General features: G+C 74.4%; 38 protein-coding genes, 1 pseudogene and 1 riboswitch. Of the genes and pseudogenes, 21 read left to right on the top strand and 18 right to left on the bottom strand.

Annotation, left to right across the window (positions count from 1 at the left end; genetic code table 11):
* Positions 1 to 665: 665 nt before the first annotated feature.
* Positions 666 to 3,299 (top strand): SpoIIE family protein phosphatase, encoded by a 2,634-nt coding sequence (locus AB0K17_RS27535; protein WP_365967459.1) that lies wholly within the window; start codon positions 666 to 668, stop codon positions 3,297 to 3,299.
* 24 nt (positions 3,300 to 3,323) lie between these two features.
* Here the strand turns inward: AB0K17_RS27535 and AB0K17_RS27530 are convergent, their stop codons facing one another.
* Both AB0K17_RS27530 and AB0K17_RS27525 read right to left on the bottom strand, forming a co-directional pair.
* Entirely contained in the window at positions 3,324 to 4,187 is an 864-nt protein-coding gene (locus AB0K17_RS27530) for a TauD/TfdA family dioxygenase (protein WP_365984636.1), read from the bottom strand.
* A gap of 39 nt (positions 4,188 to 4,226) precedes the next feature.
* Positions 4,227 to 5,198, bottom strand: coding sequence for an isocyanide synthase family protein (locus AB0K17_RS27525; RefSeq protein ID WP_365984635.1), 972 nt, complete (start codon positions 5,196 to 5,198; stop codon positions 4,227 to 4,229).
* A gap of 111 nt (positions 5,199 to 5,309) precedes the next feature.
* Between AB0K17_RS27525 and AB0K17_RS27520 the strand changes: the two genes are divergently transcribed.
* Positions 5,310 to 6,266, top strand: a complete 957-nt coding sequence (locus AB0K17_RS27520; RefSeq protein ID WP_365984634.1) for a LysR family transcriptional regulator — start codon at positions 5,310 to 5,312, stop codon at positions 6,264 to 6,266.
* Here AB0K17_RS27520 and AB0K17_RS27515 read toward each other — a convergent pair.
* Positions 6,252 to 7,139, bottom strand: a complete 888-nt coding sequence (locus tag AB0K17_RS27515; RefSeq protein WP_365984633.1) for an alpha/beta hydrolase — start codon at positions 7,137 to 7,139, stop codon at positions 6,252 to 6,254. The two genes, AB0K17_RS27520 and AB0K17_RS27515, sit on opposite strands and share 15 nt — an antisense overlap.
* Before the next feature lie 159 nt (positions 7,140 to 7,298).
* Here AB0K17_RS27515 and AB0K17_RS27510 point away from each other — a divergent pair, with 159 nt between their 5' ends.
* Positions 7,299 to 7,871: an NAD(P)H-dependent oxidoreductase gene (locus AB0K17_RS27510; RefSeq protein WP_365967429.1), complete on the top strand. Its 573-nt coding sequence runs from the start codon at positions 7,299 to 7,301 to the stop codon at positions 7,869 to 7,871.
* Positions 7,872 to 8,086: 215 nt separating this feature from the next.
* A complete protein-coding gene (locus AB0K17_RS27505) occupies positions 8,087 to 8,971 on the top strand; it encodes a hypothetical protein (protein WP_365984632.1) in 885 nt (294 codons plus the stop codon).
* Between the two features lie 117 nt (positions 8,972 to 9,088).
* Here AB0K17_RS27505 and AB0K17_RS27500 read toward each other — a convergent pair whose 3' ends face one another.
* On the bottom strand, positions 9,089 to 9,445 hold the full coding sequence (locus AB0K17_RS27500; RefSeq protein ID WP_365967426.1) for a helix-turn-helix transcriptional regulator: 357 nt from the start codon (positions 9,443 to 9,445) through the stop codon (positions 9,089 to 9,091).
* A 568-nt stretch (positions 9,446 to 10,013) separates the two neighbouring features.
* On the opposite strand from AB0K17_RS27500, the gene AB0K17_RS27495 reads away from it, so the two are divergent.
* The 4 genes from AB0K17_RS27495 to panD all read left to right on the top strand — a co-directional run bounded on the left by AB0K17_RS27495 (position 10,014) and on the right by panD (position 14,130).
* Positions 10,014 to 10,670 (top strand): DUF4360 domain-containing protein, encoded by a 657-nt coding sequence (locus tag AB0K17_RS27495; RefSeq protein WP_365967425.1) that lies wholly within the window; start codon positions 10,014 to 10,016, stop codon positions 10,668 to 10,670.
* 220 nt (positions 10,671 to 10,890) lie between these two features.
* Entirely contained in the window at positions 10,891 to 11,397 is a 507-nt protein-coding gene (locus AB0K17_RS27490; RefSeq protein WP_365967424.1) for an ATP-binding protein, read from the top strand.
* Between the two features lie 146 nt (positions 11,398 to 11,543).
* The gene (locus tag AB0K17_RS27485; RefSeq protein ID WP_365984631.1) at positions 11,544 to 13,613 is read left to right on the top strand and encodes a SpoIIE family protein phosphatase; all 2,070 of its coding nucleotides are present in this window, start codon (positions 11,544 to 11,546) and stop codon (positions 13,611 to 13,613) included.
* 100 nt (positions 13,614 to 13,713) lie between these two features.
* Complete coding sequence (gene panD / locus AB0K17_RS27480) at positions 13,714 to 14,130, top strand: aspartate 1-decarboxylase (RefSeq protein ID WP_344436263.1); 417 nt, start codon at positions 13,714 to 13,716, stop codon at positions 14,128 to 14,130.
* Between the two features lie 28 nt (positions 14,131 to 14,158).
* Here the strand turns inward: panD and AB0K17_RS27475 are convergent, their stop codons facing one another.
* Genes AB0K17_RS27475 through AB0K17_RS27460 form a run of 4 tightly spaced genes read right to left on the bottom strand, consistent with a single transcriptional unit; the run spans position 14,159 to position 17,186 of the window.
* Positions 14,159 to 14,902, bottom strand: a complete 744-nt coding sequence (locus AB0K17_RS27475; RefSeq protein ID WP_365967422.1) for an alpha/beta hydrolase — start codon at positions 14,900 to 14,902, stop codon at positions 14,159 to 14,161.
* 55 nt (positions 14,903 to 14,957) lie between these two features.
* The gene (locus AB0K17_RS27470) at positions 14,958 to 16,178 is read right to left on the bottom strand and encodes an MAB_1171c family putative transporter (RefSeq protein WP_365984630.1); all 1,221 of its coding nucleotides are present in this window, start codon (positions 16,176 to 16,178) and stop codon (positions 14,958 to 14,960) included.
* A 5-nt stretch (positions 16,179 to 16,183) separates the two neighbouring features.
* Positions 16,184 to 16,699 carry an ImmA/IrrE family metallo-endopeptidase gene (locus AB0K17_RS27465; RefSeq protein ID WP_344436267.1) on the bottom strand — a complete coding sequence of 172 codons (516 nt, stop codon included), beginning with the start codon at positions 16,697 to 16,699 and terminating at the stop codon, positions 16,184 to 16,186.
* A gap of 28 nt (positions 16,700 to 16,727) precedes the next feature.
* Positions 16,728 to 17,186 carry a helix-turn-helix domain-containing protein gene (locus tag AB0K17_RS27460; protein WP_344436268.1) on the bottom strand — a complete coding sequence of 153 codons (459 nt, stop codon included), beginning with the start codon at positions 17,184 to 17,186 and terminating at the stop codon, positions 16,728 to 16,730.
* Between the two features lie 551 nt (positions 17,187 to 17,737).
* On the opposite strand from AB0K17_RS27460, the gene AB0K17_RS27455 reads away from it, so the two are divergent.
* Positions 17,738 to 18,583, top strand: a complete 846-nt coding sequence (locus tag AB0K17_RS27455) for a BTAD domain-containing putative transcriptional regulator (protein ID WP_365984629.1) — start codon at positions 17,738 to 17,740, stop codon at positions 18,581 to 18,583.
* Between the two features lie 284 nt (positions 18,584 to 18,867).
* Here AB0K17_RS27455 and rbsK read toward each other — a convergent pair whose 3' ends face one another.
* A complete protein-coding gene (gene rbsK / locus AB0K17_RS27450) occupies positions 18,868 to 19,788 on the bottom strand; it encodes a ribokinase (RefSeq protein WP_365984628.1) in 921 nt (306 codons plus the stop codon).
* A gap of 320 nt (positions 19,789 to 20,108) precedes the next feature.
* Here rbsK and AB0K17_RS27445 point away from each other — a divergent pair, with 320 nt between their 5' ends.
* Both AB0K17_RS27445 and AB0K17_RS27440 read left to right on the top strand, forming a co-directional pair.
* Positions 20,109 to 20,897, top strand: a complete 789-nt coding sequence (locus tag AB0K17_RS27445; protein WP_365967419.1) for a sigma-70 family RNA polymerase sigma factor — start codon at positions 20,109 to 20,111, stop codon at positions 20,895 to 20,897.
* Between the two features lie 32 nt (positions 20,898 to 20,929).
* Positions 20,930 to 21,187, top strand: a complete 258-nt coding sequence (locus AB0K17_RS27440; protein WP_365967418.1) for a hypothetical protein — start codon at positions 20,930 to 20,932, stop codon at positions 21,185 to 21,187.
* A gap of 71 nt (positions 21,188 to 21,258) precedes the next feature.
* Here AB0K17_RS27440 and AB0K17_RS27435 read toward each other — a convergent pair whose 3' ends face one another.
* Positions 21,259 to 21,498: a chaplin gene (locus tag AB0K17_RS27435; RefSeq protein ID WP_365984627.1), complete on the bottom strand. Its 240-nt coding sequence runs from the start codon at positions 21,496 to 21,498 to the stop codon at positions 21,259 to 21,261.
* Between the two features lie 212 nt (positions 21,499 to 21,710).
* On the opposite strand from AB0K17_RS27435, the gene AB0K17_RS27430 reads away from it, so the two are divergent.
* Positions 21,711 to 23,219: an SDR family NAD(P)-dependent oxidoreductase gene (locus AB0K17_RS27430; RefSeq protein ID WP_365984625.1), complete on the top strand. Its 1,509-nt coding sequence runs from the start codon at positions 21,711 to 21,713 to the stop codon at positions 23,217 to 23,219.
* A gap of 3 nt (positions 23,220 to 23,222) precedes the next feature.
* On the opposite strand, the gene AB0K17_RS27425 is transcribed toward AB0K17_RS27430, so the two are convergent.
* On the bottom strand, positions 23,223 to 23,978 hold the full coding sequence (locus AB0K17_RS27425; RefSeq protein WP_365984624.1) for a cobalt-precorrin-6A reductase: 756 nt from the start codon (positions 23,976 to 23,978) through the stop codon (positions 23,223 to 23,225).
* A 60-nt stretch (positions 23,979 to 24,038) separates the two neighbouring features.
* Between AB0K17_RS27425 and AB0K17_RS27420 the strand changes: the two genes are divergently transcribed.
* Positions 24,039 to 25,181, top strand: a complete 1,143-nt coding sequence (locus tag AB0K17_RS27420) for a cobalt-precorrin-5B (C(1))-methyltransferase (RefSeq protein ID WP_365967413.1) — start codon at positions 24,039 to 24,041, stop codon at positions 25,179 to 25,181.
* Positions 25,182 to 25,207: 26 nt separating this feature from the next.
* Here the strand turns inward: AB0K17_RS27420 and AB0K17_RS27415 are convergent, their stop codons facing one another.
* Genes AB0K17_RS27415 through cbiE form a run of 3 tightly spaced genes read right to left on the bottom strand, consistent with a single transcriptional unit; the run spans position 25,208 to position 28,094 of the window.
* Positions 25,208 to 26,029: a MerR family transcriptional regulator gene (locus AB0K17_RS27415; protein WP_365984623.1), complete on the bottom strand. Its 822-nt coding sequence runs from the start codon at positions 26,027 to 26,029 to the stop codon at positions 25,208 to 25,210.
* Positions 26,030 to 26,076: 47 nt separating this feature from the next.
* On the bottom strand, positions 26,077 to 26,844 hold the full coding sequence (gene cobM, locus AB0K17_RS27410) for a precorrin-4 C(11)-methyltransferase (protein WP_365984622.1): 768 nt from the start codon (positions 26,842 to 26,844) through the stop codon (positions 26,077 to 26,079).
* Positions 26,841 to 28,094: a precorrin-6y C5,15-methyltransferase (decarboxylating) subunit CbiE gene (gene cbiE, locus AB0K17_RS27405; protein WP_365967409.1), complete on the bottom strand. Its 1,254-nt coding sequence runs from the start codon at positions 28,092 to 28,094 to the stop codon at positions 26,841 to 26,843. The genes cobM and cbiE overlap by 4 nt, the downstream gene beginning before the upstream one ends.
* Before the next feature lie 235 nt (positions 28,095 to 28,329).
* Between cbiE and tsaD the strand changes: the two genes are divergently transcribed.
* Positions 28,330 to 29,385 (top strand): tRNA (adenosine(37)-N6)-threonylcarbamoyltransferase complex transferase subunit TsaD, encoded by a 1,056-nt coding sequence (tsaD, locus tag AB0K17_RS27400; RefSeq protein WP_365967275.1) that lies wholly within the window; start codon positions 28,330 to 28,332, stop codon positions 29,383 to 29,385.
* Positions 29,386 to 29,530: 145 nt separating this feature from the next.
* Positions 29,531 to 32,191 (top strand): alanine--tRNA ligase, encoded by a 2,661-nt coding sequence (gene alaS, locus AB0K17_RS27395; protein WP_365984621.1) that lies wholly within the window; start codon positions 29,531 to 29,533, stop codon positions 32,189 to 32,191.
* A gap of 45 nt (positions 32,192 to 32,236) precedes the next feature.
* On the opposite strand, the gene AB0K17_RS27390 is transcribed toward alaS, so the two are convergent.
* Genes AB0K17_RS27390 through AB0K17_RS27380 form a run of 3 tightly spaced genes read right to left on the bottom strand, consistent with a single transcriptional unit; the run spans position 32,237 to position 35,672 of the window.
* Entirely contained in the window at positions 32,237 to 33,745 is a 1,509-nt protein-coding gene (locus AB0K17_RS27390) for a precorrin-2 C(20)-methyltransferase (protein ID WP_365984620.1), read from the bottom strand.
* Positions 33,742 to 34,392: a precorrin-8X methylmutase gene (locus AB0K17_RS27385; protein WP_365967263.1), complete on the bottom strand. Its 651-nt coding sequence runs from the start codon at positions 34,390 to 34,392 to the stop codon at positions 33,742 to 33,744. Before AB0K17_RS27385 ends, AB0K17_RS27390 begins: the two co-directional genes overlap by 4 nt.
* The gene (locus tag AB0K17_RS27380) at positions 34,389 to 35,672 is read right to left on the bottom strand and encodes a cobalamin biosynthesis protein CobG (RefSeq protein WP_365984619.1); all 1,284 of its coding nucleotides are present in this window, start codon (positions 35,670 to 35,672) and stop codon (positions 34,389 to 34,391) included. The genes AB0K17_RS27385 and AB0K17_RS27380 overlap by 4 nt, the downstream gene beginning before the upstream one ends.
* Positions 35,673 to 35,786: 114 nt before the next feature.
* Positions 35,787 to 35,923, top strand: a riboswitch (cobalamin riboswitch).
* A gap of 25 nt (positions 35,924 to 35,948) precedes the next feature.
* On the opposite strand from AB0K17_RS27380, the gene cobN reads away from it, so the two are divergent.
* The 4 genes and pseudogenes from cobN (at position 35,949) to AB0K17_RS27360 (ending at position 41,790) form a co-directional block, all read left to right on the top strand.
* Entirely contained in the window at positions 35,949 to 39,551 is a 3,603-nt protein-coding gene (gene cobN, locus AB0K17_RS27375) for a cobaltochelatase subunit CobN (RefSeq protein WP_365984617.1), read from the top strand.
* Between the two features lie 104 nt (positions 39,552 to 39,655).
* Positions 39,656 to 39,778: pseudogene (locus tag AB0K17_RS27370) on the top strand (restriction endonuclease); the annotation flags it as partial.
* Positions 39,779 to 39,811: 33 nt separating this feature from the next.
* Positions 39,812 to 41,068 (top strand): VWA domain-containing protein, encoded by a 1,257-nt coding sequence (locus tag AB0K17_RS27365; protein ID WP_365967266.1) that lies wholly within the window; start codon positions 39,812 to 39,814, stop codon positions 41,066 to 41,068.
* Positions 41,068 to 41,790 (top strand): hypothetical protein, encoded by a 723-nt coding sequence (locus AB0K17_RS27360; RefSeq protein ID WP_365967268.1) that lies wholly within the window; start codon positions 41,068 to 41,070, stop codon positions 41,788 to 41,790. Before AB0K17_RS27365 ends, AB0K17_RS27360 begins: the two co-directional genes overlap by 1 nt.
* A 51-nt stretch (positions 41,791 to 41,841) precedes the next feature.
* Here the strand turns inward: AB0K17_RS27360 and AB0K17_RS27355 are convergent, their stop codons facing one another.
* Complete coding sequence (locus AB0K17_RS27355; RefSeq protein WP_365967269.1) at positions 41,842 to 42,780, bottom strand: trypsin-like serine protease; 939 nt, start codon at positions 42,778 to 42,780, stop codon at positions 41,842 to 41,844.
* Positions 42,781 to 42,970: 190 nt separating this feature from the next.
* Between AB0K17_RS27355 and AB0K17_RS27350 the strand changes: the two genes are divergently transcribed.
* Positions 42,971 to 43,363 carry a hypothetical protein gene (locus AB0K17_RS27350; protein ID WP_365984616.1) on the top strand — a complete coding sequence of 131 codons (393 nt, stop codon included), beginning with the start codon at positions 42,971 to 42,973 and terminating at the stop codon, positions 43,361 to 43,363.
* Between the two features lie 35 nt (positions 43,364 to 43,398).
* Positions 43,399 to 45,534, top strand: a complete 2,136-nt coding sequence (locus tag AB0K17_RS27345; RefSeq protein WP_365984615.1) for an NB-ARC domain-containing protein — start codon at positions 43,399 to 43,401, stop codon at positions 45,532 to 45,534.
* Positions 45,535 to 45,690: the final 156 nt, after the last annotated feature.

The following is a 45,690-nucleotide window of genomic DNA, read 5'->3' as shown; positions in this document are numbered from 1 at the left end:
CCGGCGGATCGTCGTCACGTGCCACCACGGCGCCCCGTAGGGGCGCGGGGAACTGCGCGACAAGCCACGACGTGCCCGCAGTCGGCCCCTCGGGGTGGTGTGTCAGCTGCGGGCCGTCGCGGGCTGATCGCGCAGTTCCCCGCGCCCCTACGGGGCACTGCATGATCCGCCGGACACGCTCTAGGACCGCGCCCCGTTCTCATGGGCTGGCCGGCCCCCATGGGCTCGGCGGCCTCGTGCCCACCGCGCCCCGACGGGCCCCCGATGGGGCCTGTCCCCGCCCTTGCCCCGGCAGGGCCCGCGCCCCGGCCCCCGTCCCGGCTGGATCCCGCAGCCGCTCTCGTCGGGCCTGCCGGCCCGGCTTGGGCCCCTGGGGGCCGCGCCCCCGCCCCACCCTGGGGGCAGCGGGGCACCGCCCCCCGGCAGGGGCCGGTGCCGCCCCGGGCCCGGGCCCAGGGGCAGGCCGCGCCCCGCCCCGGCAGGGCCCCGCAGGCCCCCGCCGGGGCCCCCGCCGGCGGCCGGCGGGGGCCCCGGCGGGGGTCGTATCGTTCGCGTCGTGTCGGTGGCCGGGGTAGACATGGGGTATGGCCCGAATCCGGGGCCGCACCTGGAGGCCCTCGGGCCGCTGGTTCGCCGTGGCGGGCACCCGCAGTGTCGCTGGTCAGATGTTCGTGCTGCAGGTGCTGATCGTGCTGCTGCTCGTCGTGGCCGCGGCGGTGACCCTGCTGATCCAGGCGCGGAGCGACAGATTCCAGGCGGCGCGCGACCGCTCGCTCGCCGCTGCCGAGGCGTTCGCCCACGGCCCCGGTATGGCGCAGACGTTGCGCGGGCCGGATCCGAGTTCCGTGCTGCAGCCGTTGTCGTTGGATGCGGCGCGGCAGGGCGGCGTGGACTTCATCGTGGTGATGAACCGGCAGGGCATCCGCTACACCCACCCGGACCCGAAGCTGATCGGCAAGCGTTTCGTCGGCACGATCGCCCCGTCGCTGAGCGGCCATACGACCATCGAGCAGGTCAACGGGCCCCTGGGCCAGGAGCTGCAGGTCGTGGTCCCGGTCACGGACGGTGGCCGGGTCGTCGGCATGGTGTCGTCGGGGCTGAAGGTGGCCTCCGTCAGTAGTGCGGTCGACCAGCAGTTGCCGCTGGTCATCGGGGCGGGCGCGGTCTCCCTGGTGCTGGCCACGGCCGGTACGGCCCTGGTGTCGCGGCGGTTGCGGCGCCAGACGCGTGGTCTGGGGCCGGCCGAGATGACCCGGATGTACGACCACCACGACGCGGTTCTGCACGCCGTGCGCGAGGGTGTGGTCATCGTCGGCGGCGACGGCCGCGTGGTGCTGGCCAATGACGAGGCGCGGCGCCTGCTGGACCTGCCGGAGGACGTCGAGGGCCGCGCCGTGGGTTCGCTGGGTCTGGACCCCCGGATGGCGGAACTGCTGCAGTCGCGGCGCGTGGCCAGCGACGAGGTGCTGCCGGTCGGCGACCGGCTGCTGGCGGTCAACAACCGGCCGACGGACCGCGGCGGCGGCCCGCCCGGCAGTGTGGCGACCCTGCGGGATTCCACGGAGCTGCGGGCGCTGGCGGGGCGCGCGGAGGTGGCCCGCAGCCGGCTGCGGCTGCTGTACGACGCGAGTGTGGGCGTCGGCACCACGCTGGACGTGCAGCGCACCGCGGAGGAGCTGACGGAGGTGGCCGTGCCGGGCTTCGCCGATTACGCCACCGTGGACCTGGCCGAGCCGGTCCTGCGGGGCGAGGAGCCGAGCGGGGCGGTGCGCGGGGACGAGGCGGTGGTGCGCCGGGTGGCGCTCAACGGGGTCACCCGGAATCCGCCGCTGTACAAGGCGGGCCAGCTCGTCACCTTCGCCGGGCCGACCCCGCAGGCGACGGGGTTCGTCAGCGGCAGTCCCGTCCTGGTGGGGGATCTGCAGACCTCGAAGGGCTGGCGCACCCAGGACCAGGAGCGCACCCAGGCCGTGCTGGACTTCGGTCTGCAGTCGCTGATCACCGTGCCGCTCAAGGCCCGCGGTGTGCTGATGGGCATCGCCAATTTCTGGCGGGGCCGCGACAGCGGGCCCTTCGAGGAGGAGGATCTGTCCCTGGCCGAGGAGCTGGCGGCCCGGGCTGCCGTGTGCATCGACAACGCCCGCCGCTACACGCGCGAGCACGCCATGGCCGTCACCTTGCAGCACAGCCTGCTGCCGCGCGCCCTGCCCGAGCAGAACGCCCTCGACGTCGCCTACCGCTACCTGCCGGCCCAGGCGGGGGTGGGCGGCGACTGGTTCGACGTCATCCCCCTGCCGGGGGCCCGGGTCGCCCTGGTCGTCGGCGACGTGGTGGGCCACGGTCTGCACGCGGCGGCGACGATGGGCCGGCTGCGTACGGCCGTGCAGAACTTCTCCGCCCTGGACATCCCGCCGGACGAGCTGCTGGGGCACCTCGACGAGCTGGTCACCCGGATGGACCAGGAGGCGGACGAGGGCGACGGCGACTCCGCCGTGGCCGGTGCCACCTGCCTGGTGGCCATCTACGACCCCTCGACCGGCATGTGCTCCCTGGCCCGGGCCGGCCACCCGCTGCCCGCGCTGGTGCATCCCGACGGCACGGTGGAGTTCCCCGAGATGCCGGCGGGGCCGCCGCTGGGCCTGGGCGGGCTGCCCTTCGAGGCGGCCGAGATGCATCTGCCGGAGGGCAGCAGCCTGGTGCTGTACACGGACGGCCTGATCGAGGACCGCCGTCGCGACATCGACACGGGCCTGCGCATCCTCACCAGCACCCTGGCCGTGGCGGACCGCAGCCCGCAGGACACCTGCGAGGCCCTCCTGGGCGCCCTGCTGCCGGACCGGCAGACCGACGACATCGCCCTGCTGGTGGCCCGTACGCATCTGATCGCCCCGCAGGACATCGCCGAGTGGGAGCTGCCGGCCGACCCGGCGGTCGTCGGCCGCGCCCGCGGGGACGTCACCCGGCAGCTGTCGCAGTGGGATCTGGAGGAGCTGTCCTTCACCACCGAGCTGATCCTCAGCGAGCTGATCACCAACGCGATCCGGCACGCCTCGGGGCCGATCAGGGTACGGCTGCTGCGCGACCGCACCCTGATCTGCGAGGTCTCCGACACCAGCAGCACCTCGCCCCACCTGCGCTACGCCGCCGAGGAGGACGAGGGCGGCCGGGGCCTGTTCCTCGTCGCCCAGCTGGCGGACAGGTGGGGCACCCGGTACGTGCCGGGCGGCAAGGTCATCTGGTCGGAGCAGTCCCTGACCGGCGCGGGCCTGGCGGGCATCGACCTGCTGGACGTGTTCTGAGGCCGGCCCCGCGACGGGTGGCGCTCAGCCCCGGGAGGTCACCAGGGCGTCGTTGTGCAGCGGCGGGTCGCCGAGCACGTGCACGCGCCGCAGGTGGCGCGGCGAGCGGCTGGCGAAGGCCTCGCGGCCGTGCAGCAGCGTGTAGTTGTCGGCGACCACGACGTCGCCGGTGCGCCAGGCGTGCGCGTACAGGTGACGCGCATCGTGCAGGGCCGCCTGCAGGGTGCGGTGGAACTCCGCCAGCTGCTCCTCGGGCACGCCGGAGAACCGCAGCTCGGGGCGGTTCAGGAACGTCTCGCCCGGCGGCACGGGCTCGTTGTAGCGGATGACGGCGTAGCCGGCGGGGGAGGTGGTGACGACGGGGGAGAGGCACTCGCCGGCGTACTGCGAGGCGTCCCGGCTGTAGCGGCCGGTGACCTGCTCCCACAGCCGGCGGTGCGCCGGGTCGGCCGTGCGCAGGACGGCCTCGGTCTGGGAGAAGGTGGTGCGCCCGCCCTCGTGCTCGCCGGGGGCGGTGACGCAGTGGAAGATCTGGAACTCGGCGATCTCCTCGCGGTACATGCCGTCCCAGTGCAGCGGCACGTACCGGTGGTCGAATATGTGGTCGACGGGCTGCTCGTGCTCGACCAGTTCGAGCACGGGCCCGTAGGGCCACATGCCGATCTCGCCCCACCGGGTGCAGTACTCGGTGAGCTCGTCGGCGTCGCGCGGTCCGGCGAAGCCGCGCAGGAGCAGCAGGTGGTGGGCGCGGGCCAGCTCGCGCAGCCGCTCCACGGGCAGGTCGCCGACGCGGGCGTCCGGCGTCGCGGCGTCGATGCGGACGCCGAACGGCTCCAGGGGCACGAGCGGGTGGCCGGCGATCCGCTCGCCGGCTGCGGCAGTGGTCATGGGATGTCCTCGGGTCGGGGGGAGGGGGCGGGTGTCCGCTCAGGCGGCGGCGACGGCGGCGGGCAGCGCGTAGTGGGCGGGCCGGCCGTCCACGAGCACCGGTTCGGCGCCCAGCTCCTCGGCCTCCTGACGCTTCATCAGCACATAGTCGCCGCCGGCCGTGCGCAGCGCCACGCTGTGCCAAGGAGTGAGCCAGTTGTCGGGGGTGTCCACCAGGTGGATGCCGAGTTTCTCCGCGCCGCACGGGTGCGGGTGGATCGACAGCCGCACGGCGCCGGGGAAGCGGTCGCCGAGCAGGTCGCCCCATGCCTTACTGCGCTGCATGACCGCGTACGCCCGGGTGCGGGCATCGCGCTGGAGGGCGGCGCGGCTGCCGGGGTACTCGGGGGTGTTGGCGTCCTCGAACAGGAAGCGGGTCATGGCCCGGTACAGGGCGACCTCCTCGCCGGCGCGCACCCGTGCGCGCAACTCCTCCAGCGGCTCGGCGTACTGCTCGCACAGCACCTCGCGCATCCGGTCGTGGCCGAGCCCGGCCAGCTCGGGGATGTCCTCCAGGTTGAACAGGTCGATCCCGGCGGGCTGCGGCAGGGCGTCGATGAGGTGCCGCATCTCCTGCTGGTAGGCGGTGATGTCCGCGTCGGGGATGCCGACGACGTCACCGAAGACCCGGCCGTCGGAGCAGATGAGGATCCGTGCACCCGGCGCGTACACCTCGCGGATGCGCCGGGTCAGCCCGGCGAGGAACTCCAGCGCGAGGCGCTCGGCCGTGTCGGGCAGGGCGCCCAGCACCTTGGCGGTGTTCGGGGACTTGCCGGGGAAGGCGGGCAGCACGAAGAGTACGGGCTCGCCGGCGGCCACGTACCGCTCCACCTGCGGCAGGTGGGCGTCGCGGCAGGCGGGGCAGGAGCCGCCGGCCGGCGGGCGGGCGTCGTGCGCCGACGCCGTGCGCTGGTGCCGCAGCACCAGCTCCATGACGCGCTGTGCGGTGCGTCGGACGTCGGAGTCGTCCATCGTGGGGCCATCCTTCTGATTCGGTGCAGTCTTCCGGTGCGATGCAGTGACCTGCCATCCTGGCGAGAGCTGGAACTTTCAAGTAATCCCATTGATCCATAGGATGCGGTTATGGACCTGGAAGTTCGCCATCTCAAAGTGGTCTGCGCGATAGCCGAGGCCGGCAGCATCACCCGGGCGGCCGCCGCGCTGGGCGTCTCCCAGCCGAGCCTGGCCGCACAGATCCGGCGCATCGAACGCCTCCTGGGCGGCGCGCTGTTCGTCCGCTCGCGGCAGGGCGCCGCCCCCACCGCGCTGGGCGAGTTCGTGCTCGCCCGGGCCCGCTCGGTGCTGCCCGGCATCGAGGCGATCCAGCGCGAGTCTGCGCTGCACGCCGGCTCCACCAGCGGCCGCCGGCCCCTGCGCTACGTCGCCACGCCCGGCCCGCTCGCGGTCGGCCTGGTCCGCGAGTTGCAGGACCTCTTCCCCGGCTCCCGGCCCACCCTGCGCACCGAGGCGAGCCTGGCCACCGCGGCCGCGCTGGTGGCCAGCGGCCAGCAGGACCTGGCCACCGGCACCGAGTTCCTGCGTCCCGGCGCCGAACTGCCCGCCGACCTCGGCCGGGTGACCGTCGCCGTCGAACCCGCCTTCGTCCTGCTGCCCGCCACCCATCCTCAGGCCACCCGCCCCGTCGTCGACCTCGCCGACCTCGCCGACGCCGACTGGACGCTGCCCGCCAACCAGGGCAACGGGCTCTTCGAGGTCTTCAGCGAGGCCTGTGCCCGGGCGGGCTTCACCCCGGCCGTCCGGCACGACGCCGAGGCCGGCGCCGCCCGCGAACTCATCGCCGACGGCCAGGCCGTGGGCCTGGGGCAGGCCACCTTCCGCGGGACGCCCGGCGTCGTGCCCCGCCCGCTCGCGGGCACGCCCCTGCGCATCCGCCACCTCCTGCTGTGGCACCGGCGCGGCGCCCTCGGCGACCACGCGCCCGCCGTCGCCGCCCGGGCCGACCGGGTCTACGCCGCAGCCGTGCGGCGCAGCCCGCACTACCTCGACTGGCTGGCCGAGAACCCCTCAGTCGTGCGCTGACCGCACGCCGGGCCCGGCCGCGGCCCCGGTGTCGGCGAGGTCGGCCACGGCGGCCAGCACCCTCGGCCAGACCGGCGAGCGCGGGTCGATCGGCGCGAAGTGGTCGGCTCCCGGCAGCTCCTCCAGCGTCACCGCGTCGCCCAGCCGCCGCGCCCGGGCCGCGTACGCCCGGCTCATCGCGAGCGGCACCTGCGCGTCCGCGGTGCCGTGCAGCAGCCTCGCGCGCACCCCGGCCGGCAGCAGCCACCCGGGGTCGGCCAGGGCGTAGCGCTGCGGCACCCGCGCGGGCGCACCGCCCAACAGGGCCCGTACCGCGCCGCCGTCGAGGTCCCACAGGGCGGCCAGCCCCAGCGACGTACAGCCCGCGAGACACAGCACGCCGGCGCCGGCCGGGGGCCGGTGCCAGCGCGAGCGGGCGGGCAGCCGGTGCCGGGCGGCGGCCCACAGCACCAGGTGGCCGCCGGCCGAGTGCCCGGCCCACACCTGCCGGGCGGGATCGGCGTCGTAGCGCAGGGCCAGGGGCCCCACCGCGTCCGTGGCGGCCGCGATGTCGTCGAACGTGCCGGGCCAGCCACCGCCCGCGCCGGTGCGGCGGTACTCCGGCACCACCACCATGTAGCCGCGCGCGGCCAGCGCGTGCGCCATGGGCCGCAGGTGCCGACGGTCGTACGCGGCCCGCCAGAACCCCCCGTGCACCACCAGGACCACCGGTGCCCGCGCCCGCGGCGCCGGCCACACCTCCACCACGTGTTCCCCGTGCCTGCCGTAGCGCTCGGTGCACGGCGGTGGCGGTGCCGGCCTGGTGAGCACGTCCCGACCCATGGCGCACCATCCCCCGTCGTACGGCAGCGAGTCGAGCACGGACCCGGCCATCGTCGCATCGCCCCGGCGCGACGGTAAGCCCCGCAAGCCGGTGCGACCCGCGGGTAATTGGGGACGTGGCGCGGGCGCCCCGGGTGCTACCTTCCGACTCTGCACGGCTTTTTGTTCGCTTCTTCCTTCTTCCTTTTTCCTTCAAGGAGACATGACCACATGAACGCCCTTGCCACCGAACCCGTCCGCATCCTCGCGATATCCGGAAGCCTGCGGGCGGCGTCCGTGAACACCGCCGTCCTGCGCGCCGCCGCTGCGCTGGCCGGCACCGACGCCAAGGTGGAGATCTGGGACGGCCTGGCCGCCGTCCAGCCGTTCGACGAGGACCACGAGGCCGAGCCCGGCGCCGGCGTACGCGAGCTGCGCGCGGCCATCGAGTCCGCCGACGCCCTGCTGTTCGCCACCCCCGAATACAACTCCTCCGTGCCGGGCCAGCTGAAGAACGCCCTCGACTGGGCCTCCCGCCCCTACGGCGCCTCCGCCCTGGGCGGCCGCACGGCGGCCGTCGTCGGCGCGAGCCCCAGCGCCTTCGGCGCCAAGTGGGCCCAGGCCGAACTGCGCAAGGTCCTCACCAACTCCGGTGTCGAGGTCGTCGGCGAGGAACTGTGCATCGCCAAGGCCCACGAGGCCCTCGGCGAGGACGGCCTGCCCGTGGACGAGGAGCTGCGCGCCGCGCTCGCCGGCGTCGTCGGCGCCCTGGTCGAGAAGGTGCGCGCCGACCGGGCCGCCTGACGCGGCACCCGCCTGCGACCGGCCGGTCCGTGCCCCGGGGGCGCGGACCGGCCGTCGTGCGCGATGGCGCGATCCTTTCGGTCGGCCCCAGAGCCTTACCGGTTCGTCGCACGCCGTAACCGGCGCGGTGGGACGATCGTCCGGTCGCCGCGCCGGTGCACGAGCCGTGCGCGCGGCGCGATCCGGCGGCATGCGCGAGGGTACGGGGAGACGAAGTGGTACTGGACCGGGCGACCGTCGTCTCCGAATGGCTGCTGCCCGCCGCGGTCTGCGCCCCCGTCACCTGGGTGTGTCTGGTCGCCCGCTTCCGCGAGGAGGGCCGGCTGCTGGGCACCGCCCGCTCGTCCGCGCTGGCCCTGTGCGTGGTGCTGTGGACCTCCGGCATGGCCGCCCTGGCCAGCGGCCTGCTGCTGCCGCACGCCTCCAGCGTGCCGCCGCTGGCCGTCGGTGCCGTCACCGGCTGGGGCGTCCTGCCGCGCGGCCGCGGCGAGCAGAACGGCAGCCGCGCGGCCCTGGCCGTGCTGACCCTCGGCAACTCCCTGTTGCTGCACCAGCTCGCGCTGCGGCTGCGCGCCGACCGCGCCGCCTGGTGCGAGCGCCTGGCCACCGGCTTCCGCGACTGCTGGGACCTCGATGCCTTCGCCGGCGACGTCCGCCGGCACCTGCTGCTGCGGGTGGACGTGCCCGGGCGCACCGGCCGCACCCGCACCCACCTCAGGCGGGAGATCAACCAGCGGTACCAGGACGTGCGGGGCGCGGCCCAGAAGTGGATCACCCTGGAGACGAAGGTGGAGAAGGCCTGCCAGCAGCAGGGCCGCGGGCCGCACCGCGAGGAGCTGCGGCAGGTGCGGCGGGCGTTCGGCGAGGCCGAGCAGTACCTGCAGTTCCTGCTGGAGCTCGAGCATGCACACGGCAAGCGCGACGGAGCCGCCCGCCTGGAGGCGCTCAAGCAGCGCTATCTGCCGGAGCCGGCGGGGGAGCAGGAGAGCCGGGCCGGCGGGGCCGGGCCGCAGCCGTCCGCCGAGGCAAGCGTGCCCCGTAGGGGCGCGGGGAACTGCGCGACAAGCCACGACGCGCCCGCAGATGGGGTCCAGAGGTAGCGCGTTCGCCTGCGGGCCGTCGGTGGCCGCCGTCGGTGGCCGTTCGCGCCCGCGCGGCGGCAGCCGCGGATCGGCAAGCACTGCCCCGCGCCCCTGTGGGGCGCACCTGCGGGGCGCTCAGCGGTGGGGCGAGCGGGCGTAGGGGAGTGCCGGGGACGGCTGCGGGGTGTGCTGCGCCGGGGATTCCCCGGCCGGGCCGTCGGCCGGTCGCGGGGCGGCGTCCAGGAAGGTGATCTCGACTCTCGCGTCGAGGGATTCGGCGACGGCGGCGAGCGAGCGCAGGGTGAGGTTCTCGTCGCCGGAGAGGATCTGGCTGACGCGGCCGGGGGAGACGCCCATGCGGTCGGCCAGGTCCTTGCGGGTCATCTCGCGTTCGGCCAGCAGCCCGGCCAGCGATGCCGTGGTGCGGCGGGCCAGCCGGGCCCCCGCCTCCTGTGCCGCGTGACCGCTCTCGGTGCTCTTCCGCCAGGCCATGACCGCCCCCACCCGTCCGCCGTCACCGTCGCGCGCGCCCCTGACGGGCCGGTGGGCGCGCGCCCTGGGGATGTCCCTGGATGCAGCATGCCACCTTTAGCCCTGGCTAAAAGCCGGATGCGGGACGAAGAACAGGTCGTCCTCATGAGGAGGATCCCCTTCCTCGGCCGGTGACCTGGGAAGAAGAGGTTGACGACAACTTTCGGCCAGATCCCGGGAATTCACCCCGGCGGCGGCGTCACGCCGGGGCGCAGGCGCCGGTGACGAGGAGTCTTCTCAACCCCCGGCCCCGCCCCTACCATGCGGAGCGCTCCGAGTCCCACGGGCCCGGGAGGGCCGGTGGATTGTCATGCGCATGGCTTCGTTTGGGTGTGACGCGCCGTCCGCCCGGGCCGGCCGCACGCAGGGCGCCCACCGGCCGACACTTCCTCCCGCCGCCCGCATCGCACCAGGTCCCGCCGCCCACCCCCACCGCTCGGGGGCGCCGTGCGCACTGCACGGGCGGCAGACCGGAATTCGTCCCTCCCACGGGTCCTGCGCGGCCCCGTGGACAACCGATTGGAGCACCATGCCCACCGGCCTGCTCACCGCCGGCGCGATCGCCGCATTACTGGCGACGCCGCTGTCGACGAACGCCCCGTCCTCGGTCATCACCAACCCGCCGCCGGACAAGATCGTCATCGAGGTCGCCACCGTCAACGGCTCGGGCTGCCCGGCCGGGACCGCCGCCGTCGCGGTCTCGCCCGACAACACGGCCTTCACCGTGACCTACAGCGACTACCTCGCCCAGGTCGGCGTGGGCTCCAAGCCCACCGACTTCCGCAAGAACTGCCAGCTCAGCCTGAACGTGCACGTCCCCCAGGGCTTCACCTACGCCATCGCCAGCGCCGACTACCGCGGCTACGCCCAGCTCCAGGGCGGCGCCTACGGCGTGGAGAAGGCCTCGTACTACTTCCAGGGGTCGCCCGTGACGACCCCGAGCAGCCACACCTTCCGCGGCTCGTACTCCGACAACTGGCAGGCCACCGACGCCGTGCCCATCGCCTCGCTGGTCTGGGCGCCCTGCGGCGAGCTGCGCAACTTCAACATCAACACCGAGCTGCGGGTCAACGCCGGCACCTCCGACCCCTCGAAGACCACCAGCTTCATGACCATGGACTCCACCGACGGCAGCATCAACACGATCTACCACCTGGCCTGGAAGGAATGCCCCAGATCCTCCTGAGGGCCCGCCCGGGCGCGGGTCCGACCCCTGCGCCCGGGCACGTGTCCTCGCTCACAGCGACTTTGTGGCGAAAACCACCTGTCCCACCTGCCTCTATCGCTCGCTGTGACCACAGAGTCACCCGTAGGGTATAGACCTGTGGCGGAAACCGAGCGACTGTTGGGGGATTCCACCCCCTCGACCGCCCCAGAGCCCGATGCCTGCTTTCAGCCGCGACACCGTGAGTCCCGAGCCGGTCACCGCCCCTCGGGGACTCCTCGCCCGGCCGGACCGCGCAGCCCCCTGGTGCCTGCACGACCCCGCCGCCTCCTGGCCCGTCCACCGCACCCCGCCCTCCGCGGCCCTCGCCCTGCCCGCCGTCCCCGGCTCCGTGGCGGCCGCCCGCCGCTTCAGCAACCGCCTGCTGGCCGAATGGGGCCTGAGCGAGCTTGCCGCCGACGCCGCACTGCTGCTGTCGGAGCTGGTCACCAACGCCATCGTGCACGTGCCCCCCGGCTGCGGCGACGTCCGCCTCGTCATCGGCCGCACCCCCCGCCACCTGCTCGCCCAGGTCACCGACGCCGGCGGCTGCCTGCCGCTGTGCTCCGAGGCCGGCCCCGACAGCGAGGGCGGGCGCGGCATGTGGCTCGTCGAGCAGATCGCCGCCGCGTGGGGCCACCACGCCAGCGCCGGCGGCAAGACCGTCTGGTTCACCCTTCCCCTCCCGGACGCCGCACCCACCGGCTAGCCGCCCGCGGGCTGCGCGCCGGGCCGTTTCGGAGAGAACATGGAAGGCGTTGCGGCACGACGGCGAGGAAGGGATCCGAAAAGCCGGCCGGTCGGACCGGCACGAGGCCGCCGCACCACCCCGAGCGGGCGGAAGGAAGACCTCGCATGGGCACCACCGACGCATTCCGGCGGGACACGGGCCGGGCGGCCAGCCCGTACGAGCCCGGCGGCCTGCTCGACGTGCTCGGCGTGGCCGCGGTCGTCCTCGACCAGGACGGCCGGATCACCCTGTGGAGCCCGCAGGCGGAGGACCTCTTCGGCTGGACACCGGCCGAGGCGCTCGGACAGTACGCGGCCCGGCTCATGGTCGACGAGGAGCACGTCGCCGAGGTGCTCGACCTCTTCGTGAAGGTCATGAGCGGCGGCGGCATCTGGGCCGGCACCTTCCCCGTGCGGTGCAAGGACGGCAGCAGACGCCTGCTGGAGTTCCGCAACATGCGCCTGGAGGACAAGGACGGCGGCGTCTACGCCCTGGGCATCGCCACCGACCGGGCCGTCCTGCGCGACGTCGAGCGCGACCTGGCCCTGTCGCTGCGCCTGGTGGACCAGTCCCCGATCGGCCTCGCCGTCCTCGACACCGAGCTGCGCTTCGTCCTGGTCAACCCGGCCCTCGAACAGATGCAGGGCCTGCCCGCCCGGTCGCACATCGGCCGGACCGTCACCGAGGCCATGCCCTTCCTCGACACCCAGGAGGTCGAGGCGAACATGCGCAGGGTCCTGGCGACGGGCACCCCGATGCTCGACATGTTCCACCAGGGACCCGTCGCCGACCCCGCCCTCGGCATCCGCACCCGCCTGGTCTCCTTCTACCGCCTGGACGACCCCGCCGGCCGCCCGCTGGGCCTCGCGGCCTCCGTCGTCGACGTCACCGACCGCCAGCGGGCGGCCGACGAGGCACGGCGCCGGCTCGCCCTGATCGCCGACGCCTCCGTCCTGATCGGCACCACCCTCGACCTCGACCAGACCGCCCGCGAACTGGCCGAGGTCGTCGTGCCGAGCCTGGCCGACGTCGCCGCCGTCGACGTCCTCGACACCGCCCTGCAGCTGGGCACCGCACACGCCGACGACCCCGGCACGGCCGTCTTCCGGGCCCTGGCCGTCGCCTCCTCCGACGCCGACGACGCCGTACGCGCCGCCGACCCGCCGGGGGAGATCGCCCAGTACGACGCCGACCGGCTGGTCACCCGGTGCGTGCGCACCGCCCGGCCCGTGCACCTGCCCCGCGTCACCGCCGAGGACCTGCCCCGCATCGCCCGCGACGAGCAGGCCGCCGAGCTGCTGGGCCGCGCCGGGCTGCACTCGTACATGGCCGTGCCGCTCATCGCCCGCGGCGAGGTGCTCGGCGCCCTGGACCTCAAGCGCACCCGCAACCCCGAGCCCTTCGACGAGGACGACGTGGTGCTCGCCGGCGAGCTCGCCGCCCGGGCGGCGGTGTGCATCGACAACGCCCGCTGGTACCAGCGCGAGCGCGCCACCGCCCTGACCCTCCAGCGCAGCCTGCTGCCCCAGCGGCCGACGGACCTGGTGGGCCTGGAGGTCGCCTACCGCTACCAGCCCGCCGGATCGGCCGGCCAGGTCGGCGGCGACTGGTTCGACGTGATCGCCCAGGGCGGCACCGAGAGCGCCCTGGTCGTCGGCGACGTCATGGGCAGCGGCATCACCGCCGCCGCGGCCATGGGACAGCTGCGCACGGCCGCCCGCACCCTCACCGGGCTGGGCCTGGACCCCGCCCAGGTGCTGCACCACCTCGACCGCACCGCCAGTGGTCTCGACCAGACGATCGCCACCTGCGTCTACGCCGTCTTCAACCTCGGCCGCTCCTGCTTCCGCGTCGCCAACGCCGGCCACCTGCCCCCGGTGATCGTCCGCCCCGGCCGGCACCCCCAGCTGCTGGAGCTGCCCACCGGCGCCCCGCTGGGCGTGGGCGGCGTGCCCTTCGAGACCGTCGAGGTCCCCCTCGCCCCCGGCGACCGCCTCGTGCTCTACACCGACGGCCTGGTGGAGACCCGCGACGAGGCCATCGACGACCGCCTGCAGGTCCTGGCCGACCTCCTCGCCGACGCCCCCGAGGACCTGGAGGCCACCTGCGACCTGCTGCTCACCGAGCTCCGCGAGAACGACGCCCAGGACGACGTCGCCCTCCTCGTCGCCCGGGTGCGCCCTGCGCAGGTGTGAGCCGTGGGCGACCCGGGCCGCACCGGGTGCGGGCCGTATAGTGGGAAGCGCCCTTGACCTGCACCGACGCAGGCAGGGAGCCGAGAATCCCGGAGTGCCGATGTACCGCACCATGATGAAGTCCAAGATCCACCGCGCCACGGTGACGCAGGCCGACCTGCACTACGTGGGATCGGTGACCGTCGACGCCGACCTGATGGACGCCGCGGACCTGCTGCCCGGCGAGAAGGTCGACATCGTCGACATCAACAACGGGGCGCGCCTGTCGACCTACGTCATCGCCGGTCCCCGCGGCTCCGGCGTCATCGGCATCAACGGCGCCGCCGCCCGCCTGATCAGCCCCGGCGACCTGGTCATCCTCATCGCCTACGGCACCATGGACGACGCCGAGGCCCGCACCTTCACCCCGCGGGTCGTCTTCGTCGACGAGCACAACGCCGTCGCCGACCTCGGCGGCGACCCCGCCGCCGTGCCCGAGGGCTCCGGGCTGCTGCGCGGCGACCGCGTGGCGGGCTGACCGCCCGCCCCGCCGCCGCGGCCGCCCGTCAGACGGCCACACCTGCCGCCCGGGCGATCGCCCGGGCGGTCAGCGCACCGGCCGCCAGCACCCGCGGGTCCGTGCTCGGCAGGCAGCGGTCCGTCGCCGGGTCGTACGCGGCCATGACCGGACCGGCGTGGTCGGCGTCCACCTCCTCCAGCGAGGCCGGCCAGCGGCCCACCGACAGCGCGTCGCGCAGCCGCCGGGAGCAGGCCACGTCCATCAGCGGGTCCGCGGTGCCGTGCACCAGGCTCACCGGCACCGGCAGCGGAAGCCCCGGGCCCTGGCCCGCGAGGTCCGTCAGCGGTGCCACCCCCGTCGTGCGGGCGGGCAGGTCGTAGCGCGAGGCGATGCCCACCACGGCGGCCGGCCGCCAGCCGCCGGTCACCTCCGGGCGCAGGGCCAGGCCCAGCGCCGCGGGGGCGCCCGCCGACCAGCCGGCCACCACCATCCGCTCCGGATCCCCGCCGAGCGCCGCCGCACGGGTACGGGCGAACTCCAGCGAACCCAGCAGGTGCGCCCGACCGCCGTCCGGCTCGTCCGAACGCCAGTCGGGCACCAGGACCAGCAGGCCCAGGGCCGCCACCGCCTCGGCCAGCGGCCGCAGCAGGTGGCGTTCGTCGGGGGTTATGCCGTGCCACAGCAGGGCGGTGGGCAGCTTCTCGCCGCCCGCCGCGGGCCGGAGGATGTCGACGAGCTTGCCGTTCTCTGCGGTGGCGAACTCGTAGTGCACATCGGAACGTACGGTCACGGCGGCCCTTCCCACTGATCTGATGGTCGTCAAGGACCGTATCAACCGCCCCCGCTCACACCCTTTCCGCAGGTACGCCCTCGCCGGCCGGCTGCCGCGGGACGCGCGGCAGCGCGGCGAACGCGGTGGCCACCCGCACCAGCCACTCCGTCTCCGCCGCCAGGTCGGTGCGCGCCGCGTGCCCCGCGTCCTCCTCCGCCCGGGCGGCCGCGGCCGCCCGGCCCTGTGCCCGGCGTTCCAGCGCGGTGCGGGTGCGCACCGCCTCCACATGGGCGCGCAGCGCCTCACCGCTCAGCCCGGCGGCCCGGCCCTCGCGGTCGGCCCGCTCCTCCTCGTCCGGGCCGGCGAACGCCCGCAGGGCGAGCTGGCCGTCGCGGATCTCGATGACCCGGCGGTAGAGCCGGAACTCCAGTTGCCCGAACGCCAGTCGGTCGGCCAGGGCGCTGCGCGGCGGCGTGAGGGCGATCGTGGGCACGGCCCCGTGGAGGGCGGCCCACAGCGGGTACAGGCGCCGGTGGCGGCGGTAGGCGCGCAGCCAGTTGCCCACCGAGGCCACCCGCGGCCCCCACCCCGGCAGTGTCCAGCCCACCAGGGTCAGCGCCGAACCCACGTCGCCGCACAGCCAGGCGAAGTCCTCCCAGGCGCGCACGTCGAAGTGGAAGACCGTGCCCAGGACGTTCCCGGCCCGCACGGCGCCGTAGCCCAGGCAGATGAACGCCCCGGCCGCCGTCACGCGCAGCCCGCGCCGCAACCAGGTGCGCCCGGCGACCTTCGCGTACCGCCGGCAGACCCGGCATACGTTCGCTTCGCCGACCAGATAGACGGCGATGTACAAGGAGAGGTACGCGACGTAATAGGGGTCGTGCACGTAATAGAGCGTGAAGTCCTTCACCCTCTGGTCGGTGGGCGTCAGCAGACAGAACAACGTGATCAGCGCCGCCACCGCGGCCGCGCACGAGCCCAGTTGCCACCGCGCCACCCGCCGCGCCTCCTCCGGCGGGCGGGCCCAGTACGTCAGGACCACCTGCTGGCCGAAGACGAGCGAGAGCACACAGGACTGCGCCAGCACGGCCGCCATGTTCGGCACGCCCGTGATCCGGTCGACCTGCACCCACACCGGGGGCAGCGAGACGAAGAAACTCATGCCGGAGAGCGCGAAAACGGCGCAGAGGGCGAGCAGTGCCGGATCCCGGGGATCCTTTCGCAGGGCACGTACTTTATAGAAAAGGCCGCACCAGGCGGCCAGGGCTCCGAGGGAGTGCAAGACGGTGACCATGCCGCTCACCCCTCGTCCTGATGCGTGCCGCGCAGCGAGCGGTCGAGCCGCTCGACGGTGGCGGCCGCCTCGCTGGGCACGCTCCAGTTGCGTTCCAGGGGCTTGCGATTGGCCTCCTGGAGGATCAGCGACGCGACCATCTCGGCCTCCTGCTCCTCGGCCGAGGTGTAGTACGTGCGCTGCAGGACGCCCTGGACCATGCGGGGATCCAGGTTGGGCAGCAGGAGCCGGGCGGTCTCCGCGCCCATGACGGCGTTCTCCTTGTGCCCGCAGACGACGTGGCCCAGTTCATGGGCGATGATGTGTTCCTGGTGCAGCGGACTGGTATCGCGTTCGTAGAAGATGTAGTCGACATCCGGTGCGGATATCCACAATCCGCAGGGCCCGTCGGCGGGGAGCCGGACGGCCTCCAGATGAATGGGGCGACCATGCCGGTCGGCAACCCGGCGGCACAGTTCCCAGACGTCGAACGGCGATGGAATGTCCAGGCCGCGAACCAGCTCCAGACTTCGCTGGTGCAACCTCTTGAAATTCACGGGATTCCCGTAACTAGGCGCTTCTTTCCGGGGGACTCGTCCGGTTCGTCGGAAGGCCTTCCAACTCGCGGACACGCTCGATCACTTCATTGATCGAGTGCAGGCTCTCGGGGGACAGCCCGGCCGCGCGGAGTGCGACGCGCTGCACCTGGGTGTCCCGCAGAGCCACCAGCAGCCGGAGGTCGGCGTTGACGGCCTCCGTCACCTGGTCGTCGAAGAAATAGGCCGGAGGTACGCCGAAGAATTTCGCCAGTGCCTCGACGTGACGAAGTGTCGGATTGTTGCGCTGGCCCTTGCGCAGCAGCCAGATGTAACTGCCGGAAATGGGCACGCCTCCAGCGGTGATCTCGCGTGCCACTTCTTCCGTGGTGTACGGCTCCCGGCCGGCCGGTACCACCGTCCTGAAGAGGTGGTTGAGCTTGTCGGCCAGGGTGTTCTCCGCGGACTCGGCCGTGGCGTCGGAGTCGTTCATGATCGCACCTCCCTCCCGCGGTCAATCTAGCTTACGGGTGCCGGGAGCGGTCCATACGGCCGCGCGTACCGGTCGCGACGACCTGGTGGGCGCCGCCCGCGCCGGCCCCGCGGAGCCGGCGCCGCCGGTCCGCCGAACAATCCCGGTTGACAGGCCCTGGGCTCGCTGCCTAGCGTCCTGGGTGTCGACGGATCGACTGGTGTTGGACGCGGCTCCCAGGAGCGATCCACGTCAGTTGGACGGAGCGGGCTTCCAGACACCTGCCCCGTCCGAGTGCGCGATCCGCCGGCGGCCGGAGGTCCTGCTGGAGGGGGTGTGCTCATGACGGTTGTGCAGCCGTGGGAGCACCGTGCCACTGGGCGGACCGCCGGCCCCACCGGCCGGCCGCGAGCCGCTCGTCTACGGGGGGATGAGCGGAACGCGGTCAGGTCGGGGGGAGTCGCGGGTCAGCCGTGCCCGCCCCGGCGGCCGGGGCGGACATCCGGCCGGGCGGCCTGCCGCTCACACAGGCGGCCCGGCCACCCGCGGCCACTCGCCGCCGGGAGGCGGCCATGACCGCCGCCGTACGTACCGCAGCCATCGACTTCACCCTGCTGGGACCGGTCGCCGCCCGCGTCGGCGGACGACCCGTCACCGTCACCGGACGCAGGCAGCGCGTCGTCCTGGCCCTGCTCGTCCTCGCCCGCGGTCGCGTCGTGCCGATGCGCACCCTGATCGACGCCGTGTGGGGCGACCGGCCACCGCTGGCCGCGCGCGCCGCCGTCACCCGCTCGGTCCTGGCCCTGCGCAAGGCCTTCCGCGACGCCGGCCACACCGGCCCGCTCATCGTCGCCACCCGGCCCGGCTACCGGCTGCTCCCCGGGCGGAGCGGCATCCACGACGACGTGTGCGCCTTCGAGGCCCTGGTCGCCGCCGCCGAGGAGGCCGCGGTCCAGGAGGAGTTCGAGGAGGCCGCCACCTTGTACATCCGCGCGCTCGCCCTGTGGCGCGGACCGGCGCTGGACGGCGTCGGCGGCCCCGCCACGGAGATGGCGGCCGCCGACCTCGGCGCGCGGCGCACCGAGACCTGCCGGGCCCTGCTGGGCGTGGGCGAGAGCCAGTTCGAGGCCGGCTTCGTCGACGAGGCCGAGACCACGTTCCAGGCCGCCCTGTGCGCGGCCGAAGCACTCGACGACCCGCTGCCGGCGGCCGAGGCCAACCTGGCGCTGGGCCGCCTGTGCGAGACGTTCCACCGCACGCTCCGGGCCGGCCGCCACCTGGCCGCGGCCCAGCGCGCCTTCCGCCGGGCCGGCCTGGAGGCCACCCTGCCGGCACCGCCGCCCGGCACGCCGCCCCTCCTCGACCTGATCCCCCGCCAGCCCGGCCGCATCCGCGGCTCGGCACCGCGGCGCCCCTGAAGGGGCGCGGGGCAGTACCCATCTGCGGCTGCCGCCGCGCGGGCGCGACAAGCCACGACGTGCCCGCAGACGGGGTGCCGCGCGACTCGCCGGGCAAGCCCCGGGCCCGCACGAAGACCCGCCTGACAGGCTCCGGGGCCTGCACCCCCGTAGGGGCGCGGGGAACTGCGCGACCAGCCACGCGACGGCCCGCGGTCGACCCGCGACCGAAGCACCTCGTCTGCGGGCGCGTCGTGGCTGATCGCGCAGTTCCCCGCGCCCCTACGGGACGCCGTGGCTGCGGCTCAGCCGGCGGCGGCCTGACGGTCCAGCTCCTGCGCCGTCGGGTACGACGGCTGCGCGCCCGGCCGCGTCACGGCCACCGCCCCCACCCGTACCGCGAACCGGGCCGCCTCCTCCAGTGACGCACCGCCCGCCAGCCGTACCGCCAGCGCCCCGGTGAACGCGTCCCCCGCCCCCGTCGTGTCGACCACCTCGGCCGGTACGCCCGGCACCCGCACCGGGCGCCCGTCGGCGCCGAGCACCAGTGCGCCCTCGGCGCCCAGCGTCACGACCACCGACCGCGCCCCGCGACGCCGCAGCTCCGCGGCCCACTCCTCGGCCGTGTCGCCCGCGGCCTGCGACAGTTGCCGCGCCTCGTGCTCGTTGACGACCAGCGGATCGGCCACCGCCAGCACCTGCTGGTCGACGGACGCCGGCGCCGGCGAGGGGTTGAACACCACCCGCGCGCCTTCCTCCTCGGCCACCGCCGCCGCGGCCCGCACCGTCCGCGCCGGCACCTCCAGTTGAAGCGAGACCACCGCCGATGCGGCCACCAGTGCGCGGGCAGCCGTCACGTCGGCGGGGGACAGGCGGGCGTTGGCGCCCGGGGAGACCACGATGGCGTTGTCGCCGTCCGGCCCGACCACGATCGTCGCGGTGCCGGTGCGCGCCCCGCGCTCGACCAGGACATGCCGCACGTCCGTACCGGCCTGTCGCTGGGCGTCCAGCAGCAGCTGCCCGTGGGCGTCGTCGCCGACCCGGGCCAGCAGGGCCGTGCGGGCCCCCAGCCGGGCCGCCGCGGCCGCCTGGTTGGCGCCCTTGCCGCCCGCCGACTCGACGAGGTCGCCGCCGGTGACGGTCTCGCCGGGCCCGGGTCGCCGGTCCACCCGCACCGTGAGGTCCGCGTTGGCGGAGCCCACCACCAGTACGTCGTAACCAGGCACTGTTCCTCCGTCCTCCCGCTCCTGGCCTGGTCGGCCAGGCAATCGCCAGCCTGCCCGCATCACCGGCGTGGCATTCAGGTGACGGCCGTCACGCACAGGCGTCAGCGCTCCCACGAGCGTAGCTGTGCGTGAGGAAAACGCAGCTCCGAGTCGCGAACGTGTCCGACCGGGGTCATGCTGGGACGACCGTGGCCGACACCGGCCGGCCCGGCCCCGCCGCCACCCGTCACCGGGCGAAGGGCGAGGGCGAACCGCACCCCGAGACGGGGTCCCGGCCGGCAGGCACTCCTTGACGCACGAGCGAGGGGACGAGTGTGACCATGGCTGACACACCACTGCGACCGCGCGGACGCCACCGCGACGCCCCCGACACCGACGGTGTCTTCCTGCGCCTGGTCACCATGCCCCCCGGCCCCGAACGCGACCGGCTCCGGCACGACGTGATCGCCGCCTGGCTGCCCATGGCCGAACGCGTCAGCCTGCGCTTCCGCAAGTGCGGCGAGAGCCCCGCGGACCTGCGGCAGGTGGCCGCCCTCGCCCTCGTCCACGCCGTCGACCGCTTCGACCCCCGGCTCGGCTACGCCTTCGAGTCCTTCGCCATCCCCACCATCAGCGGCGAGCTCAAGCGCCACGTCCGCGACCACGTGTGGGCCCTGCACATCCCGCGCCGCGACCAGGAGCTGCGGGCCGCCGTACGGGCCGCGCGCACCCGCCTCGAACAGGACGGCACCGGCACCGGGATCACCACGGCCCGCCTCGTGGCGGAGACCGGCCTCACCGAGGACGAGGTGCGACGCGGCCTGGACGCCGACGGCGTCCACCACACCCTCTCGCTCGACCACCCCGTCGCCGGCACCGACGAGCTCCCGCTCGCCGACACCCTCGGCCGCGCCGACCGGGCACTGGAGCTGGTCATCGACCGCCAGGCCCTCAAACCGCTGCTGGACACGCTCTCCGAGCGCGAGCGCTACGTCCTGTACTGGCGGTTCTTCGGCAATCTCACCCAGAAACAGATCGGCGCCCGCCTGGGCGTCTCCCAGATGCAGATCTCCCGCATCCTCAGCCGCACCTGCGCGCGCCTGCGCCGGCAACTGCTGGCGGCGGCCTGAGCAGCGGCCCGTCATGGAAGAGCAGGCACCCGATGACCACATCGCACCACACCCACCTCACCCCCGACCTGCCACCGCTCGTCGACGTCCCCGACCTGCCCGGCGCCTCGTGCGGCGACCGCGGCAACGGGGACGGTGAGAGCGGCGAGGGCGGCGAGGGCGGCGGGAGCGGATCCCGACCGGCCGTGCGCTGTGCGGCCGGCCGCCCGGCGGACCCCGGAAACGGCAGTGGCGCCCATCAGGAGGGGGATGGGCGCCACAAGCGCGCGAAGGAGGGGTCCGGCGGCTGACTGCGACCCTGCCCCCGCGCGGTACGCGTCCGGCTGTGACGCGCGCTGGGGGTGTTGCGTCGGCCGACCGGTCAGCCGGCGATGCAGGTGTTGCCGAAGGTCGGGTTCAGCAGGCCGACGATGTCGATCGAGTTCCCGCAGATGTTGATCGGGATATGGATCGGGACCTGGATGACGTTGCCCGAGATGACGCCCGGGGAGCCGACGGCCGCACCCTGCGCGCCGGCGTCGGCGGAGGCGACACCGGCGACGCCGAACACAGCGGTGCCGACGGCGGCGGTCAGGACGGCTGCCTTGGCGATACGCGACATGGCTAAACCTTTCTAAGGAGTGTTGAGAGGCAAGTGTGGCCGCCGTTTGCGTAGGAGTTGGCCGAAAAAGGGATCGACTGCCCGCAATTAACCCGGAAAGATCAATAAGTCCGATGTAATGGTCCGGAATCAGGTTTGGAGTTGCCGGGCCCACCTGCGTACAGTTTCCTGGGAGATTTTTCGGACAAGCGGACTGGGAAACGACAGCGGTCATGACCGTCACTGAAGAGAAGAACGACGGTGCGGGCCACCTGTCGGACACGGCACACCCCACCACCCCGGGCATAGACCCCCAGCGCATGGCCATCTGCCTCGCCGTGCTGGAGGAGCTCGACGCACTGCCGGTGGACCACCCCGACGCGATCACCGTCCGGCGCGCCACCTCCGGCATCTACCGCACGGTCAAGCAGCGCCGCCGCCAGGAGCGCCGTGCCGCCAAGACCGCCAACGACCGCAAGGTCACCGAGGCCACTGCCACCGGCTCCGCCGCCCGCATCGACGACGAGACCGAGGGCATCCTGCCGTCCTCGATCACCGAGGCCGGCAAGATCGCCGGGATCCTCCAGCGCCCGCGCTCCTGCTACGTCTGCAAGACGCGGTACGTCGAGGTCGACTACTTCTACCACCAGCTCTGCCCGAGCTGCGCGACCGAGAACCGTGCCAAGCGCGACGCCCGCGCCGACCTCGCGGGCAGGCGCGCGCTGCTCACCGGCGGCCGGGCCAAGATCGGCATGTACATCGCACTGCGGCTGCTGCGTGACGGTGCCCACACCACGATCACCACCCGCTTCCCCAAGGACGCCATCCGCCGCTTCAAGGCGATGGAGGACTCGGCGGACTGGATGCACCGCCTGGAGGTCGTCGGCATCGATCTGCGCGACCCGGCCCAGGCCGTCGCGCTCGCCGAGCAGGTCGCCGAGGCCGGCCCGCTGGACATCCTGATCAACAACGCCACCCAGACCGTGCGCCGGCTGCCCAGCGCCTACGCCGCGCTGGTCGAAGGCGAGGGCGCCCCGCTGCCCGCCGGCGAGCTGCCCGCCCACCACGTCATCGGCGCGTTCAACTCCGGCGCCGTCGACGGCCTGGCGGCGCTGCCGCTGGGCGCGAGCGGCCTGGACGCCCAGAAGGTCGCCGACCTCGCCCTGGTCGCGGGCAACGCCAGCCTCGAACGCCACCTCGACGGCACCGCCATCGACGCCGGCGGCCTGCTGCCGGACGTCGTCGAGACCAACACCTGGGTGCAGACCATCGACCAGATCTCCCCGGTGGAGCTGCTCGAAACCCAGCTGTGCAACTACACCTCGCCGTTCATCCTGATCAGCGCGCTGCGCCCGGCGATGGCCGAGGCGGCCCGGCGGGCGGCCAGCGGTCGCGCGTACGTCGTCAACGTCTCCGCCATGGAGGGCGTCTTCAGCCGCGGTTACAAGGGCGCGGGGCACCCGAACACCAACGCCGCCAAGGCCGCGATGAACATGGTGACCCGGACCAGCGGCCAGGAGATGTTCGAGACCGACAAGATCCTCATGACCTCGGTCGACACCGGCTGGATCACCGACGAGCGCCCCCACTACGACAAGCTCCGCCTGGCCGCCGAGGGCTTCCACGCCCCCCTCGACCTCATCGACGGCGCGGCCCGCGTCTACGACCCGATCGTGCGCGGCGAGGAGGGCGAGGACCTGTACGGGTGCTTCCTGAAGGACTACCGCAAGTCCAACTGGTAGACCTCACCCCAGAGTTCCGCGCACCCACTCCACCGCCCCCGCCGGGTCGCGGCGGACCGGGATGCCCTCCGGGGTCGGCGGGCGGCGGACCATGACGACCGGGATGCCCGCCTCGCGCGCCGCCGTCAGCTTCGGGGCCGTCGCCGTCGCGCCGCTGTCCTTCGTCACCAGGACGTCGACGGCGTACCGGGCGAGGAGTTCGCGTTCTCCTTCGAGGGTGAACGGGCCCCGGTCCAGGACGATCTCGGTGCGCGGTGGCATCGGGGGCTCGGGGGCGTCCACGGAGCGGACCAGGAACCACTTATCCTCAAGGTGCGCGAAGGCGCCCAGGCCCATCCGGCCCGTGGTCAGGAACACCCGCTCGCCCAGGGCGGGCAGGGTCCGGGCCGCGTCGGCCAGGGAGGCGACGTCGTGCCAGTCGTCGCCCGGCTGCGCCGTCCAGCCTGGGCGGCGCAGGGCCAGCAGGGGTACGCCGGTCGCGGCGGCGGCCCGGGCCGCGTTGTAACTGATCGTGCCGGCGAAGGGATGGGTGGCGTCGATGAGCGCGGCGACGTGCTGCTCGCGCAGCCAGTGGGCGAGGCCCTCGGGGCCGCCGAAGCCCCCGATCCGTACCTCCCCCGCCGGGAGCCGGGGTGCGGCGACGCGTCCGGCCAGCGAGCTGGTGACGCGCAGGGCGGGGTCGGCGGCGAGTTCGGCCGCCAGGCGGCGGGCCTCGGTGGTGCCGCCCAGGATGAGGATGTGGCGCTCGGCGCCGCTCACGGCGGGGTCGTCCTTCCGTCGGTGTCCGGTGCTCGCCCCAGCGTACGTGCGGGGTCGTTCATGAGTGCTCCCGCGTCCGCCGGGGGGCGTTCCGCGCAGTTGCAGCACACCGGTATGCGGCACGGCTGGACGACGGGCGCCTGTGCCACGGCGGCCACCACGGCCGCGTACACCGCGTTGCTGACCGGCGACTTCCCGGACCCGGTGGGCATCACCCTGCCCAAGGGCCAGACGCCGGCCTTCGCGCTGGCCGCCGAGCGGCTGGAGGCGGACGGCCGCAGTGCGATGGCGGGGATAGTCAAGGACGCCGGCGACGACCCGGACGTCACGCACGGCGCGCTGGTGCGGGCCACGGTGCGGCTGCTGCCGCCCGGTTCGGGGGTGGTCTTCCGGGCCGGTCCGGGCGTGGGCACGGTGACCCGGCCGGGGCTGCCGCTGGAGGTCGGCGAGCCGGCCATCAACCCGGTGCCGCGCTCGATGATGCGCGACCACGTCGCCGAGGTGGCGGCCCGGCACGGCGGCACGGGCGACGTGGAGATCGAGGTGTCGGTCGACCACGGCGAGGAGATCGCCCGCTCGACGTGGAACCCCCGCCTGGGCATCCTGGGCGGCATCTCCATCCTGGGGACGACCGGCATCGTCGTCCCGTATTCGTGTTCGGCGTGGATCGACAGCATCCGCCGCGGCGTGGACGTCGCCCGGGCCGCGGGCCGCCGGCACGTGGCGGGGTGTACGGGGTCGACGTCGGAGAAGGTCGCGGTGGCGGTGCACGGGCTGCCGGAGGATGCCCTGCTGGACATGGGGGACTTCGCGGGGGCGGTGCTGAAGTACATCCGCCGGCATCCGGTGGACCGGCTGACGATCGCCGGCGGGTTCGCCAAGCTGTCGAAGCTGGCGGCCGGGCATCTGGACCTGCATTCGTCGCGCTCGCAGGTGAACAAGGAGTTCCTGGCGGAACTCGCCCGCCACGGCGGCGCCGACGAGGCGCTGGCCGCGGCGGTGACCTGTGCCAACACGGGCCTGGAGGCCCTGCAGCTGTGCGCGGCGCGGGGCGTGCCGCTGGGCGACCTGGTGGCCGCGGCGGCACGCGAGGAGGCGCTGGGGGTGCTGCGCGGGGCGCCGGTCGCGGTCGACGTCCTGTGCATCGACCGCGCGGGCACGATCGTGGGCCGCGCGGACGCCAGGGGCCCGCGCGGCGGCTGAGGACGGGTCAGTCCTCCGGGTACGGGTCAGACCCGCGTGACCGGTTCCTGGAGTTCGGTCACGCAGCGCGCCGGGTCGGCCGGGTCGTACTCCAGGTACAGCTCGCGCGCGTAGCCCGTCGAGCGGTAGCCGGCGGCCTCCATCCAGCGGGCCAGCGTCTGGAAGGTGGGCAGGCACTCGTCCATCAGGCCGCGGTGGACGATGGTGGCCGCCTCGGGCAGGGCCGGCAGGTCGGTGATGGTGAAGCCGTCGCCCCGGGTGTCCGGTGCCACCGGCATCGCGGCGCGCACGATGATCCCCTCGCCGTCGGGCGCGTCCTCGTAGAGGGCGATGCCCGGTCCCGTCACCTCGACGCCGGCCGTCTGCAGCCGGCGGCACAGCTCGGCGAAGAGCGGTACGGCCACGGGGGAGATGTCGTGCGGCCCGTAGCTCGCGGCCGGGGCGCTCAGTTCGGCGACCCGTACCGCGGGCACGCTCTTGACGATCACGTCGTCGCTGCTCATGCGACCCTCGCTCTCGATGGTGCGGAGCCTCGCCTCGACCTGGCCGAGCCGGGCCGTGGCCGCGTCGACGGCGGCGGCCAGTTCGGCGCGGCGCAGCCGCAGCATGCCGCGCAGTTCCTCGGTGCCGACCTCCTCGTCGACGATCGTCAGCACCTGTTGCAGGGTGAAGCCGAGGTCCTTGAGGGCGATGATGCGGTTGAGGCGGGACAGCTGGCCGGCCGCGTAGTACCGGTAGCCGCTGTGCGGGTCGGTGCGGGCGGGGCGCAGCAGTCCCAGGGTGTCGTAGTGGCGCAGCATGCGCACGGACACCCGGCCGTGGCGGGCGAAGTCTCCGATGGTGAACATGGTGGGATCACTTCACCCCCTGACACGGTGTGAGGGTCAAGCACCGCTCACGGCTGGACGGTACGGCCGCAGGTGTCGCGGTCGCGTTCGGTGGAGTACAGGAAGCTGTCGGGGAACTGCTCGGCCGCCAGGGTGCGCCCCACGAGGATGACCGCCGTGCGTACGACGCCCGCCGCCCGCACCTGGTCGGCGATGCCGGCGAGGGTGCCGCGCAGCACGATCTCGTCGGGGCGGCTGGCCATGGCGACGACGGCGGCGGGGCAGTCGGGCCCGTAGTGGGGCAGCAGTTCGGCGACGACGCGGTCGGCGTGCCGGGCGGCCAGGTGGATCACCAGCAGGGCGCCGCTGCGGCCGAGGGTGGCGAGGTCCTCGCCGGGCGGCATCGGGGTGGCGCGCTGGGCGACGCGGGTGAGGACGACGGTCTGGCCGACGGTGGGCACGGTCAGTTCGCGGCCGAGCGCGGCCGCGGCCGCGGCGAAGGCGGGCACGCCGGGCACGATCTCGTACGGGATGCCGGCGGCGTCCAGGCGGCGCATCTGCTCGGCGACGGCACTGTAGACCGACGGGTCGCCGGAGTGCAGGCGGGCGACATCCTGCCCGGCCTCGTGCGCCCGGACGAACTCGGCCGTGATCGCGTCCAAATCGAGGCGGGCGGTGTCGACGAGCCGGGCGTCCGGCGGGCACTCGGCGAGCAGCTCCGGCGGTACGAGGCTGCCGGCGTACAGGCACACCCCGCAGCGGGCGAGCAGCCGGGCGCCACGCAGCGTGATGAGGTCCGCGGCGCCGGGGCCGGCACCGATGAAGTACACGGTCATGCGGGGGACTCTCCTTCGTTCGGGGCGGACTTCACGACCGCCCACTGGGTGACCGGCATCGCCTGCCGCCAGCCGGTGAAGCCGCCGACGCCGACGGCGTGGGCGACGGCCAGGCGGATCAGGTCGCCGCCGTGCCGCCGGTACCAGGCGGCCAGGAGCGCCTCGGACTCCAGGGTGACGGTGTTGGCGACGAGCCGGCCGCCGGCGGGCAGGGCGTCCCAGCACGCCTGCAGCAGCCCGGGGGCGGTCAGGCCGCCGCCGATGAAGACGGCGTCGGGCGTGGGCAGCCCGGCGAGCGCGGCGGGGGCGGCGCCGGTGACCACGCGCAGTCCCGGGACGCCGAGCGTGTCGGCGTTGCGGGTGATGCGCCCGGCGCGTACGGGGTCGCGCTCGATGCTGACGGCCCGGCAGGAGCGGTGGGCACGCATCCACTCGACGGCGATGGAGCCGGAGCCGCCGCCGACGTCCCACAGCAGTTCACCGGGGGCGGGGGCGAGGGCGGCGAGCGTGGCGGCCCGTACGTGGCGCTTGGTCAGCTGGCCGTCATGGGCGAAGGCGTCGTCCGGCAGGCCGGGGGTGAGCCCGAACCGGGGTGCGCCGGGGGCGCGCCGGCACTCGACGGCGACGACGTTGAGGGCGTCGCCGGGCGGGTGGGGCCAGTCCTCGGCCGTACCGTCCGTACGGCGCTCGCTCTCGCCGCCCAACTGTTCGAGAACCGTCAACCGGCTCGGCCCGAAGCCGCGCTCGCACAGCAGGTGCGCCACCTCGGCGGGCGTGCCGGCGCCGGCGCTGAGCAGCAGCAGCCGACGGCCGTCGTGCAGCGCCGCGGCGAGCGCGGCCAGCGGGCGGCCCACGGCGCTGACGACCTCGGTCTCCTCCAGGGGCCAGCCCAGCCGGGCGCAGGCGTGGGAGACGGAGGAAGGGTGCGGCAGCACGCGCAGCCGCTCGGTTCCGCCGAGCACCTCGGCCAGGGTGCGGCCGATGCCGAAGAACATGGGGTCACCGCTGGCCAGGACGCAGAGCCGGCGCCCAGCGTGCGCGGCCAGCAGACCCGGGACGGCGGGGCGCAGCGGCGAGGGCCAGGCCACGCGCTCGCCGGCGCACTCGCCGGCCGGCAGCAGGTCGAGCTGCCGCCCGCCGCCGATCAGGACCTCGGCCTCGCGCAGCGCCTGCTGCGAGAGGGGGGCGAGGCCCTCCCAGCCGTCCGCGCCGATGCCGACGACCGTCACGGGGGCGGGGGCTTGGCTCACGGCGGCGTACCTCGAAATTCCGGCGGCGATCGGGCGATCAGGGGCACGGGAACTCTACTGACCTGCGGGGACGAGGACGCAAAGGCCCCCCTGCCGATCACCGGCAGGGGGACGCGGTGATTCAGGTGGTCGGCTTGCGTCGGGTATGGGAAGGGCCGGCAGGCGCTTGTTGCATACAATGTGCACTTACATATTCATGGCAGGAGGCGGAGGCGTGGCCGTGAGGCGTTCACCGGTGGTGCTGGGTATCGAGTCGTCCTGCGACGAGACCGGCGCCGGTCTCGTCAGCGACGGGCGGCTGCTGGGCCACGCGGTGGCGTCCAGCATGGACGAGCACGCCCGCTACGGCGGCGTCGTCCCGGAGATCGCCGCACGGGCGCACGTGCACGCGGCCAACCCGGTCGTCCGAGCGGCCCTCGCCGACGCCGGGCTGACCCTGCGCGACATCGACGCCGTCGCCGTGACCACCGGCCCCGGCCTGTCCGGCGCGCTGCAGGTCGGCGTCGCCGCCGCCAAGTCCCTGGCCTACTCGCTCGACGTACCGCTGTACGGCGTGCACCACCTCGCCGGACACGTCGCCGCCGACACCCTCGAACACGGCCCGCTGCCCAACCCCTGCATGGTGCTGATCGTCTCCGGCGGCCACACCTCCCTGCTCCTCGTACGGGACCTCGCCCGCGACCCGATCGTGCACCTGGGCGACACCCTCGACGACGCCGCCGGCGAGTGCTTCGACAAGGTCGCCCGCGTCTTCGGGCTGCCCTACCCCGGCGGGCCCGCCGTCGACCGGGCGGCCCGCGAGGGCGACCCGGGCGCCGTCGCCTTCCCCCGGCCGCTGACCGGCCCCCGCGACGACCCGTACGGCTTCTCCTTCTCCGGCCTGAAGACCGCCGCCGCGCGCTGGGCCGAGCAGCACCGCGCCGCCGGCCGGCCGCTGCCGGTGGCCGACGGCGCCGCCTCCCTGCAGGAGGCCGTCGCCGACGTCCTCACCCGCAAGGCCGTGCGCGCCTGCACCGACCACGGCGTCGGCACGCTCGTCGTGGTCGGCGGCGTGGCCGCGAACTCCCGGGTCCGGGCCCTGGCCCAGGAACGCTGCGATGCTGCGGGCATCGAGCTGCGCGTGCCGCCGCTGCGCCTGTGCACCGACAACGGCGCGATGATCGCCGCCGTCGGCGACCTGCTGGTGCGTGCGGGGGCCGAGCCCGCGCCGCTCGACGTGTCGATCGACCCGTCCGCGCCCCTGGAGTACGCCACGCTCCACCCCACCGCCGGCCGCGCCCGCGCCGCCTGACGACCGGCCCGACGACCGGTCACCGACGTCCGTTCCGACGAACCGTCCGACGACCGGTCACCGACGCCGCCCGACGACCCGCCCGACGACCGGTCACCGACGCCCGCCCGACGAACCGCCCCTGTCGAGAGCCCTGGAGGGCACCTTGCGCACCGCCGACATCCGCAGCCGCTTCCTCGACTTCTTCGCCGCGCGCGGCCACACCGTCGTCCCCAGCGCCCCGCTGCCCACGCCCGACCCGACGCTCCTGTTCGTCAACGCGGGCATGGTGCCCTTCAAGCCGTACCTCACCGGCGAGGCGACGCCGCCGTGGCCGCGTGCCACCAGCGTGCAGAAGTGCGTGCGCACCCTCGACATCGAGGAGGTCGGCAAGACCACGCGGCACGGCTCGTTCTTCCAGATGAACGGCAACTTCTCCTTCGGCGACTACTTCAAGGAGGAGGCCATCTCCCACGCCTGGGAGCTGTCCACCTCCCCCGTCGCCGACGGCGGCTACGGGCTCGACACCGAGCGCATCTGGGTCACCGTGCACCACTCCGACGACGAGGCCGCGGCGATCTGGCGGCGCGTGGCGGGGCTGCCCGAGGAGCGCATCGTGCGCCGCGGCGACGAGGACAACTTCTGGTCCATGGGCGTGCCCGGCCCCTGCGGCCCCTGCTCCGAGCTGTACTACGACCGCGGCCCGGCCCACGGGCGCGCGGGCGGCCCGGCGGTCGACGAGGACCGCTACATGGAGTTCTGGAACCTCGTCTTCATGCAGTACGAGCGCGGCGAGGGCCCCGGCAAGACCGGCTACCCGATCCTCGGCGAACTGCCCCGCCGCAACATCGACACCGGCATGGGCCTGGAGCGCATGGCCACCCTGCTGCAGGGCGCCGGCAGCTTCTACGAGATCGACGAGACCCGGCCCGTCCTCGAGCGCGCCGCCGAGCTCACCGGCGTCCGCTACGGCGCCGACCACCGAGCCGACGTACGGCTGCGCGTGGTCGCCGACCACGTCCGCACCGCCCTGATGCTGCTCGCCGACGGCACCGCGCCCGGCAACGAGGGCCGCGGCTACGTCCTGCGCCGCATCCTGCGCCGCGCCGTGCGCTCGGTGCGCCTGCTCGGGTACGAGGACCCGGCCCTGCCCGAACTGCTGCCGGCCGCCCGCGACTGCATGGCGGCCGGCTACCCCGAGGTCGCCGAGGACTTCGCCCGTATCTCCCAGCAGGCGTACGCCGAGGAGGACGCCTTCCGCGCCACGCTGCGCCAGGGCACGACCGTGCTGGATGCGGCCGTGGCCGAGGTCAAGGCCGAGGGCGGCCACCTGCTGCCCGGCCCCAAGGCGTTCCTGCTGCACGACACCTACGGCTTCCCCATCGACCTCACCCTGGAGATGGCCGAGGAACAGGGCGTCGAGGTCGACCGCGAGGGCTTCACCGCCCTCATGGCCGAGCAGCGCGAGCGCGCCCGCGCCGACGCCCGCGCCCGCAAGTCCGGCGGGGCCCTCGACACCAGTGCCCTGCGCACCGTCCTGGACGCGCACGGGCCGACCGACTGGCGGGCGTACGACACGCTGACGACCGACTCCCGGGTGCTCGCCGTGCTCGGACCCACCGGCCCGCTGCGGACCCTGGCCACCGGACGGATCGCCTCCGTCGTCCTCGACCGCACCCCCTTCTACGCCGAGTCCGGCGGCCAGGACAGCGACGCCGGCGCCCTGACCGGGGCATCGGTCGAAGCCGAGGTGCTCGACGTCCAGCGGCCCCTGCCGGGACTGGTGGTGCACCAGGTGCGGGTGACCTCCGGTGAACTCGCGGTGGGTGACACCGTACGGGCCGCCGTCGACCCCGAATGGCGCCTGGGCGCCCGGCAGGCCCACTCCGGCACCCATGTGCTGCACGCCGCCCTGCGGCAGGTCCTCGGCCCCACCGCCCTGCAGTCCGGCTCCTACAACCGGCCCGGCTACCTGCGCCTGGACTTCCCCTGGCGCGGCGCCCTCGGCCCCGCCGCCCGCAGCGAGATCGAGGAGGCCGCCAACCGCGCCCTGCGCCGCGACCTGCCGGTCGACGTGCGCTGGATGTCCCTGCCCCAGGCCAAGGAGCTCGGTGCCCTCGCCCTCTTCGGCGAGACGTACGGGGAACAGGTGCGGGTCGTGGAGATCGGCGGCGCCTGGTCCCGCGAACTGTGCGGCGGCACCCACGTCGAACACGCCGCGCAGATCGGGCTCCTCGCCCTGACCTCGGAAACCTCCGTCGGCACCGGCATGCGCCGCCTGGAGGCCGCGGTCGGCTTCGAGGGCTTCGGCTACCTCGCCCGCGAACGCGACCTGGTCACCCGCCTCGCCGAACAGCTCCAGGCCCCCCGCGCCCAGCTGCCCGAGCGCGTGGCCGGCCTCCTGGACCGGCTCAAGGCCGCCGACCAACGCGCCGAGGACCTCCGCCGGCAAACGGCCCTCGCCCGCGCCACGGAACTCGCCGCCGCGGCCACCGACGTGCACGGCACGCTCGTCGTCACCGCCACGACGGACGCCGACGCCCGCGCCCTGGCACTGGCGGTGCGCGACCGCCTGCCGGCGTCCCGCCCGGGCGTCGCGGCGATCGGCGCAACGACGGACGGCGGCCGCACGGTCCTGGCCGTCGCCCTCAACGGCGCGGCGACAACGGCCGGTCTGTCGGCCGCAACGCTGGTGAAGTCCCTCCTGGGCGGCCGCGGCGGCGGCACGGCAGAGGTGGCCCAGGGGGGCGGGGTGCCGGCGGAAGCCCTGGGGGCGACGCTGGGTGGATTGCGGGGGCTGGTGGGCGGTGCGCCGGCGGCGGGCTGAGCCGCGGCTCCTGCCCCAGCGGTAGCTGGGGTAGGAGCCGGGCCCTTACCCCTCCGGATACCGCCGCGGCGTCCAGACGATCTCCTCCGTGCCGTCCGTGCCGCGCCGTACCCGGCGCGTCTGGGTCGAGCCCACGATGAGGAGCGTGCGCATGTCGACCTCCGCCGGGTCGAGCTCTCCGAGGGAGACGATGCGGATGCGTTCCGTCGGGCCGCCGACGTCGCGGGCCATGACCACCGGGGTGTCGGGTGCCCGGTGTTCCAGGAGCAGGTCGCGGGCCTTGCCCACCTGCCATACGCGGCTGCGCGAGCCGGGGTTGTACAGGGCGAGCACCAGGTCCGCGGCGGCCGCGGCGTGCAGGCGCCCGGCGATGACCTCCCACGGCTTGAGGCGGTCGGAGAGGGAGACGACCGCGTAGTCGTGGCCGAGCGGGGCGCCGGCGCGGGAGGCCGCGGCGTGGGCCGCGGTCATGCCGGGGACGACGCGGACGGGTACGTCGCGGTAGGGGCCCTCGCAGGCCACCTCCAGGACGGCCGTCGCCATCGCGAAGACGCCGGGGTCGCCGGAGGAGACCACGGCCACCCGCCGGCCCTGGCGGGCGAGGTCGAGGGCGAACTCGGCGCGCTCGGACTCGACCTTGTTGTCGGAGGCGTGGCGCTGCTGTCCCGGGCGCACCGGCACCCGGTCCACGTACGTGCTGTAGCCGACGATGTCCTGCGCGGCCGCCAGTGCGCCGCGGGCCTCCGGGGTGAGCCACTGCGGGCCCGCCGGGCCGAGGCCGACGACGACCACCTCGCCGCCGTCCGCGACGGGGGGCGCATCCACGCGGCTCGGCAGCACCGCCACCGAGAAGTACGGCACCGACTGCGGGTCGACGTCGGCCAGGCGGCCGGTGCGTTCGCCGGGCATCGTCGCCCGCTCCACGTACCGGGCCTCCGCCAGCCGGCCCGAGCGCTCCAGTGCGCCGCGCACGGCGGGGAAGGTGCGGCCGAGCTTCATCACCACCGCCGAGTCGGTGGCGGCCAGGCGTGCCGTCAGTTCCTCCTCGGGCAGTGTGCCCGGCAGGATCGTCAGCACCTCCTCGCCCTCCACCAGCGGTTCGCCCAGGCGGGCCGCCGCCGCGCTGACGGAGGTGACGCCCGGCACCACCTCGGTGGGGTAGCGGTCGGCGAGGCGCTTGTGCATGTGCATGTACGAGCTGTAGAAGAGCGGGTCGCCCTCGGCGAGGACGGCCACGGTGCGGCCCGCGTCGAGGTGGGCGGCCAGCCGGGCCGCGGCCTCCTCGTAGAACTCCTCCATCGCGCCCCGGTAGCCGCCGGGGTGGTCGGTGGTCTCGGTGGTCACCGGGTAGACCAGCGGTTCCTCGATGTGGCCGGGGCGCAGGTGGCGTTCGGCGATGGAGCGGGCGATGCTGCGGCCGTGCCGGGCGCTGTGGTACGCCACCACGTCCGCCTCGGTGATGCACTCGACGGCCCGCAGGGTCATCAGCGAGGGGTCGCCCGGGCCGAGCCCCACCCCGTAGAGCCGGCCGGTCGTGCTGGGCTTCTCGCTCACTCTTCCTCGCTCGCTATCGCGTTGATCGCGGCCGCGGCCATGGCACTGCCGCCGCGCCGCCCCCGCACCACCAGGTACTCCAGCCCCAGGTCGTTGGCGGCCAGGGCGTCCTTGGACTCGGCCGCGCCGATGAAGCCGACCGGGATGCCCAGCACCGCCGCCGGGCGCGGCGCGCCCTCGGCCACCATCTCCAGCAGCCGGAACAGGGCGGTCGGCGCGTTGCCGACGGCCACCACCGCGCCGCCCAGCTTCTCGCGCCACAGCTCCAGCGCGGCGGCACTGCGCGTGGTGCCCATGCGGGCGGCGAGCTCGGGCACGGCCGGGTCGGTCAGGGTGCACAGCACCTCGTTGTCCGCCGGGAGCCGTTTGCGGGTGACGCCGGAGGCGACCATGTTGGCGTCGCACAGGATCGGTGCACCGGCGCACAGCGCCTCGCGTGCCTTCGCCACCACCTGCGGGGAGTAGGAGAGGTCGCGGACGAGATCGGTCATCCCGCAGGCGTGGATCATGCGGACCGCGACCCGGGAGACGTCCGTCGGCAGCCCGCCGAGGTCCGCCTCGGCACGGATGGTGGCGAAGGACTGGCGGTAGATGGACGCGCCGTCCTTGTCGTAGTCGAACACTGTGCCCTCGTTGCCCTCGTTCATGTCGTGGTACGGGCCGCCGCCACCGCGCCGGCCAGTTCTGCCGCCGTCACCGTCACCGACGGTGCCTCCCGCAGGCCGTCGCGCACGGTGACCCGGTAGGACCCCTCGCCCGTCGCCAGCACGTCGACCCAGCGGCCACCGGGGTGCCCGCAGCGCCGTTCGCACCCGGACCAGTACACCGGCAACGCCCCCGAGCCACCAGGGCGTACGGACGCGAGCGCGGCGGCCGCGTCGGCGCGCACGTCGGCGAGTGCCTTCGCACAGCCCGGGCGGCCCGCGCAGGCCCCCGCGCGATGCCAGGCGGACGCCGCGGACGTGACCAACCCGGCCTCCTGCGCCAGGGCGGCGGCTCGGTGCGCCCGCGGCTGCGGATCCGTACCGGGCGCGAGCCCCGGGACGATGACGCCGCGCCAGGGTGTCACACGCAGCCCGCCGTCGCCGTACCGGTCGGCGGTGCCGGCGAGCAGCCGCCCCTGGGCGGCGGTCAGCCGGCCCAGCGGGGCGGCCACCGACAGGGCCGGCCGGCCGCCGGGGCCGGTGACCACGCCCGGCCCGGGCGGGGCGCCGGGGGCGACGGCGACGGCGGCGGGGCAGGAGGGGATACCGGCGGCGTCCAGACGCCGGGCCAAGTCCTCGGGTGCGGGCCGGTGTTCGGACGGCAGCTCGCGCAGCCGCCAGGCGCGCGTACCGCTCGCGCGCTGCGCGGCGAGGAACCCGGCGGCCGCCAGGGCCGCCGCCCGCGGGGCGTCCCGGTCGGCGACGCGCAGGCCGGGACCGGTGGGGCCGTGGCACAGCAGGGCACCGTCGGCGCTTGCGATCAACGTCACATCGGGGGAGAGGGCGACGATGTCGCCGCGCCCGTCGTCCAGACCGAAGAGGAAACGACCGGAGAGGTCGGAGAGGTCCGGTTCGCCCGAGCACAGGAGACGGTCCAGCTCCCGGACCCACTGCGGTACGCGGCCGTCGCCGAGAGGGGAGGCCGCGATGTTGCGGATGCGGTCGTGACGGTCGGACGGCAGCAGGCCCGCGGCGCGCAGCCGGGCGGCCAGCTCGGCGCCGCAGGCGTCCGCGAGGCCGCGCAACTGGACGTTGCCACGGGAGGTGAGGTCGAGGTGGCCGTCCCCCAGCGCCTCGGCGGCATCCGCCAGCGCGGCGGCCTGGTGCGCCGTCAGCAGCCCGCCCGGCAGCCGCACCCGGGCGAGCGCCCCGTCGTCCGCGGCGTGCAGACGCAGCGCGCCGGGACAGGCGTCGGCGCGGTCACGAGCGGGCAGGGCGGGCATGCGGGGAGCATACCGACGGGTCGTGGCCTGCGGGGCTCCGCCCCCGGGGCCGAATGCCGCGCTGCGCGCGGTGTCCTCGAAGCCGGACGGGCCGAAGTCACCCCGCCTCGCTACTATGACTGCGCCAGCGACGGCGACAGGGGAGGAAGCCGGTGCGATTCCGGCACGGTCCCGCCACTGTGACCACGGTCGAGTACGCCGAGTACTGCCGTGGGAAGTCAGGAACTCCTGCCGTCCTCCCACCGCCCGGGGCGCGGACCCCGAGGAAGGCCTGCCGTGATCCTGCTCCTGTCGACGTCCGACACCGACCTGCTCAGTGCCCGTGCCGCCGGCGGCCCGGTCCCCTACCGGCTCGCCAATCCCGCCCGGCTGCCGCTGGACGAGCTGCCCGGCCTCCTGGAGGGCGCCGATCTCGTCGTCGTCCGGCTCCTCGGCGGCATCCGCGCCTGGCAGGAGGGGCTCGACGTGCTGCTGGCCGGGCCGCGGCCGGTCGTCGTGCTCACCGGCGAACAGGCCCCCGACGCCCAGCTGATGGAGACCTCCACCGTCCCCGTCGGCATCGCGGCCGAGGCCCACGCCTACCTCGCCCACGGCGGTCCCGCCAACCTGGAGCAGCTCGCCCGCTTCCTGTCCGACACCGTGCTGCTGACCGGGCACGGCTTCGAGCCGCCGGCCGCCGCGCCCGCGTGGGGCGAGCTGGAGCGCACGCCCAAGCCGGGGGCGGCCGGCCCGCTGGTGGCCGTGCTCTACTACCGCGCCCACCACATGAGCGGCAACACCGCCTTCGTCGAGGCCCTGTGCGGCGCGATCGAGGACGCCGGCGGCCGCGCCAAGCCGCTGTACGTCGCCTCCCTGCGCGCCCCCGAGCCGGAGCTCGTGGACGCGCTGCGCGACGCCGACGCCATCGTCACCACCGTGCTCGCCGCCGGCGGCACGCGACCCGCGGACGCCTCGGCCGGCGGCGACGACGAGTCGTGGGACGCGGGGGCGCTGGCCGCCCTCGACGTCCCCATCCTGCAGGCGCTGTGCCTGACCGGCCCGCGCAGCGCGTGGGAGGAGAACGACGAGGGCCTCTCCCCGCTGGACGCCGCGACCCAGGTGGCCGTACCGGAGTTCGACGGGCGCATCATCACCGTCCCGTTCTCCTTCAAGGAGGTCGACGAGGACGGCCTGCCCGCCTACGTGCCCGACCTCGAACGCGCCGCCCGCGTCGCAGGGATCGCCGTGCGCCACGCCCGGCTGCGGCACATCCCGGCGGCCGCGAAGCGGCTGGCGCTCGTCCTGTCCGCCTACCCCACCAAGCACTCCCGCATCGGCAACGCCGTGGGCCTGGACACCCCCGCCAGCGCCGTCGCCCTGCTGCGCCGGCTGCGCGAGGAGGGCTACGACTTCGGCGACGAGGCGGTTCCGGGGCTGGAGTCGGGCGACGGCGACGAGCTCATCCGCGCCCTGATCGAGGCCGGCGGCCACGACCAGGAGTGGCTGACCGAGGAGCAGCTCGCCCGCAACCCCGTGCGCATCCCGGCCGCCGACTACCGGCGCTGGTTCGCCGCCCTGCCCGCCGAGCTGCGCGAGGCCGTCGAGGAGCACTGGGGCCCCGCCCCGGGCGAGATGTTCGTCGACCGCAGCCGCAACCCCGAGGGCGACATCGTGCTGGCCGCGCTGCGCCGCGGCAACCTGCTGATCCTCATCCAGCCCCCGCGCGGCTTCGGCGAGAACCCCATCGCCATCTACCACGACCCCGACCTGCCGCCCTCCCACCACTACCTCGCCGCCTACCGGTGGATCGCCGCCTCCCAGGAGGACGGCGGCTTCGGCGCCGACGCCATGATCCACCTGGGCAAGCACGGCAACCTCGAATGGCTGCCCGGCAAGAACGCCGGCCTGTCCGCCGCCTGCGGCCCCGACGCCGCCCTCGGCGACCTGCCGCTGGTCTACCCCTTCCTCGTCAACGACCCCGGCGAGGGCACCCAGGCCAAGCGCCGCGCCCACGCCACCCTCGTCGACCACCTCGTCCCGCCCATGGCGCGCGCCGAGTCCTACGGCGACATCGCGCGCCTGGAGCAGCTGCTCGACGAGTACGCCCAGATCTCCGCCATGGACCCGGCCAAGCTCCCGGCGATCCGCGCCCAGATCTGGACGCTGATCCAGGCCGCCCGCCTCGACCACGACCTCGGCATGGACGAGCGCCCGGACGACGACGGCTTCGACGACTTCCTGCTGCACGTCGACGGCTGGCTGTGCGAGGTCAAGGACGCCCAGATCCGCGACGGCCTGCACGTGCTGGGCGCCGCGCCCACCGGCGAGGCCCGCGTCAACCTCGTCCTGTCCATCCTGCGCGCCCGCCAGATCTGGGGCGGCACCGCGGCCCTGCCGGGCCTGCGCGAGGCGCTCGGCCTGGACGAGTCCGCCGCGACGCGCACGACGGCGGACGACGCGGAGGCCGAGGCCCGCGCCCTGGTGGAGGCCATGGAGGCGGCAGGCTGGGACCCGGCGGCCGTGCCCACCGAGCGCGGCGAACAGGTCGCCGCCGTCCTCGACTTCGCCGCGCGTGAGGTCGCCCCCCGCCTGGCGGGCACCACCGACGAGCTCGACCACGCCGTCCACGCCCTGGCCGGCGGCTTCGTCCCGGCCGGCCCCTCCGGCTCGCCCCTGCGCGGCCTGGTCAACGTGCTGCCCACCGGCCGCAACTTCTACTCCGTCGACCCCAAGGCCGTCCCCTCCCGCCTGGCCTGGGAGACCGGCCAGGCCCTGGCCGACTCCCTGCTGGAGCGCTACCGCACCGACAACGGCACCTGGCCGCAGTCGGTCGGCCTGTCCCTGTGGGGCACGAGCGCGATGCGCACCGCCGGCGACGACGTCGCCGAGGCCCTGGCCCTGCTGGGCGTACGCCCGGTGTGGGACGAGGCGTCCCGGCGCGTCAGCGGGCTCGAAGCCGTACCGCTGGAGGAACTGGGCCGCCCCCGCATCGACGTCACCCTGCGCATCAGCGGCTTCTTCCGCGACGCCTTCCCGCACGTCATCGGCCTGCTCGACGACGCCGTACGCCTCGTCGCCTCCCTCGACGAGCCCGCCGAGCACAACCACGTGCGCGCCCACGCCCAGGCCGACCTCGCCGCCCACGGCGACGAACGCCGCGCCACCACCCGCATCTTCGGCTCCCGTCCCGGTACGTACGGCGCCGGCCTGCTCCAGCTCATCGACAGCCGCGACTGGCGCACCGACGCCGACCTCGCCGAGGTCTACACCGTCTGGGGCGGCTACGCCTACGGCCGCGGCCTGGAGGGCCGCCCGGCCCGCGAGGAGATGGAGAGCGCCTACAAGCGCATCGCCGTCGCCGCGAAGAACACCGACACGCGCGAGCACGACATCGCGGACTCCGACGACTACTTCCAGTACCACGGCGGCATGGTCGCCACCGTCAAGGCCCTGCGCGGCACCGCGCCCGCCGCCTACATCGGCGACTCCACCCGCCCGGAGACCGTCCGCACCCGCACCCTGGTCGAGGAGACCTCCCGCGTCTTCCGCGCCCGCGTGGTCAACCCCCGCTGGATCGCGGCCATGCGCCGCCACGGCTACAAGGGCGCCTTCGAACTCGCCGCCACCGTCGACTACCTCTTCGGATACGACGCCACCACCGGTGTCGTCCCCGACTGGATGTACGACAAGCTCGCCCAGACCTACGTCCTCGACCCCGAGAACCGCTCCTTCCTGGAGGACGCCAACCCCTGGGCCCTGCACGGCATCGCCGAACGCCTCCTGGAGGCCGAGAGCCGCGGCATGTGGGCCAAGCCCGACGCCGGGACGCTCGAAGCCCTGCGGCAGGTCTTCCTGGAGACCGAGGGCAACCTGGAGGGCGGCGCGGACGGCGCCGAATGAGGTGATCGACGCGTAGCCGACGGTGCCCCGGCCTGGAGTGCTCTCCCATGACTGGGGGATTACCCGGGCCGGGGCACGGTCTCGGCCTGACGCCGGGACGGATATGGGGCGACCGCCACGGAGTGCACTGGGTGGACCGGGAGCGGCTGCGGGCCTGGGCGGAAGAGGGCCGGAGCCTGCACCAGGTGCTCGGGCTGGGGCCGCCGGCCCGGCACCGCACGTTTTGAGGGTCGGGCTCCGCTTTCCATAGGATCACCTGAATGATCTACAGGAAACGGGCGGCAGCGGGGATTTGTGCCCTGCTGGCCGCCTTTGCCGGGGGTGCGGTGCCCGCGAGCGCCGCCGACGGGCCCTCCAAGGACTCGCCGAAGGTCGAGCTCGTGCTCGACGTCAGTGGCTCGATGAAGGCACAGGACGTGGACGGGCAGTCGCGCATGGCGGCGGCCAAGGAAGCGTTCAACGAGGTCATCGATTCCGTGCCGCAGGGTGTGCGGCTGGGGATCCGGACGCTCGGGGCGACGTACGCCGGGGAGGACAAGGCCATCGGCTGCCGGGACAGCGAGCAGCTGCACCCGGTGGGGGCCGTCAACCGGACCGAGGCCAAGAACTCCGTGGCGCGGCTGCAGCCGACGGGCTGGACGCCCATCGGGTACGCGCTGCGCGGCGCCGATCAGGACCTGGACGTCGGGGGCGGCACCCGGCGCATCGTCCTCATCACCGACGGCGAGGACTCCTGCGGCCAGCCCGACCCGTGCGACGTGGCCCGTGAACTGGCCGCCAAGGGCACCCACCTGACCGTCGACACGCTCGGCCTCGCCGCCGACGACAAGACGCGCGAGCAGCTCAGCTGCATCGCCGAGGCCACCGGCGGCACGTACACCACCGTGCACCACCGCAAGGAGCTCTCCGGCCGCATCAAGCAGCTCGTCAAGCGGGCCGACACCCCCGTCCAGACGCCGCGGGCCACCCAGGGCGGCGCCTCCTGCGCCACCGCGCCCGAGATCGGCGCCGGCATCTGGACCGACCGGGAGCGGTTCGGCGAGCACCGCTGGTACCGCGTGAAGGTCAAGCCCGGCCAGGAGCTGCGGGCCTCCGTCAGTGTGGCCGCCGACCGGGCCGTCGAGCGCGACTACGGCGTGCTGCTGCGGGCCGTGAGCGAGGGCGGGCAGGAGCTCGTACGGGGCTCCGACGCCGGCAACGGCCGCACCGACGTGATGTCCGCCGGTCTGCGCCGTCCCGTCTACCGGGCCTCGAAGGACGACAAGGACCCGCGCACGGTGTGCCTGGAGGTCTCCCAGTCCTTCGCCGCCCCGCCCTCGGTCAAGCGCGAACCGGGCCTGCCGGTCGAGCTGGCCGTCGACGTCGTCAAGGGCCCGGACGACCCCTCGGACCTCGCCGCCTTCGGCCTCGGCCGCGGCTGGGTGCTGCTGCTCGTCCTCGGCGGCACGGGCCTGCTGGCCGGTCTGCTGTGGGGTTGGCTGGCGCGCTGGCGCGTGGCCGTGTGGAGGGAGAACTGATGTACGTCAAGCGGCTCCTGGCGGCCACGGTCGCCGCCGGTGCGGTGCTGCTGGGCCTCGGCCCCGCCGCCACCGCCGACGAGGGCAGGCCCGCGCCCAGCGAGGCCGGTACCGCCTTCCGCACCGCCGTCGCCGTCGAACAGGGTCAGCGGGCCACCGCCGACGCCTCCACCGGCGACTACCTCTACTGGCAGTTCCCGGCGGGCGCCGGGCAGCAGCCCACGGTCAAGGCCACCGTGAACCTGCCTGAGTCGGCCACCCGCAACGGCACGTCCACCTGGCAGCTGGACGTCTTCGACGGGCTGCGCCGCCGGCAGGCGTGCGCCTCCGGCGCACCCACGCAGCGAGCGGCGCGCGAGGAGGCCTCCGTCACGCTCACCTGCACGCTGCGCACGGTACGGCCGTGGGCCGAGCGGTGGGCCAACGACCCGCTGCCCGGCGCGTACTACGTGCGCCTGACCGTCGCCGACGCACCCGACCGCGACATGGGCCTGCCCGTGCACGCCGAGATGCAGGTCACGGCGGACGACGCCGGCGGGGCGCGCGCCGAGGGCGGCTCGCTCGGGGCGCCGCTGCACGCGGCCGCCGTCACCGAACCCGAGGACGGCTGGAACGGCAGCTGGTGGTCGGGCCGCTGGGGCTGGACCCTCGGCGGCGCCGTCCTGTGCGCCCTGGCCGCCATCGGCGGCTACACCCTCACCCGTCACCCGCGGCGCAGGTGACACCGGTGGCGGCGCCCCGGCCCCGGGGCGCCGCCACCGGCACGCCGGGCATCAGGGCCGTGCGGACTCCTCGCCGTCGACGGCCTGCAGATACAGCTCCAGCAGATCCTCGGTGAAGTACGAGCTGTAGGAGATGTCCGGGGTGTCCCCACCGGTGTGGTAGCCGCCGATGACCCCCACGACCGCATACCCGGTGGCCCACCGCACCAGGAACGGGCCACCCGAGGTGCCGCCCACGTAACCCGCGCAGGCGATCTCCAGGAAGTCACCGGGTGCGGCCGGATCGGTGCTGGTGTAGCGGTGCGTGGAGGAGGTGCAGTCCAGCGGCTTGGGGTACTTCGCGTCACTGCTGCCCGGATAGCCGATCAGACGCACGTCCCGGTGGTCGTACCCCGGCCGGATCGCCAGGTCGAAGGCGCCCACCGCCTCCTGCACGTCCGCACCGTCCGCGCGCGGCCCCATCCGCACGATCGTGAAGTCCCAGCGGGCACCGCCGTTCGTGCCCAGGTCGTAGTAGCGCTGGTCGATGTAGATGTCCTCGACCGGGAAGACACCGTGCGGCTTCAGGCCGTCGTGGTACTGCGGCACGAACGACAGCCGCTTCTTCGGATCCGGCGAGCGCAGGCAGTGCGCGGCACTGACGGCCAGGTCGCGGTGCGGGCTGCGCACGACCGTACCGCCGCAGAAACGGCCGGTGTTCTGCCCGTCGGTCCAGAAGAACGTACCGACCTGCGGCAGCCCGTCGAAGGGATGACTGGGCGGTACGGGATCCCCCGGAACGGCGCCGGGGCGTCTGCCGGCCGCCTCGGCCGGCAGCGCCGCCTTCATGCGCTCCGGGGTCCAGTACGCCTCCGCCGTGGCGGCCGAGGCGCGCGGACCGCCGGCCGCCGCCGCGGCCGGGGCGTGGACGAGGGCGGTCGCCGCCGTCAGCAGCAGACCGGCGAGGACGGCAGCGAGACGTCCGCGTATGACGAGAGGTCTGTGGCGCATGGACGGTTCCTTCCTGCAGGCAGGGACGGACGGAGCGAGCGTGTCATCCTGCCGCTGCCGGGACGGCAGTGGTGAGTCGTCGACGCGACAGGATTCATCACAACGACGCACAGCACTGTCAGTGGCGGCCGGTAGCCTGTGGGGCACCAAAGACGGCCCATGGGGTGGGGAGTACGTGATGGTCGATCCGATGTCGCTCGAAGCAGTCACGACCGCGGTCACGGCCGCCGCCGGAGCCGCCGGCACGGAGGTCGGACGCCGGATCTGGGGATCCCTGGCCGACCTCGCCCGGCGCACCTTCGGCCGCGGCCACGAGGACGGCACCACGACCGCCGGGACCGTGCCCCTGCCGCTCGACCCGGCCAGCCCGCAGGAGACGCAGGCACTGGCCGCCATGCTGTTCGGACGGATGCTCCACGACGAGGCCATGGCCACCGAATTCCGCCAGTGGCTCCAGAGCGCCCGCGCCGCGGACATCGCGGTGGCCGGCGACACGGTCACCGTCAACAACACGGTGTCGGGCAACGCGCGGGTGCGCACCCTGTACCAGGGACAGAACATCAACGTGACGGGCACGCGGTGACCCCGCCCGCTTCGCGGGAGCCCGAAGCACAGGAGGTGCACAACGACTTTTCCGGCACCGCCGATCAGGCATTCCAGGCCGGAGGCAACATCACGATCAACGACTACCGTTCCCCGGCGCGGGAGCGGCCGCCGGAGATGACCTACCAGCCGCCCGCCGCTCCCCTTCGCTTCGTCAACCGCGCTCAGGAACTGAATGCGCTGCGCGGTCGGTTGACCGGGGGCAGTACGGCCATGGTCGTCCTCAGCGGCATGCCGGGCGTCGGCACGTCGAGCACTGCTCTGCGCTCGGCCGAGGACATGGGCGACTTATATCCCGGCGGCGTGCTGTACGTGGACTTCGCCGAGCTCGCCGGGGTTTCGGGTGGCGGCGCGGACGTCCGTGGCGCACAGTCCCACGTCCTGCGCAGTGCCTTCGGCGTGGCGGACCGGTACCTGTCGGTGCCGGGCGCCGAACTGGCGGCCCGCTACCGTGACAAGACACGCGAGCGCGGACCGATCCTGCTCGTCCTCGAGAACGTCACCCACCCCGCACAGGCCAGTGCGCTGATCCCCGCTGCGGCCGGGAGCGCAGTCGTCGTCACCAGCCATCGACGTCTTGAGGAACTCGTGATGGACGGCGCCCACCTCATGCCGCTGGAACCGCTCGACGCCCCGCACGCGCTGGAGCTCCTGGCCACGCTCTGCGGCGCCCACCGCGTGGCATCCGAAGCGCAAGCAGCGGCCCGGCTGGTCGAGCGCTGCCAGGGGCTGCCACTGGCCCTGAAGGTCGTCGGTGCACGGCTTGCCGGCCGGCCTCGGCTCGGCCTCGCCTTCGTCCTGGAGGAACTGGAGGCCGAGAGCAGCAGACTGGCCACGCTCTCCAACGGCTCCGACGACCCACGCCACAGCGTCTCCGCCGCACTCGGCGTCGCCTGCCGGCATCTGCCGCCCACCGCGCTGCGGTTGTACCGGCTGCTGGGGCTGCTGCCCGGGCGTACGTTCCACCTCGATGCCGCCGTCGCCCTGGACGACAGCGACAGAGCCGCCGTCGGGCCGCTGCTGGAGGAGCTGCGGGCGGCCAGCCTCGTCGACGAGGAGATCGTCGCCGGGCGGCCGACAGGGCGCTACACCATGCACGACCTCGTCCGCCTGCACGCCCGCGCCCTCGCGGAGACCGACGACGATCAGGCCCGGCACGCGGCGCTGTGCCGGCTCGTCGACCACTACACCGTCCGCACCGCCTTCGCCGACCGGGCGGTGATGCCGGCCGACCGGCTGCGCATCACGGATCATTCGGTGCTGCTCGCCGGGCACGAGGACCCCTTCCCGGGGCCGGACGCCCGTGACCGGGCACTGGACTGGCTGGAGGCCGAACGCGCGGGCGCCCTCGGCGTGCTACGCACCGCCGTCGCCCGCGGTCTGGACCGGCAGGCGGCCGAGCTGGCCGAGGGCCTGACCGCCCTGTACCTCAACCACCGGCACCTGACGGACTGGATCGAATCCGGCAGGCTGGGCGCGGATGCCGCGGCCCGGCTGGGGCACCGGGCCCTGGAGGCGCGGCTGCGCAGCCTGCTGTCCCGGCCGCTGATGGACATCGGCCGCTCCGGGGAGGCGCGCAAGGAGCTCGACCGGGCCCTGGAGCTCGCGGACGGCACGCCCGATCTCGTGCTGCGCGCGTCGGTGCGCGAGTTCTCCGCCCGCTACTGGGACGCGCGCGAGCCGGCCACGGCCCTCGCCCAGTACGAGGAGGCCCTCGCGCTCAACGCCGAGGCCGGGCAGTGGCGTGGTGTCGCGCTCGTCCTGTACTTCATGGGCTGCACGCAGGACGCGACGGGCGAGCACGGCCGGGCCCTGGCGACACTGGCCGACGCGCACGACCGGCTCGCGGCGATCGGCGACCGCCGGATGGCGGGCCGGGCCCTGGCCGCCCTTGGCGTGGCGCACGTGCACGCCGGCAACACACGGATCGCCGTACGCATCCTGATGCGCGCGGCGTGGGCGCTGCGCAGGCAGCGCGCCCGACCCTACGAGGCGCAGGTCCGCGAGACCCTCGCCGACCTCGCCCTGCGGGACGGCAGCCGCACGCCGGCGCGCCGGCAACTGGCCCGTGCCCTGGAGCTGCACGCCCTGGACGGCGGTCCCAAGGAGGCGGAGCTGCGCGAACGACTCGAAGCGCTGGGGGAGGGCTAGGCCGTGTCCGGCGGATCTTCGTCACGCGCCACCACGGCGCCCCGTAGGGGCGCGGGGAACTGCGCGACAAGCCACGACGCGCCCGCAGACGAAGTGCCGTGCTGCGCCCGGACCCCGCGGGGGTGATACGTCGTCTGCAGGCCGCCGGTGGCTGAT

The sequence above is a fragment of the Streptomyces sp. NPDC049585 genome (assembly GCF_040675615.1).
GTDB lineage: Bacteria > Actinomycetota > Actinomycetes > Streptomycetales > Streptomycetaceae > Streptomyces > Streptomyces luteosporeus.
This window is presented reverse-complemented; position numbering and strand designations above follow the sequence as displayed.

Bases quoted from the DNA above. Each gene is read 5' to 3' on its own strand.
- AB0K17_RS27535 (WP_365967459.1), top strand. From the start codon at position 666: ATGTTCGTGCTGCAGGTGCTGATCGTGCTGCTGCTCGTCGTGGCCGCG.
- AB0K17_RS27530 (WP_365984636.1), bottom strand. From the start codon at position 4,187: ATGACCACTGCCGCAGCCGGCGAGCGGATCGCCGGCCACCCGCTCGTG.
- AB0K17_RS27525 (WP_365984635.1), bottom strand. From the start codon at position 5,198: ATGGACGACTCCGACGTCCGACGCACCGCACAGCGCGTCATGGAGCTG.
- AB0K17_RS27520 (WP_365984634.1), top strand. From the start codon at position 5,310: ATGGACCTGGAAGTTCGCCATCTCAAAGTGGTCTGCGCGATAGCCGAG.
- AB0K17_RS27515 (WP_365984633.1), bottom strand. From the start codon at position 7,139: ATGGCCGGGTCCGTGCTCGACTCGCTGCCGTACGACGGGGGATGGTGC.
- AB0K17_RS27510 (WP_365967429.1), top strand. From the start codon at position 7,299: ATGAACGCCCTTGCCACCGAACCCGTCCGCATCCTCGCGATATCCGGA.
- AB0K17_RS27500 (WP_365967426.1), bottom strand. From the start codon at position 9,445: ATGGCCTGGCGGAAGAGCACCGAGAGCGGTCACGCGGCACAGGAGGCG.
- AB0K17_RS27495 (WP_365967425.1), top strand. From the start codon at position 10,014: ATGCCCACCGGCCTGCTCACCGCCGGCGCGATCGCCGCATTACTGGCG.
- AB0K17_RS27485 (WP_365984631.1), top strand. From the start codon at position 11,544: ATGGGCACCACCGACGCATTCCGGCGGGACACGGGCCGGGCGGCCAGC.
- panD (WP_344436263.1), top strand. From the start codon at position 13,714: ATGTACCGCACCATGATGAAGTCCAAGATCCACCGCGCCACGGTGACG.
- AB0K17_RS27470 (WP_365984630.1), bottom strand. From the start codon at position 16,178: ATGGTCACCGTCTTGCACTCCCTCGGAGCCCTGGCCGCCTGGTGCGGC.
- AB0K17_RS27460 (WP_344436268.1), bottom strand. From the start codon at position 17,186: ATGAACGACTCCGACGCCACGGCCGAGTCCGCGGAGAACACCCTGGCC.
- AB0K17_RS27455 (WP_365984629.1), top strand. From the start codon at position 17,738: ATGACCGCCGCCGTACGTACCGCAGCCATCGACTTCACCCTGCTGGGA.
- AB0K17_RS27445 (WP_365967419.1), top strand. From the start codon at position 20,109: ATGGCTGACACACCACTGCGACCGCGCGGACGCCACCGCGACGCCCCC.
- AB0K17_RS27440 (WP_365967418.1), top strand. From the start codon at position 20,930: ATGACCACATCGCACCACACCCACCTCACCCCCGACCTGCCACCGCTC.
- AB0K17_RS27435 (WP_365984627.1), bottom strand. From the start codon at position 21,498: ATGTCGCGTATCGCCAAGGCAGCCGTCCTGACCGCCGCCGTCGGCACC.
- AB0K17_RS27430 (WP_365984625.1), top strand. From the start codon at position 21,711: ATGACCGTCACTGAAGAGAAGAACGACGGTGCGGGCCACCTGTCGGAC.
- AB0K17_RS27420 (WP_365967413.1), top strand. From the start codon at position 24,039: ATGAGTGCTCCCGCGTCCGCCGGGGGGCGTTCCGCGCAGTTGCAGCAC.
- AB0K17_RS27415 (WP_365984623.1), bottom strand. From the start codon at position 26,029: ATGTTCACCATCGGAGACTTCGCCCGCCACGGCCGGGTGTCCGTGCGC.
- cobM (WP_365984622.1), bottom strand. From the start codon at position 26,844: ATGACCGTGTACTTCATCGGTGCCGGCCCCGGCGCCGCGGACCTCATC.
- AB0K17_RS27385 (WP_365967263.1), bottom strand. From the start codon at position 34,392: ATGAACGAGGGCAACGAGGGCACAGTGTTCGACTACGACAAGGACGGC.
- AB0K17_RS27380 (WP_365984619.1), bottom strand. From the start codon at position 35,672: ATGCCCGCCCTGCCCGCTCGTGACCGCGCCGACGCCTGTCCCGGCGCG.
- AB0K17_RS27365 (WP_365967266.1), top strand. From the start codon at position 39,812: ATGATCTACAGGAAACGGGCGGCAGCGGGGATTTGTGCCCTGCTGGCC.
- AB0K17_RS27360 (WP_365967268.1), top strand. From the start codon at position 41,068: ATGTACGTCAAGCGGCTCCTGGCGGCCACGGTCGCCGCCGGTGCGGTG.
- AB0K17_RS27355 (WP_365967269.1), bottom strand. From the start codon at position 42,780: ATGCGCCACAGACCTCTCGTCATACGCGGACGTCTCGCTGCCGTCCTC.
- AB0K17_RS27350 (WP_365984616.1), top strand. From the start codon at position 42,971: ATGTCGCTCGAAGCAGTCACGACCGCGGTCACGGCCGCCGCCGGAGCC.